We start from the raw sequence: 57,671 nt of genomic DNA, 5'->3' as shown, positions 1-57,671 counted from the left end.
CAATGGGTGGTAATTGTGTCTCACGTAAAAAGTAAAACGCCCCCGGCAGCAAAGTGGCAACAGTACCACTGGCCGCAATCGCCTTGACACCTGCCTCATCCAAGAACTCAATATGATCGACAGATAAGCCAGCAAACTCAGCGGTTAAGGCGCTGCCGCCCAGATTCGATAACTGCTCCGCATGGCATTTGACCGGTACGCCCAGACCTTTGGCGGTTTCAAACACCTGACGGGTTTGCGCTAACGTGAAACCCACCGACTCACAAAATACATCCACCGCATCGACCAGCCCAGCCTCTACCGCCTTGGGCAGCATCTGCTCACAGACCAAATCGATATAACCCTGTGCGTTGCCCGCGAAGTCGGCCGGCAAGGCGTGCGCGCCAAGAAAAGTACAGGCAATGTTAAGCGGTAATTCATCTCCTAAGCGACGCGCAACGCGCAACATCTTTAATTCTGTTGCCGTATCCAGACCATAACCGGATTTCACTTCAATACTGGTCACGCCCTGAGCAATTAAGGTCAACGCACGCTGTTTGGCACTGGCAAACAACTGATCTTCACTGGCTTCCCGGGTTGCGCGTACCGTGCTTAGAATACCGCCGCCTGCCGCCGCAATTTGCTGATAGCTGGCACCGTGCAAACGTTGCTCGAATTCATCTGCACGACTGCCACCGAACACCAAATGGGTGTGGCAATCAATAAAGCCGGGCAGTAGCCATTGACCCTGCCCATCAAAGGTCTCGTCTGCGCTAACCTGACTCAATTCACTTACCTGGCCGATCCACACGATTTGCCCACGCTCAATTAACACTGCGGCATTTTCAAAAGCCGGTGGCTGGTCAGGATGCATGCAAGCAAGATGTACATTGGTAATGAGCGTATCGCCACGCAAGGGATGGCAAGCAGGGTTAACAGACATACAGATAAACGTCCTGATTCAAACGATGGGCTAGCTTGAAAGGTTATGGCCGCTGTGTCAATTTGACCGCTTCCGCAAACCGGCAGTTAGTAGCCGCTAAATAAAAAATGTACGGAATTCCCTATGCAATCTGACAGACACGATCCTACCCGGGTGATCCGGGCGCCCCATGGCAGCCAGTTAAGCTGCAAACACTGGCAAACCGAAGCCGCGTTGCGCATGTTAATGAATAATCTCGACCCGGATGTAGCCGAGCGTCCGGAAGATCTGGTGGTATACGGTGGTATCGGCCGCGCGGCGCGAGATTGGGTATGCTTCGATAAGATCGTTGAGATACTGCAGCGTCTCGAGCTACACCAAACCTTGCTGGTACAGTCAGGTAAGCCGGTGGGTGTATTTGAAACCCATGAAAACGCACCTCGTGTGCTGATTGCCAACTCCAATCTGGTGCCGCAATGGGCAACCTGGGAAAAATTTAACGAACTGGATAAGCAAGGCCTGATGATGTACGGCCAGATGACCGCTGGCAGTTGGATCTATATCGGCAGTCAAGGAATTGTACAGGGCACCTATGAAACCTTTGGTGCAGCGGCGAGAAAGCATTTCAATGGCGACATAAAAGGAAAGTGGGTACTCACTGGCGGTTTAGGTGGAATGGGCGGGGCACAACCGTTGGCCGCCACCATGGCAGGCTTTTCAATGATCGCGGTTGAATGTGACGAAACCCGCATCGATTTTCGCCTGCGTACCGGCTATGTAGATAAAAAAGCCCTGACGCTGGATGAGGCACTGGACATTATCCACCACACTGACGTGCCGGTTTCAGTCGGCCTGCTCGGCAATGCTGCCGATGTGTTCAGTGAGCTTGTCGAACGCAATATCACTCCCGATGTGGTGACCGACCAGACCTCAGCACACGATCCGTTAAATGGCTATCTGCCGCAGGGTTGGACACTTGCACATGCGGCCAACATGCGAGTCGAAAAACCAGCCGAAGTGGTAAGTGCCGCCAAACAGTCAATGGCCGTGCAGGTGCGCGCAATGCTGACGCTGCAGGAGCGCGGCGCGGCGACCTTCGATTACGGTAACAATATTCGCCAGATGGCATTAGAAGTCGGTGTTAATAATGCATTTGATTTCCCGGGCTTTGTGCCTGCCTATATCCGCCCTCTGTTTTGCGAAGGTATTGGACCATTTCGTTGGGCAGCACTGTCCGGCGATCCCAAGGACATCTACAAAACGGATGCGAAAGTCAAAGAACTGATCCCGGATAATCCTCATTTGCATAACTGGTTAGATATGGCGCGCGAACGCATTCACTTTCAGGGCTTACCCGCGCGCATATGCTGGATTGGCCTGAAAGACCGCGCACGCATTGCTCGTGCATTTAATCAGATGGTGAAAAATGGCGAGCTATCTGCCCCGGTCGTTATCGGTCGTGACCACCTGGACTCAGGCTCGGTAGCCAGCCCAAACCGCGAGACCGAAGCCATGCTGGACGGCTCAGACGCCGTCTCTGACTGGCCATTGCTTAATGCGCTGTTAAATACCGCCGGTGGCGCAACCTGGGTCAGCCTGCATCATGGCGGTGGCGTTGGCATGGGCTTTAGTCAACATTCAGGCGTGGTCATCGTATGCGATGGCACGGATGAGGCGGACAAACGTCTCGCCAGGGTATTATGGAACGATCCCGCAACCGGCGTAATGCGCCATGCAGACGCCGGCTACGATATTGCCAAACGCTGTGCTCGTGAAAACGGGTTGGATTTACCTATGCTGGAGCAAGACGCCTGATGAGCCTGTGCATTCACCCCGGAAAACTCACCCTGGCCGATTTGCGTCAGATATTGCATAAAAACGTCACGCTCTCTTTAACGGACAGCGCCTGGCAACAGGTTGAGGCTTCGGCTCAAACCGTCGCCAGGGTGATCAGCGAAGGACGTGTCGTTTATGGCATTAACACCGGATTCGGTTTGCTGGCCAATACCCGCATTAAACCGGATGAGCTAGAGCTGCTGCAGCGTTCGATTGTCTTGTCCCATGCTGCCGGTGTCGGCAAGCTAATGGACGACAGTGTAGTACGCCTGATGATGGCGCTGAAAATCAACTCGCTGGCGCGTGGGTACTCCGGCGTACGCAAAATTGTTATTGAGTACTTACTTTCACTCCTTAACCATGAAATATACCCATGTGTACCTGAAAAAGGCTCAGTGGGAGCTAGTGGCGATCTAGCTCCTCTGGCGCATATGAGTATGCCATTGATGGGTGAAGGACATGTGCATTACCGCGGAGAAATCCTCTCTGGCGCCGAAGGGCTTAAAATAGCAGGCCTGGAGCCACTGAGTTTCGCTCCGAAAGAAGGACTGGCATTGCTCAATGGCACGCAAGCGTCTACCGCACTGGCGCTGCGTGGCTTGTTCGGCGCGCAGGATCTGCTCAATGCGGCCACGGTAGCCGGGGCACTGAGTGTCGAGGCCGCTCTAGGCAGTCGGGCACCGTTTGACCCCAGAATTCATGAGGCACGAGGCCAGCTAGGTCAGATTGATATGGCAGCAGCATATCGAGAACTGCTGGCTGACAGCAGTGAGGTGGGTAACTCCCACGCCCAGTGCGAAAAAGTGCAGGATCCCTATTCGCTGCGTTGTCAGCCACAGGTAATGGGCGCGTGCTTGCAGCAAATCCGTCAGGCTGCCGATGTGCTGTTAGTCGAAGCCAATGGCGTGACCGATAATCCGCTGATTTTTGGTGAGGATGTGATTTCCGGCGGTAATTTTCATGCCGAACCAGTGGCCATGGCGGCCGACAATCTGGCATTGGCCATTGCTGAGATCGGCGCCTTATCAGAACGACGTGGCGCGTTATTAATTGACTCGAATCTTTCACGTTTGCCACCGTTCCTGGTGGAAAATGGCGGCGTAAACTCAGGCTTTATGCTGGCACAGGTTACATCCGCGGCGCTGGCCTCTGAAAATAAAACGCTGGCCCATCCGGCGTCAGTGGATAGTCTGCCGACTTCTGCTAATCAGGAAGATCATGTGTCGATGGCAACCTTTGCCGCGCGCAGACTGGCGGATATGCTGGAAAACAGCATTAATATTATTTCTATCGAGTTATTAAGCGCCGCACAGGGACTGGATTTCCGTCGACCACTGAAAACCACCCCGCAACTGGAAACCGCCTTTGCGCTGATCCGCAGCAAGGTACCGTTTTATGACTCTGATCGTTATTTTTCGCCAGATATTGCTGCGATTACCGCACAAATTTACGCCGGCGAATATAACCGGGTAATTCGGATCAATTAATCCAGTTCGTCGAATGACATGCCTATCATTAACAGGCTGCCCTGCTTTCTGTCGGAACGCACGGTAGCCTGTTTACAGCGGGGCTCGCCTGATGCCGGGTCGTCATATAGTAGGTCAATTTGTTTAAGTTTCAGACCGATCACTTTCTCACCCACATTACATTCCACGCGGCAACCGCCAGACGAAATATCAACTATGGTGCAATCGATTAAACGAGTCGATCCCGGGGCGCGAATCTGAGCAGGAATGTCCGTCAGATGACGTTTTTCTTTGCGTAACTCGCGACGCTCAATATCGTTGGGAAAGGCAACCGCAATCAAGCGTTGGGGGTGGTTGATAGTACCGGTAATGTCCGCCTTAAAGGCGATACATTCGCCTTGCCCACCCTCAGAAATAGCCCGAATGATCAGTGTGCCCTGGTCGCGTATACTGTTACGCAGCATCCCATAACGCCGCGCGTCCGGTTGTTCCACCAGCAAATAGCCACTTTGGCTACCGCCAACAAACCGCGCTTTGTAACGATCATTCTCAGTGGGTAAGTAGTTTTCTATCTCAATATCCAGCCATTGCCCGACGATGAAATGGGAAATATGAAATACAAAAGGCTTGGCGTGTGTTTCCAACATAGCTATCCGAGCGTAAAGTCCATTTTTTTGTCTGTAATGTCTTTTTTACCGCTGATAAATAGGGGACTGCAAGTGTTTTCAGGCAATATCCAATGGAAATGCGATAACTTCACGGATGGACGCTTTATTCAGCGCCAGCATCACCAAACGATCAATGCCCAGCGCCACCCCAGAACACATTGGCATACCATGTTCCAACGCGGCCAGAAATGACTCATCCAGTGCTTTTGTTTCCATCCCAAGTGCCTGACGTTTGGCATTATCCTGCTCGAATCGTTGGCGCTGTTCTGTGGCGTCCTGTAATTCGAAAAAGCCATTAGCCAACTCGATACCTCGGAAATAGAGCTCAAAGCGGTGGGCCACACGCGGGTCTTGCTGACTCAATCTGGCCAGCGATGCCTGGCTAGCCGGAAAGTCATACACAAATACCGGTAGCTGTTCGGCAATCAGCGGCTCTATCTGCTGGGAAAACAATAATTGCAGAATAAAGTCTCTGTCCGTTTCATTGGCGGTGATATCTGCCAGACCATACCGGGCGGCAATCTCTCGCAGCCGGGATAACTCTGCGCTGAGAGGATCTACTTGCAGATATTGCAAAAAGGCTTGCTGATAGCTGATCCGCAAGAAAGTCTGCGTCGCCAGAATCGGTTGCAACAATGCCTGCATATCATCCATCAATTGGTGGTGATCAAAGCCCGTGCGATACCATTCCAGCATGGTAAATTCCGGATTGTGTTGCCGCCCCACCTCGTCGTCACGATAGGCCTTACACAAGGTAAAAATTGATCCACTGCCGGCGCACAGCAGACGCTTCATGGCATATTCTGGCGAAGTTTGCAGATAAAGCGGGGTCTGTTTGGCAAATCCCGGCCCACTAAACAGACAGGACAGATTTTGCAGATACACGTCTGTCACCCCGAAACGACTAAGCTGGGGCGTTTCAACCTCCAACACCTGCTGTGCAGCAAAATAGTCTCGGATCTGCTGCATGATTTGCGCACGGTGGCGCAATGTTTCGATGTCCGCGGTTGGCTGCCAGTCTGTCTTCATCACTTCCACTTCCGGAATTAAAAAAGCCCACCGAAGTGGGCTGTTTTTTCAAATCAGTGCTTACTTCTGAGCACGTGATACGTATTCACCACTGCGGGTGTCAACTTTAATCACTTCACCAGTTTGCACAAACAGAGGCACACGTACCACAGCACCTGTCGTCAGGGTGGCCGGTTTACCGCCCGTTCCTGCGGTGTCACCTTTCACGCCCGGATCAGTTTCAACAATTTGCAACTCAACGAAATTAGGCGGAGTCACAGTGATAGGGGCGCCATTCCATAAAGTTACAGTGCAAGGGTCATTTTCGACCAACCATTTTACTGTGTCGCCCACTGCGGCTTTATCAGCAGCAATCTGCTCGAATGTTTCGTTGTTCATAAAATGCCAGAACTCACCGTCACTGTATAAGTAACTAAGTTCGGTATCCATAACATCTGCAGTTTCCACTGTGTCGCCAGATTTAAAGGTCTTTTCCAGCACTTTGCCGGAAATTAATTTACGGATTTTCACCCGGTTAAATGCCTGACCTTTACCTGGTTTTACATATTCGTTTTCAAGAATGTTGCAAGGTTCGCCGTCGAGCATTATTTTTAGGCCCGCTTTGAACTCATTGGTGCTTACTGTCGCCATGCTGTATTCCACATTTCTTTAAGGCAAATAATTGTCGCGAATGATACCTAAAATTCCAGTCACTGTAGAGAGGCCATGGCAAAAAGAATTGGCTGACTGCATCACAGACCCGTCAGAATTACTGGCGCGGTTAAATTTATCTGCGCACGAGAATGAGGCAGACAGCGCGGCGCGCGAGTTGTTTGCTATGCGCGTGCCCCGCCCGTTTGTAGCGAAAATGGTAGCCGGAGACTGGCATGATCCGCTTTTCCGCCAGGTATACACCCAGTCCGCAGAGTTTTTACAGGAGCCCGGATTTAGTCATGATCCCCTCGATGAACAGGACAACATCACGCCGGGTATTTTGCACAAGTACCAAAGCCGCGCGTTGCTGATTGTGCGTGGCGGCTGCGCAATTAACTGTCGTTATTGTTTTCGCCGCCACTTTCCCTATGGTGACAATCACCTGAATAAACGTGACTGGATGGTGGCGCTGCAGCATATTCGCTCGGATAACAATATCAACGAAGTGATTCTGTCCGGTGGCGATCCACTGATGGCCAAAGATGACTTTTTGGCCTGGCTATGCGATCAAATCAGCGAGATTCCACACATTCGCCGCCTGCGTATTCATACCCGATTGCCTGTCGTGATCCCATCACGAGTATGTGAAGACTTACTAGCGTGGATAAACAGTTTAAACCTGCCATTGGTGATGGTTTTGCATATTAATCATGCCAATGAAATAGATCCATTACTGGCTACTCGCCTGCAGCAACTGAAACGCGCTGGCGTGACGTTGCTCAATCAGGCGGTACTGCTAAAAGGGGTTAATGATAGTGCGGATGCGCTGGAGGCGTTGAGTGAGCGGTTGTTTGCTGCCGGTGTATTACCCTATTACCTGCATATGCTGGATAAAGTGCAGGGCGCACAACATTTTGATGTATCGGATGAACGAGCGCGGGAATTAATGGCAGAAATAATCAGGCGTTTGCCCGGCTTTTTGGTTCCACGTTTGGTGCGTGAAATCGCCGGCCAGCCAGGCAAAACCCCTGTGGACTTGCTACTGCATCCTTAAGCGTAAGTGTCGACAGTCGACCCCAGCGCAGGATTCGCTGAGCTTGACTGTGGTACGCCAGCCGCCGAGTCCAGCAACTGGAGCGCTGCTTTGCCTTCCTGCTCCTGCTGGTTTTTGGCCAGCTTAGCAGCGCGAAGTTCTGCAGACGCGTCGGATACCCCGGTAGATCCCTGGATTTCCATACCATCTCCTTTATCTAAATAAAAAATTTCACACTTTCGTGCAGCGATAGGGCAAACTCTCACCCGGCGAAAGTCGATACCTCCGCTTATGGGGTGTATCGGCAACAGCCTGCAAAACTTTAGTTAAATATAGACACCAAAGTGAACAAATGAACCAGGTTATTGATTCTCTTAAACAAAATTTACAACTTTTATATCGCAAAGCGTTAGACGCAGATGCCCGCCTCGATCAACTCAGCGCGCAGGGTAAAGGCAAGTTTCAGCAAATATTCCCTGCTCATGCCGGTTTTGGTACAGATAACACGCGCTTTAGCCCCTATGTGGCCGAAGTCGCTGAGCAGGTATTGCAAATTGAGCAGGCTATCGACACCCCAGAGCCAGAATTGATTGCCGATACGGTAAAGAAGATGGAACTACTGTTCAGCACGCTGGCCAACTTTTCCGCCAGTTTGAAGAGCTAAAGTCGCGACAACGCCGGAGTTGAACCATAATTATCTTTCCTGCCGTCATGGAGGTTTATTGTGGAAATTACTGGTTCAACTGTGAAGCTCAACGTCGCGTTACCGCGCGCAGCAGAATCCGCGCCGTCATCCGGTGCGTCGCCCAATGCGTTTGGCATCGGTCAGGCCAATCAACCGGACGTTCAGCTGTCGGCGCAGGCACAAATTATCCAGCAGCGCGAGCAGCAACAACCCACGCAGGCAGCGCAACAAAAATCGGCAGCCGAAGACAGCGCCCCAGTCAGTCAAAATGATTTTGTCAGGGTGTCCAGTAGCGTCGGCAAGGCCAGTCAGAGCAATGGGCTGAGTGAAAAAGACGCCATCGAGTTGTATAAGTCCATTGAAAAGATGCTGTAAAAAAGGCCGCAATTGCGGCCTTTTTTATTTTTGTATATAGCCAGCCAACGCTTTATCAAACCAGCCCCGTAACAAATTCTTCTCGTAACGCAGCGGATCGGTATCACGCACCAATGAACCTCTGTCCATAAAGCTCATATCGCGAATATCTTCACTACCCTCAAGTACAACCTGACCACTGGCATCCAGCAGTTGAAAATCAAACGCCATACGCGGCGAGTCAATTTGCTTGATCAATCTGACGTCACTTCCACCATTGAGGCCAACCATCATTGCTGGCCACACTTCGCCAGCCAGATCGAGGTCGGTGACAGTTAAATGCAGACTGAAGCCATCGGCGAGACGGTTGACTAAACGCAGTTCAATGTACTTTTGTAACTGACTGAACACTTCTTCGCGAAACGACTGACGCGACTGATTGGCTGGCCGGATATCACGGAATTTGTCCGGATTTTTCCATTCAAGTTTTAACGAGCCCTGTGCCATTACCGGCATACTCAGCGAACCCGCTAACATCAAACCCAAAGCCATAACGCGTTTCATATCAACCTCTTCCATTTAATTACTGGCGATAGCTTATCCAGTCTAACCTGAATTGCCCCTTAACGCATCGTCACGAACTCTTCCGCGCTGGTAGGGTGAATAGCCACACAGGCGTCGAAATCAGCCTTAGTCGCGCCCATCTTGATGGCTACGGCAAAGCCTTGCAAAATTTCATCCATTGCGAAGCCAATGCCATGCAGGCCGACGACTTTTTCATCCTCTCCTGCACAGATTAGTTTCATGCGGGTGGTCTGGCGATTACTGGTCACCGCGTTATACATAGCGGCGAAGGTCGACTCATAAATTTTCAGATTTTCAGCACCAAACTGCTGCGCCGCTTGCGGTTCGGTTAAGCCAATTGTGCCTATGGGTGGATGACTGAACACCACAGTCGGCACATTGGCATAATCCATTTTGGCGTTTGGCTTGTTGTTGAATAACCGCTCAGACAGTTGTCGCCCGGCTTTTACCGCCACCGGGGTTAATTCAATATGACCGGTGACATCGCCGACCGCATACACGCCTTGCACATTGGTTTGCTGGAACTCATCGACCGCGATATAGCCATCCTCATTGAGTTCCACTCCTGCCTCACGCAAACCCAGATCAGCGATCACAGGATCGCGGCCAATTGCCCAGATTAGTGTATCTACCTGAACCTGATGTCCATTTTTAAACCTGACCTGTAAAGCACCATCGGCCAGTTTTTCCACCTGAGCCACGTCGTGCTCGGTCAACAGCGTCGGCCCATGCTCAGCCATCAACTCTTTGAGTGTCTCACTCAACATAGGATCGAAATGCCGTAGCGGCGCATTGTGCCTGACCGCCAGATACGTTTGTGTACCCAACGCGTGCAACACGCCGGCAATTTCAACACCGATATACCCTGCGCCCACCACCAGCGCACGCTGTGGTTGTTGCTCTAATGCAAAGAATCCATCAGAGTCGATACCCAGCTCCGCACCCGGCACATTCGGCCAACGCGGCTTTCCACCGGTGGCAATAAGAATATGGTCAGCGTGATATTGTTCGCCATTCACTTCAATGGTTTTCGGCGCGACGAACGTCGCTTTACCGGGCACGACGGTCACCTTGTTAGCACCCAACACCCGCTCATAAGATGCGTGAATTCGGCTGATATAGGCATCACGACTGGCAATCAGGCGCGACCAGTTAAGGCTTTTTCTCTCGACCTCAAAACCATAATCGGCAGCGTAAAGATCCATCGCTTCAGCAATTTGGGCACCGTACCACATGGCCTTTTTGGGTACACAGCCCACGTTTACACAGGTGCCTCCCAACTGCTTCGGTTCAATCAGCGCAACCCGCTGGCCATACATGGCGGCTCGATTAGCAGAGGCAATGCCACCACTGCCGGCGCCGATACAAATATAATCAAAATGCTTCATCAATTTCTTTCCGCTAACAACACCCGAAGACAATTGGGGCAGGCGTCGGGCTTTCAAGTAATTATCAGTATGCCCTTGTTTTTGTGTGGGTTACACCTATATAGCAGTAAACGATTTTATGAGTGTTCGCTATGTCTACTTCTGTTGCTCAGGCGTTTGCCCTGCCGACCTTTTCCGCCATCAGCCCCGACCAGATCAAGCCCGCTGTGGAGCAGGCGATCAGTCATTGCAAATCTGTGATTGAACAGGCGGTGGCTAGTGGTGACGTGAGTTACGCCGGCCTGATTTTACCCATCGAGCAGGCCGATGATGAGCTTAGCCAGCTTTGGTCACCGGTATCCCACATGAATTCGGTAGTCAGCAGTGATGCGTTGCGTGAAGCCCATGACAGTTGCCTGCCGCTACTTTCTGAATACGGCACCTGGGTAGGGCAACATGAAGGCTTGTTCGCCGCTTATCAGGCGCTACGTAACAGTAATGAATTCAGCACCTTAAGTCAGGCGCAGCAAAAGGCCATCGACAATACTCTGCGGGATTTTCGCTTATCCGGCATCGACCTGCCCGCCGGAGATAAAAAACGTTACGCCGAGATAAGTGCCCGTTTATCCGAATTATCCTCGCAATTTTCCAACAACCTGATGGATGCCACATTAGGCTGGAGTAAACACATCGAGGATGACTCCATGCTGGCGGGACTTCCCGAGTCAGCCAGAGCAGCAGCAGCCCAGGCTGCCAGGCAGCGAGACCTGCAGGGCTGGTTGTTTACGCTGGATATTCCATCGTACTTGCCGGTGATGATGTACGCCGACAATCGTGAACTACGTGAAGAAATGTACCGTGCCTACACCACCCGCGCGTCTGATCAGGGGCCGAATGCGGGTCAATGGGATAACTCGGCCATTATGCAGGAGACGCTGACGTTCAGACTGGAAAAAGCCAAATTACTCGGCTTTGCCAACTATGCGGAATATTCTCTGGCCACCAAAATGGCCAGCTCCACCGAGCAGGTGCTGACCTTTCTGCATGACTTAGCCCGCCGTTCCAAGCCTCAGGGCGAAGAAGACTTGCAAGCGGTGCGTGATTTTGCCGAGCGTATGGATGGCAGCCGGGATCTGCAGGCCTGGGATCTGGCTTACTACAGTGAAAAACTCAAGCAAGCCAAATATGCCATCTCGGACGAGGAACTGCGCCCGTACTTCCCGGAACACAAAGTAGTCTCCGGCTTATTTGAAGTAGTGCAGCGCTTATACGGATTGCGCATTGAGTCCGTGAGTGATGTGGACACCTGGCATCCGGATGTGCGCTTTTACGCGATTTATGACAGCCAGCAACAGTTGCGTGGTGGTTTCTATTTTGATTTGTACGCGCGAGCCAAAAAACGTGGCGGGGCATGGATGGATGTGTGCCGGGATAAGCGCCAGACCATCAGCGGCGCCCAGTTACCGGTGGCCTATCTGACCTGTAACTTTAACGGTCCGGTCGATGGTAAACCGGCACTGTTCACCCATGATGAAGTGGTGACCCTGTTCCATGAATTTGGCCATGGCCTGCACCATATGCTGACGCAAATCGATGTGGGCGGCGTGAATGGTATCTCCGGCGTACCCTGGGATGCGGTAGAACTCCCCAGCCAGTTCCTGGAGAACTGGTGCTGGCAGCCAGAGGCGCTGAGTTTCCTGTCCGGGCACTATGAGAGCGGCAAGGCATTACCTGAGGATCTTCTCAACAAAATGCTGGCAGCACGCAATTACCAAAGTGCCATGCAGATGTTACGGCAACTGGAATTTGCCTTATTCGACTTTATTTTACACCGGGATTTCGATCCGGCGATTACCGGCCAGGTTGAGCAGGTACTGTCAGAGGTGCGCCAGCAAGTGTCCGTGGTGCAGCCACCTGAATTTAATCGTTTCCAGCATAGCTTCGGCCATATATTTGCCGGGGGATATGCCGCCGGCTACTACAGCTACAAGTGGGCGGAGGTGCTCTCTGCCGATGCGTTCTCACGCTTTGAAGAAGAAGGCATCTTTAATCCGCAAACCGGCGCCGATTTTATGCACTGCATTCTGGAAAAAGGTGGCAGTGATGAGCCGATGGCGTTGTTTGAAGCATTTCGCGGGCGTAAGCCGGAAGTGGATGCGCTGTTGCGCCACAGCGGGATTAACGGTTAAGCAATCCTTTGCGCTGTATCAAACGTATCAGGCCGTAACCTTAAGGTTGCGGCTTTTTTGTCTGTATTTTCAAAGGCAAACTTCGTTAAACTAGCGCCATTGAGTTAGGTAGGAAGCAATATGTCAGACGCACACAGCGAACAAACCCATTTTGGCTTTAAAACAGTCGATAAAGATCAAAAAGCCTCCATGGTAGCCGAGGTATTCCATTCGGTCGCAGCGAAATACGACATCATGAACGATATGATGTCGATGGGAATTCATCGTCTGTGGAAGCGTTTCACTATCGACAGCGCCGGCGCTCGCGCTGGCCACAAAGTATTGGATTTGGCCGGTGGCACCGGTGATTTAACCGCTAAATTCTCGCGCTTAGTCGGCCCCACTGGTCAGGTCGTGCTGGCCGACATTAACCAATCCATGCTGGAAGTGGGCCGCGACAAACTGCGCAATCTTGGTGTGGTGGGCAACGTAGAGTTTGTGCAGGCCAACGCCGAAGAACTGCCATTTGCCGACAACACCTTCGATATCATTACCATCGCGTTTGGTTTGCGTAACGTCACTGACAAAGACAAAGCACTGGCCTCCATGTACCGTGTACTCAAACCGGGTGGCCGCTTACTGGTACTGGAGTTTTCCAAACCGACTCAGGATTGGTTGAGCAAAGTCTATGACCTGTATTCGTTTAAAGTATTACCGCAGATGGGCAAACTCATCGCCAATGATGCTGAGAGCTATCAGTATTTGGCAGAGTCTATCAGGATGCACCCGGATCAGGACACCCTGAAATCAATGATGGAAGCGGTGGGTTTTGAACAAACCACCTATCACAACCTGACCGGTGGTATCGTTGCCCTGCACAAAGGATTTAAATTCTGATGCCAGCACTGCAGCTGCTCAGCGCCACGCTGGAAAGTGCTATCAACCGTGTATTGGCGCTGGATGAGAACAGTGCCAAACGCCTGCGACCTTTAGCGGGTAAACGACTGGCACTGCACCTGCAGGAACTCTCGCAACCTCTGCTGTTTGTATTTAGCCAACGCATCGATATTCTGGTGTGCGATGATGAACCGGACTGCCTGATTAGCCTGTCCATGTCCACCTTGCCGCAACTAACCGACAGCAGCCAACTCACCGAGCTGATCCGCCAACAAAAGCTCTCTGTGCGCGGCGACATGCAACTGGCGCAGGACATAAGCGCATTGTTTAAAGAATTGGATATCGATTGGCAGGAGCATGTATCACGCTACACTGGCGATGTGGTTGCTCATCACCTTGGCCGGGTCGTACGCGACGGTTCACAATGGCTAAGCAATAAAGCCGCGCTTGTTAAAAGGCAACTGCGCGATGCGTTAGCCGAAGAAAAACCCGTGTTAGTGCCCAAGGGCCGTCAACTGCAATTTAATCGTGACCTGGATGCGCTGACGAAACGCACCGAGGCGCTGGATAAACGCATTGCCGCGTTAAGCTCAGTCAAGGAGTCTGTGTGAGTTTTAAACGACTCTATCAAATTAATAAGATCATTCTCGAACACGGGCTGGATGAACTAGTCCCGGCGCGCTGGATGCCCTGGTATGTACGGGTATGGCGCGCCAGTGCCTTCTGGATCCGCAATCGCTATCCTAAGGCCAGCCGTGGTGAACGCCTGCGTCTTGCCCTGCAGAGTCTGGGACCGGTCTTTATTAAATTCGGTCAGATGCTATCCACCCGTCGGGATTTATTGCCGCCGGATGTCGCCGATGAACTGGCCAAGCTACAGGATAAAGTACAGCCATTTGATGGTGAAGTAGCGCGCGATATTATCGTTAACGCACTCGGTATCAACGACATTAGCGACCTGTTCGATGAATTTGATATTCAGCCGCTGGCGTCTGCGTCCATTGCGCAGGTGCATACTGCTTGCCTGAAAGACAACAATCAGGCAGTGGTGGTCAAAGTCATTCGCCCGAATATTCGTGCCACCATTGATGCCGATATCGAGTTATTACAGGTATTGGCCAAGATGGCCCGCAAGTTCTTACCCGATGGTAAACGTCTGCGCCCGGTTGAAGTGGTGGAAGAATACCGTCGTACCATCCTGGATGAGCTGAACCTGATGCTGGAAGCCAGTAACGGCTTACAGTTAAAACAAAATTTCGCAGACTCCAATGCCCTGTATATTCCGCATATTTACGAGCAATACTGCCGCACCAATGTATTGGTGATGGAGCGTATCAACGGAATTCCGGTTGCCAATGTGGCCGAACTGGAAGCGCAGGGCACCAATATGCCCTTGCTGGCTGAACGCGGCGTAGAAGTCTTCTTCACACAGGTATTTCGTGACAGCTTTTTCCACGCAGATATGCACCCTGGCAATATTTTCGTATCCCGCGAACACCCGCACGATCCTATGTATATCGGCATCGATTTTGGCATTGTGGGCACACTTAACAGCGAAGACAAACGCTATCTGGCGGAAAACTTTGTGGCCTTTTTCAACCGCGATTATCGCAAAGTGGCGACCCTGCACGTGGACTCAGGCTGGGTGCCGGCGGATACCAATGTGGATGATTTTGAAGCCGCTATTCGTCAGGTATGTGAGCCTATATTCAATAAACCTCTGGCCGAAATAAGCTTTGGTATTGTGCTGTTGCAACTGTTTAATACTGCCCGTCGTTTCAATATGCAGGTGCAGCCGCAACTGGTGTTGTTGCAAAAAACCTTATTGTATATCGAAGGACTTGGCCGCCAGTTATACCCACAACTGGATCTATGGAAAACCGCCAAACCCTTTTTGGAAAACTGGATGAAAGAGCAGGTTGGCTTCAGCGCCATGTGGAAAAAAATTAAAACCAATCTGCCTTATTGGTCAGAAAAAATGCCTGACATGCCGGAACTGGTGTACGACACCCTTAAGCAATTAAAAGGCTTGCCGGCACAGCAGGCCAAAGAGCATCGCCAATTGCTTGCCCGTCAGCGCAAGCGCGACAGAATCTTTTTGCTGGCCGGCACAGGCAGTGTGCTGGCACTGGTTGCGCTGTTAACGCCGTTGGGTTGGCACAGCAGTGTGCCCGGTGTAGCAGCGGGCCTGTGTTGGTTGCGAGCCTGGTATGAACATCTGCGCGAGATGGATTAAATCAAATCCAGTGACCTTTTAGCGCATCAACGTATAATGGCGCGAGCCAATCTGTAATCAGGAGAGAAACATGGCAAATATGGGAATTTGGCAACTGTTAATTATCGTTGTCATCGTAATTTTGCTGTTTGGAACCAAGAAGTTACGTAACTTTGGGTCGGACCTTGGATCAGCCGTTAAAGGCTTCAAAAAATCTATGTCTCAGGACGAAGAGAAAGACGCCGACTTTGACGCGAACAATCAACAAAAAGTAACCGATCAGACTCAGCAGTCACAAGCCGAGAAACCAGAGGTTAAGGAAAAGTCCTGATATGCCAGATATCGGCTTTCTGGAATTATTGCTGGTCGGCGTCGTAGCCCTGATTGTGCTTGGCCCGGACAAATTACCCGGCGCTATTCGTGGCACGGTTAGAACCGTGCGCAGTATTCGCAGCACCTTCACCGGCATTAAGAGTGAAGTGGGTGAACAGTTACGCGTCCACGAATTACATGAAAATCTAAGAAAAGCCGAAGAGCTGGGGATGAAGGACCTTCCTCCTCACCTGCAAGCCAGTGTGGATGAACTCAAAGCACTGGCGCAAAGTGTGCAGCCACCGCAGATAAAGAACGAGAATGATAAACGCCCAGAGTCTGATTGAGCACCTCACCGAGCTTCGCAACCGACTGATCAAGGCGCTCGTTAGCGTCTTTGTTGTGTTTTTGAGTCTGGTATATTTCGCCAACGACATCTACTACATGGTGTCGGAGCCGCTGCAACAAGCCTTACCTGCTGGCGCAACGATGATCGCCACCGACGTCACAGCCCCGCTGTTTGCTCCGTTTAAGCTGACCCTGATGCTGGCGTTTTTTATCGCCATTCCGTTTGTGCTGTACCAAATCTGGGCATTTATCGCACCGGGCTTGTATCGCCGTGAAAAACGCCTGATCGCCCCGCTGCTGTTTTCCAGCACACTACTGTTTTATTCCGGTATCGCCTTCGCATATTTTGTGGTGTTCCCAGTGATTTTTATGTTTCTGACCGCCATCGCGCCGGAAGGTGTGGTAGTGGCACCAGATATCACGTTTTATCTGGATCTGGTGCTTAAGCTATTTTTCGCTTTCGGGGTGTGTTTTGAAATCCCTATCGCCATTGTGCTGATGTGCTGGACCGGCATCACCACGCCACAAAGCCTGCGGGAAAAACGCTCCTATGTGATTGTGGGCGTATTTGTTATTGGCATGTTGTTGACCCCTCCGGATGTCATCTCCCAGACCATGCTGGCGATTCCCATGTGGTTGTTGTTTGAAATCGGCGTAATTGTCGGTGGCTTCTACCAGCGCAAAGCATCGCAGGCGGAATAAACCGTGGGACTATCCGTTCAGAGCGAGCACAGTTGATGCAATTATTTGATATCGGCGTCAATCTGACCAATGCGCGCCTGAGTCAGGATCTTGATAGTGTTATTCAGTCCGCGCTTGCTGCGGGAGTGAAAAAACAACTGGTTACCGGCACCGATGAGCAGGAATCCGTCGCCGCGCTGGCGTTGTGTCATCGTTATCCCGACGTGTTGCTGGCAACGGCTGGCGTGCACCCACACTACGCCAAAGATACTTCTGAGGATTTTATCGATGGCCTGCGTCACCTGGCTGCGGACCCTTATGTAGTCGCTATCGGTGAATGCGGCTTAGATTTTAATCGTAATTTTTCGCCCCGGGACGCCCAGTTACGTGTTTTTGAGGCACAGTTACAACTAGCCTGTGAACTAAAATTACCAGTATTTTTGCATGAACGCGACGCGTTTGCGGAGCAAGTTAGCCTGCTTCGCGCTTATCAACAGGAGCTGGTTGGCGGCGTGGCACACTGCTTTACCGGTGACGAGGCGCAAATGCATGCCTATCTGGAATTGGGGTTGTCGATTGGTATCACCGGCTGGGTGTGTGACGACAAACGCGGCACTGACCTGCAGCAGGCGGTGAAATCACTTCCGCTGGAACGCCTGATGCTGGAAACCGATGCGCCGTATTTAACTCCCAAGAACGTGCGGCCGACGCCCAAGTTTAATCAGCCAGCACTGCTACCCTTAGTGGCACAAAAGCTGGCTGAACTGCGTGAGCAGGATGTTGAGTTAATCACACAACTTGCCTGGCACAACGCGCTATCGATGTTTACTAAAAAATAATAATGATGCATTTGAATCTGTTTACTCAACGACTTCACTTCTGGCGCTATGCGCTGGTTATTCTGGTTTCTGTTATCTGCGTCACCGGCGTGTTGCGCATGGTTGAGCTTGTGAGCTCAGCGTCAGCACATTTGAGCCTGGCCAAAGGCGTCGAATATCAGATCCCAGCCAACAATCCGGATATTCAACAGGTTCGACAAAGCCGTGCTGACGAATGGTTGGTAGAACAAAGTGATTTATTATCGTTTGGCATGGACAACCAGGTTTACTGGTTTCGCACCACGCTACCGGCGCTGGAAAAAAACGGCGACTGGCTGCTGGAACTGGATTATGGGTTGCTGGATGATATTCAGTTGTGGATAGATCAGGGCGATCAAAATCTGGCCTTTTATCACACCGGTGACACCCTGCCATTTGCCCAGCGACCAGTGTTGCATGAGAAGTTTATTTTTCCGCTGCCTGACAGTGATCAGCCACTGACCCTGTATATCCGGGTTAAGACCGATGGTGCGCTCAAACTACCTATGTATATCTGGCGCTCAGATAAATTTGCGGTATTCAACGGTGAACACAACATCGTCATGGGGCTGTTTTTTGGCTTTATTACTGCCATGGCGCTGAGTAACTTTTTCTTTTTTATTACCAGTCGTTCACTGAGCTTTTTGGTTTACAGTGGCTATGCCATCAGCCTGGGATTAACCCTGATGAGCCTGCATGGGCTGGGTTACAAATACCTGTGGCCGGATAACACCTGGTTGCAGGGGCGTAGCATCGCGATTTTTGCCAACCTGACCATGCTGTGCGCCACCCAGTTCTCGGTGTATATGCTCAACGTCGCCAGCTTCAGCCCAATTACAGACAAAATTCTGCGCTGGTTGACTGGCTTTTTTGGCTTCATGACACTGGCAGCACTGATCGTACCTTACAACCTGTTTATTCGTATCACCCTGCTGTGCCTGATTATCACCGTAGTCTTTATTTACTGTGTGGCGATAATCCGCAGTATCCGGGGAGACCGGATTGCGCGCCTCTACACGCTGGCATGGACCACCCTATTGGCCAGCGGTTTTATTGCCAGCCTGGAAAACCTCAATCTGGTAGACATCAATTTTAATTCCCAATATTTACTGATGCTCGGCGGCAGTATCGAAACCCTACTGCTGGCTCTGGTACTGGCCATGAGTTATACCCAGCAACGGGAAGACAAATTACAAGCGCAGCAAAAGGCTCTGGAACAGGAAATTCAGCTTCGGGAAGCACGCGAAGAAACCCTGGCCGTTCAGGAAGAAGCCCAGCATGATTTGGAATACAAAGTTCAGGAACGCACGCTCGAACTGGAAATTGCATTACGTGAACTGCATGAGGTAAATCGCGAGCTGGAAGAGAAAAACACCCAGGACGCGCTGACTGGCATTCGTAATCGTCGTCACTTTGATAAGCGTTATCTGGCCGAAGTGCGCCGGAGCCGCCGTGAACAAACGCCGCTCACCGTTGCCATGCTGGATATCGATTACTTCAAAAAAATTAATGACACCGAAGGCCATCTTACTGGCGACGAATGTATTCGTCATGTGGCCCAGTTAATCCGTCAGGCCGTCAAACGGCCAACCGATGATGTGTGTCGATACGGCGGCGAAGAGTTTGCCATTTTGCTACCTAATACCGAACGTAGCGGCGCAGAGCAATTGCTCGAGTCGATTCGTTCCAGCATAGAACAAACACCGGTCATCGTAGGTGGCAAAGAATTACATGTCACCGTGAGTATTGGTTACAGCGCCGATGTGGTCGCCCTCAAGGCACCGGATGATTACTTAATTCGGGCGGCGGATGCCGCACTGTATGATGCCAAAAATGCCGGTCGTAACCGCATTGCCTGGCAAATCGCAGCCCCTTACATAGCACAGGAATCGTCATGACTTTTTCAATGCAATATCCCGCCTCCAGACCTCGCAGACTGCGCTACACAGATGCGTTGCGCCGTTTGGTGTCAGAGCATCAGTTATCTGCCAGCGACCTGATTTATCCCATGTTTGTACTGGAAGGCAATAAGCGTCGTGAAAGTGTCCCGTCCATGCCCGGTATCGAACGCTTATCCATTGATTTACTGTTAAAAGACGCGGAAGAATCGTTAAAACTGGGGATTCCGGCCATTGCCCTGTTCCCGGTGACGCCGGCCTCGCTCAAGAGTGAATGCGCCAGTGAAGCGTTTAATCCAGAGGGACTGGCACAGAAAACCGTACGCGCACTTAAAGAAGAACTGCCTGAGTTAACGGTGATTACCGATGTGGCGCTCGACCCTTTTACCTCCCATGGACAGGATGGCCTGGTCAACGATCAGGGCTATGTAATGAACGACGAAACCATCGAAGTGTTGATCAAGCAGGCGCTATCCCATGCCGAAGCGGGGGCCGATGTCGTCGCGCCATCGGACATGATGGACGGCCGGGTGGGTGCGATCCGTCAGGCACTGGAGCAACAGGGTCACACTAATACCTGTATCATGGCCTACTCCGCCAAGTATGCTTCGGCCTATTACGGTCCGTTCCGCGATGCAGTCGGTTCCGCGGGCAATATTAAGGGTGGTAACAAGAAACAATATCAGATGGATCCGGCCAACAGTGATGAAGCGATGCGTGAAATTGCGCTGGATATTGCCGAAGGTGCGGATATGGTGATGGTCAAGCCGGGTATGCCGTATCTGGATATCGTGCGTCGCTGCAAGGATGAATTAAAGGTCCCCACCTTCGCTTATCAGGTCAGTGGCGAATACGCCATGCATAAAGCCGCATTTGCACAGGGCTGGCTTAAGGAAGACGAGATCATTCTTGAGTCGTTGCTGGCATTCAAACGTGCCGGCGCAGATGGGATTCTGACTTACTTTGCTAAAGATGCGGCCAAACTGCTTAAAAAGGCTTAACTAACCTGCATTATCCAGCCAGCGCGGTGTTGTAACCACGCCTCGTTGGCTAGTTCAATACGGATCAGCGGGTGACGCGCCAGCCAGCCCGCTTCAAACTGCAATTGCAGGGTTCCATCACCTTCCAGAGACAGCTTAGGCACAGGTACGCGCTGGCCGCTGCGGCGGATACATAAAATCACTGCCACCCGCAACAAACGGGTTAACAGCGTCAGACTATTGCGAATACGCGGCTGATAGCCATTGAGCAGTTTAACATCGATACTCTGGCGATAATTGTGGACTAAATCACGTATCACATCGCGCTGCAGACGGGTGAAACCGGGCATATCCAGATAATTGAGGATATAGGCACCATGCAGGTGACTATTTTTATATTCGATATGCGTGCCAATTTCGTGCAGGCGGGCAGCCGCATCCAGTACCCCGCAGGCGTCAAAGCCGGCTAGCCAAAAGGATTTGGGCACCTGTTTAAACAGCGCTTTGGCCAGCTCTTCGACTCGTTCGGCCTGGCAAGCGTCAATATCAAAACGCTGGGTGATAGAATTAATCGTCTGCACGCGAACATTGTGCTGCTCGCGGGTTTCCAGCATGCCGTAAATCAGGCCTTCACGCAGCGCACCACCAGAGATCTGCATCTCGTCAATGTTCAGGCATTCAAACAGCGCGATCAAAATCGCCAGACCGCTGGGGAAAGGCTGTTTCCGGGACTCATCCAGGCCTTCAATATTCAAATCTTTGTGCCGGCCAATGCTGATGCATTGCTGCATGAGTTCATGCAGGTAGCTGAGGCGAATACTATCGTTGATACCCTGACTGACCAGGATTTCTACGATGGCCTGTGGCGTCCCCGAAGCACCCATGCACTGCTGCCAGTCATAGGGCAAAAACATCTCAGCCACCGGCTGAATATTTTCTTTCGCCGCCGCAATCGCCGCGTCAAAGTTACTCTGGCTGAGTAAACCGTCGCTAAAATAGCGTTCCAGATACGTCACGCAGCCCATGTTAAGGCTGGTGAGCTGTTTGGGATCAAACCCTTCACCGACGACGATTTCGGTACTGGCACCGCCAATATCAATGACCAGCGTATGCCCCAGGGTTTGCGAGGTGTAGGCCACCCCCAGATAAATCTGGCGGGCTTCCTCTTCACCGGAAATTACATTGATATCGCAGCCAAGAATGTAACGCCCACGGGCAATAAATTCTTCCGCATTACGTGCCAATCTCAGCGTGGCAGTGGCGACCACGCGCTGATTTTGCTTGGGGATATCGGCCAGCCATTCAGAGAAGGCTTCGAGGCATTCCCAGCCCCGCTGCATACTGGCTTCATCGAGGTTCATATTTTCGTCCAGCCCGGCGGCCAGACGAATTTTCTGCTTTACCTTACCAACGATGTGTACCGAACCCGCCACAACCTTAATCACCACCATATGAAAGCTGTTAGAGCCTAAATCAATGGCGGCGTAATATTCTTCTGGCTGTGGCGCTAACGGTACGACGTCACGCACGGTTTAGTTTCCGCGAGGAGGACGCTGGCCGCCTTTGTTGCCCGGGCGACGTTTATTAAACGGTTTACCGCTTTGCATACGCTTTTTATGGCGTGGTGCAGGTACCGTTAAATCATCCAGTAAGACGTCATGGTCATAATCGGTAACCGGAATAGCGTGGCGAATATAATCTTCAATGGCTGGCAGATTCAGTGCGTATTTCTCACACGCAAAGCTGATAGCATGCCCGCTCTTACCCGCACGGCCTGTACGTCCGATGCGGTGTACATAGTCTTCCGCGTCATCAGGCAAATCGAAGTTAAACACATGTGAAACTTTCTCAATGTGTAAACCACGCGCGGCCACGTCGGTCGCAACCAGCACATCCAGGTCACCTTTGGTGAAACCGTCGAGGATCTGTAAGCGTTTCTTCTGCGGTACATCACCGGACAACAGCCCGACACGGTGGCCATCGGCTTCCAACCAGGCAGACACGTTCTCACAACTGTGCTTGGTGTTGGCAAACACAATGGCTTTTTCCGGCCACTCTTCTTCCATCAGAGTCAGTAACAGCTTCATCTTGTCTTCGTTGGACGGATAAAACAGTTCTTCCTTAATGCGGCTGGCGGTCATTTGCTCTGGCTGCACCTGCACATGAACCGGATTGTTCATATGCTCATAGGCCAATTCCTGCACACGCATCGACAGGGTGGCAGAGAACAACATGCTCAGACGCTCTGTCGGCTTCGGCATACGGCGGAATAAGAAACGAATATCTTTAATAAAGCCGAGATCGAACATGCGGTCGGCTTCGTCCAGCACCGCAACCTGAATGTGATCCAGGCTAAAGACATGCTGTTTGTAGTAATCCAGAATCCGGCCGGTAGTACCGATAACAATATCTACACCCGCTTCTAATTGATCCCGTTGACTTTGGTAACCTTCGCCACCATATATCAAACCGAGACTGAGCCCGGTTTTCTCACTCAGCGGCTGTGCATCTTTGTGGATTTGCACTGCCAGCTCACGAGTTGGCGCCATGATAATCGCACGAGGCTGACCTTTCTGCTCAGCAGGATGGGTCAGCAAATGGTGAAATGTGGCCACCAAAAACGCGATTGTTTTACCAGTACCGGTTTGTGCCTGTCCGGCAACATCCTCGCCTTTTAATAAGGTCGGCAGTGATAACGCCTGGATTGGAGTGCAGTGAGAAAAATTAGCTGATTCAAGCGCGGAAATAAGATCCGGATGAATGGGTAATTCGTTAAAATGTGTTTCAGTTAAGTGGGTCGTTTGCATAGCTTATAGCTTATCAGTGCTTGCATTAAAAAACAGTTTCTATATAAATAGCCACTTGTCATTTCGCGCCTCTGTGGCGCGCGCAAAATTTGAGCGGAGAATAGAATGAGCGACAAAATTATCCAGCTGTCCGATGGCAGCTTCGAGGCCGACGTAATCAATGCAGAAGGTCCTGTACTGGTCGATTTCTGGGCTGAATGGTGTGGCCCTTGTAAAATGATCGCGCCAATTCTCAATGAAGTAGCTGAAGAATTTCACGGCAAAGTAACAGTTGCCAAGCTGAATGTCGATCAAAATAATGAAACCCCACCGAAATACGGTATTCGTGGAATTCCAACTTTATTGCTGTTCAAAGGTGGCAATGTGGTTGCCACTAAAGTGGGTGCATTATCTAAAACCCAACTGACTGAATTCCTGAACGACAACATTTAATCGCTCAAGAACCGAATCGGCGCCTGAATCAGGCGCCTTTTTTGTATATCGGCGAAAATTTACCCCCAGTGCGCTAGACGCTCCTAATTTTTGGTGCTACCGTTACTTCGTTGTTAATTCAATACCACCCATTGCCGCAACCTTCTGCGGTGAATAAAGCAAACTAACCCTTATCAAGAATTCAATATTGCTTAACAGACAGTATTATTTTCACGCAAAGACCTTCCTATGAATCTGACGGAATTAAAAAACACGCCTATCAACGAACTGGTTGAACTGGCAGACAAAATGGGCCTCGAAAACATGGCCCGCGCCCGCAAACAAGACATTATTTTCTCTATCCTGAAAGCCCACGCAAAAAGCGGCGAAGACATCTTCGGTGACGGCGTGCTGGAAATTCTGCAGGATGGATTTGGTTTCTTACGTTCCGCGGATTCATCTTATTTGGCAGGTCCGGATGATATTTATGTATCACCCAGCCAGATTCGTCGTTTTAACCTGCGTACCGGCGATACCATTTCGGGCAAGATTCGTCCGCCTAAAGACAGTGAGCGTTATTTCGCCCTGTTGAAAATTAATGAGGTGAACTACGACCGTCCGGAAAGTTCACGTAACAAGATCCTGTTTGAAAACCTGACGCCACTGCACGCCAATGACCGCCTGCGTATGGAGCGTGGTAACGGCAGTACCGAAGACATCACGGCACGGGTACTGGATTTGGCCTCGCCAATCGGTAAAGGTCAGCGGGGCCTGATCGTGGCACCACCGAAAGCCGGTAAAACGCTGTTACTGCAAAATATTGCTCAGTCGATTGCCGCCAACCACCCGGATTGTACTCTGATGGTACTGCTGATCGACGAGCGTCCGGAAGAAGTAACCGAGATGCAGCGTATGGTGCAAGGTGAAGTCATCGCCTCAACGTTTGACGAGCCAGCCAGTCGCCACGTTCAGGTTGCCGAAATGGTAATCGAAAAAGCCAAGCGTTTGGTCGAGCACAAAAAAGATGTAATCATCCTGCTCGACTCCATCACCCGTCTGGCTCGTGCTTACAACACCGTTATTCCGAGCTCAGGCAAAGTGTTGACTGGTGGTGTGGATGCTAACGCATTGCATAAACCTAAGCGTTTCTTCGGTGCGGCCCGTAACGTTGAAGAAGGTGGCAGTCTGACCATTATCGCCACCGCCCTGATCGATACCGGCTCGAAGATGGACGAAGTTATTTACGAAGAGTTTAAAGGTACCGGTAACATGGAACTGCACTTAAACCGTAAGATTGCAGAAAAACGTGTATTCCCGGCTATCGACTTTAATCGCAGCGGTACCCGCCGCGAAGAACTGCTGACCAGTCAGGATGAACTACAGAAAATGTGGATCCTGCGTAAGATTGTGCACGAAATGAGTGAAATCGACGCAATGGAATTCCTGATTGATAAGCTGTCGATGACCAAAACCAATAATGAATTCTTTGATGCGATGCGCAGACAGAAGAGTTAATCAAAAAAACCGCCGTGAGGCGGTTTTTTTATAAGTGTTCGGTATACAGGGAATGGATAAGCTGGTCTTCCAGCTCAAATCGCTCCTCCAGTTGCTGGCCTAAACCGGATAAATCACGATCAAAGTCTTTTAGCAGATTATCCGGCTCAATTTCCGCATATTTATCATTAAATGCCAACGCTGTATCGGTACTGGGCATAATTTGCGGCAGCACATTTTTGTCTAATCCGTCTGGCTCGTCACTGCCTAGCTGGGTGTAAATTTCAAAATGCCCGGCGGATATGTAGTCCATCAGGATCTCACAGAATGCTTCGATTTTAGCTGCGTCCGGCAACCCGGGTGTTGGCTGGTAAGGCGGTAATCCAGCCAGTTCACAGTACATCACCAATAACTGCTGACGTTCTGCCAACCAATTATCGATAGCGCTGTGTGCGCCGCCCCATTTTTGTCTTGCCTGCTGTACGCCAACTAACATGCGGTCACTCCTTGAGTGGTGAGACGAATCCGACTTTGTCTTTGGAGTATATATAAAAATCATGTTCACAAAAGGACAACTGCATAAAAACTGATACACTGAGGCCGTCAAAAATTCTACAAGTCAGATGTAGCAAGTGATTGAGCAGCAAATTATTTTTCCCCATGACCAGCCTGCGTACTGGATAGTATTTCAGCGCGATCAGGTGGTGGTGCTGAATCAGCAAACGCAGGTGAACGTCTCAACGCGGCGCGAATTATTGTTGGATGATGCGCACTTCAGCGACGTGCTGAAGGTCGCCGAGGTGGATAATCTGCCTTGTCTGGTTGTTGACCTCGGACACGAGAGTTTGCCAAGCGAGCAACATCAGACCGTGAGTTTACGCAGCGTCATGATGAACTCAGATGCCAGGCTATTTGAAGCGCTGGCGCGCGCCTGGCAGGCAACGCTTTTTTTGCGCACGCACCGTTTTTGTGGACAGTGTGGCAGTCGCATGCAACGCATAGACTGGGAGCTGGCGACGCAATGCTCACGCTGCAGTCACCGTTGTTATCCACGTATTTCACCCTGTGTTATTGTCGCGATACGTAAAGACAAACAAATTCTGCTGGCTCAGGGTACACGCCACACCAACGGCATGTATTCAACCTTGGCGGGCTTTGTGGAAAGTGGCGAAACCCTGGAACAAGCCGTTCACCGGGAGGTGTTTGAAGAGGTCGGCATCCGGGTCACCAACCTGCGCTATTTTTCCAGTCAGCCCTGGCCCTTCCCTCACTCACTTATGGTGGGTTTTTTGGCAGACTATGCGGGCGGAGAGATTACTCCGGAGCCAAAAGAAATTGCCGATGCAAAGTGGTTCGATGCAGATAAGTTGCCGCTGATTCCTCCGACGTTTTCCATTGCCGGTCATTTGATCCAACACACGCTGGCGCTGATCAACGAGCAATAAAAAACCCCGTCCTGGGACGGGGCTTCAGTTTGGTTAGCGTGGAGGTCTCGTTTAACGAGCTTCTTTATATTTTCACTAGCGCTATAGGTTATAACAAAGCTTTTTGACCTGTGGCAAGTTTTTCTGCGATTTATTTTACCCCTTGAGCGGCTCGTTCATCCCATCCCCCTGATTTTCCGTGTACAATCAGCGCCAATTTTATACCCGCTTGTGGAGTGAGTTTTGTCGCAGTTAAAGAATGATCGCTATTTGCGTGCCCTGTTAAAGCAACCTGTGGATATGACCCCGGTATGGATGATGCGCCAAGCCGGTCGTTACCTGCCAGAGTACCGTGAAGTGCGGGCGCAGGCAGGCGACTTTATGAGCCTGTGCAAGAATCCGGAACTGGCTTGTGAAGTCACCTTACAACCACTGCGCCGCTTTGAACTGGATGCAGCGATTCTGTTCAGCGACATTCTGACCATTCCAGATGCGATGGGATTAGGCCTGTATTTCGAAACCGGTGAAGGCCCACGTTTCAAAAAGCCGGTTACCAGCAAAGCCGATGTGGAGGCCCTGCCGCTGTTTGATCCTGAGCAGGAACTGGGTTACGTCATGGACGCCGTGCGTACCATCCGTAAAAACCTGCAAGGCGCCGTGCCGTTGATTGGTTTTTCCGGAAGCCCATGGACATTGGCCACCTATATGGTTGAAGGCGGGTCCAGCAAGGCGTTTACCAAAATTAAAAAAATGGCCTTTGCCGAACCGCAAACCTTGCACCTGCTGCTGGATAAGCTGGCTGACTCCGTGACCAGTTACCTGAATGCGCAAATTGCTGCCGGTGCCCAATCTGTGATGATTTTCGATACCTGGGGTGGCGTATTATCACCACGGGATTATGAACTGTTTTCACTGCAATATATGGCCAAAATTGTCGATGGCCTGACCCGTGAAGCAGATGGCCGCAAAGTACCGGTCACCCTGTTTACCAAAAATGGTGGCATGTGGCTGGAAAAAATTGCCGCAACCGGTTGTGATGCGGTGGGTCTGGATTGGACCATCAATATCGCCGATGCCAAAGCCCGGGTGGGTGACAAAGTGGCCCTGCAGGGCAATATGGATCCATCCATGCTTTACGCGCCGCCGGCACGCATCGAGGAAGAAGTACAAACGATTCTGGCCGGTTTTGGTCAAGGCAGCGGCCACGTGTTTAATCTGGGTCATGGCATTCATCCGGATGTACCGCCCGAACACGCCAAAGTATTTGTGGATGCTATCCACCGCTACAGTCAGCAATATCACAAATAAAAAAAGCGCCTGTTGGCGCTTTTTTTATATCGAGCATCTGATTACGCATCACGGGGAAGCCCTTTTTGCACTGTGCGCACCAATCGCTGCTGTTGACGGCTAGGTGCTATGCCTTGCCCGGCTTGCTGGCGCGCCAGTGCCCAATGGATATGCTCAGCCAGCAATTCATCTGCCAGCACAACTGCCGCTTGTAAAGCATCGACAATCCGTAGATCGGCTGGCGCATTGCCCAGCGCCACCGCCAGATTACGCCGCCAGCGCTGGTATCCGATGCGGCGAATAGGTGAACCTTCTGTCAGACGCAGAAAATCATCCTCATTCCAGCTCCATAAAGTCAGTAACGGCTGGTTCTTCAGCCACTTTCTGGCATTAAAGTCTGCCTCAGCAGTAATCGGTGCTTCGCGATTCCACGGACATACCAACTGGCAGTCATCACAACCATAAATGCGGTTCCCTAACAGTGGGCGTAACTCCGGCGGAATAGCTTCGTCTGACTCAATCGTCAGATAAGATATACATTTGCGCGCATCCACTACATAGGGGGCAACAATTGCTCCAGTGGGACACATGGTCAAACAGGCACTACAGCTACCGCATTGCTCTTGAAGCGGATCATCGGTGGGTAATGGCAGGCTAATCAGTAATTCACCCAGAAAAAACCAGCTCCCCGCCTCCTCATTCAGGGTTAGGGAATGTTTACCCGTCCAGCCGATGCCGGCCTTTTCCGCCAGCGCATGCTCCAACACCGGGGCGGAGTCTACAAATGGACGCAATATACAATCCGGCACCTGTTGCTGAATCAAATCGCCGAGCTTTTTCAGTTTGTTACGCAGCACCTTGTGGTAATCGCGGCCCAGCGCATAGCGACTGATATAGCCGCTGGACGCGTCAGCCAGCCCGGCAGCGAAGCTGGCATCAGGTGGTAAATAATCCAGTCGAACGCAAATAGCACGCAGGGTACCCGGTAACAAGTCGGCAGGGCGCGCACGCAACATACCGTGGCTTTGCATATAGTGCATTTGGCCGTGGTAACCATTATCCAGCCAATCTTGCAGGAATCTTTCGTGCCGTTTAAGGTCAACATCTGCAATACCGACCTGGGCGAAACCCAGTTCCTGGCCCCAGCATTTTATCTGCTGGGCAAATTCGGCAAGTTGAGAGGCGGACAGTGACGACATATGAGGTTCGGGCAGCGTTAAAAAACCACGCAAGGTTATCACAACTCATCTACCCGGCGCAGCAGGTTCGGGCCCAAGAACAAGCGGCGGCCGAAGCATGTGGGTTGAGCCTTTACCAACTGATGGAGCTTGCTGGACAGGCGGTCTTTGAGCATATTCAAGTTACCTATCCGGACAAGCGCCACTGGCTGGTGTGTTGTGGCAAAGGTAACAATGGCGGTGATGGCTGGGTGGTCGCACGTCTCGCTCATCAACAGGGATTACGGGTTGAGGTCTGGACTCTTTGCCCACCGGAACAACTCCGTGGCGACGCCGCTCAGGCTTATCGCAACTACCTGGCTGCAAGCGGCACCGCGCCACAAATAGCAGCGCCCCAGCATTGGCGCGGCGAACTAATCGTCGATGCCATTTTAGGCAATAATGTGCAGGGACCCGTGCGCGAACCGCAATTATCCGCGATTAACTGGATCAACCAACAAACCGAGAAGGTCGTGTCCATCGATCTGCCCTCCGGATTGGCCGCGGATAGCGGCGCGACTGTTCCGGTAGCGATACAGGCTGACAGCACAATAACACTGGTGGCCCACAAACTGGCTCCACTAACCGGCGCTGGCAGGCAACTTGCCGGCCAAATCACATTAGCCTCACTGACTATTCAGGATGCGTTTGCCAGACTCGCTGCACCTGTCGCGCAGCATTTTAACTGGCGGGACTTACCGATATTACCGGCCAGATCCAGGCATGCGCACAAGGGCAATCACGGCCACCTGTTGTGTGTCGGCAGCCACCGGGGAATGCCTGGTGCGCTGGCATTGAGTGGCGAAGCCGCACTGCGTAGTGGCGCAGGTTTAGTCAAGTTAGATTCAGTGGCGGAACATTTGCCGATATATGCCAGCAGGCGTGCCGAATGGCTGCTTGGTACAGAACAAGACCTTAGTCAGGATCTGAGCTGGATGAGCACACTCCTGCTTGGACCGGGGCTGGGTCAGAGTGATTGGAGCAGCAAATTATTCGAACAATGCCTGCAATTCATCACCCGAAATCCGCTACCGCTGTTAATCGATGCCGATGGGTTAAATCTGTTGGCCGACAGCCCACAAACATTGAGTCACGACTGTGTGCTGACCCCGCACCCTAAAGAAGCAGCACGTTTGCTGGGCTGTTCCGTTGCGCAAATAGAAAGGGATCGCCTGCAGGCCGCCATCAATATCGCCCGCAAGTATCAGGCTATCTGTCTGTTAAAAGGTGCCGGTACGATTATCACCGATGGTGACCAACATTTTGTCTGTGCCGGTGGCAATCCGGGTATGGCTGTGGCGGGTATGGGCGATGTGCTTAGCGGCATTATTGCCGGACTCATGGCGCAGGGATTAACGGCATTCGACGCGGCGTTGTTTGGCTGTGCGGTGCACGCCGAAGCAGCAGACAGAATCGCCCGCAATCGTGGTGAACGTGGTATCCTTGCCGCCGACTTATTTGATCAACTACCTGTATTAATTAATCATGCAGTTACAACGCACACTTCCCAATGAACAGGCCACGCTGGCCCTGGCTGCTGAACTGGCCGGTCACATCCGTAGCGCAACCAATATCTACCTGCACGGCGATCTCGGCGCGGGTAAAACCTGTTTCAGCCGGGGATTCATACAGGCGTTAGGCCATAAAGGTAATGTCAAAAGCCCCACATACACGCTGGTTGAGCCTTATCAGTTAGAAAATTGGCGGGTATCCCACTTTGATCTTTACCGTTTGGCAGACCCGGAAGAATTGGAATTTATGGGCATTCGTGATTATTTTGAAAATGATTGCCTGAATTTGATAGAGTGGCCAGAGAAAGGTCTGGGTATTTTGCCTGCCGCGGATGTGGAGATTACCATTCAGATTGTCGGTGATGGCAGAGTAGCCAGTCTGGTAAGTCATAGTCCAATTGGTGAGCAGTTACTTACAGAAATAAAATAATAATGATGATAGCGCGCTTGGGTCGAAGTTTACGTTTATTAGGGAGTCTGTTGCTATGCTGCGGACTGCTTTGCTCGTCTGCATTCGCGAATAAAATCAACGGCGTGCGTGTATGGCCGTCACCGGACAACACGCGGGTGGTGTTAGATTTAGCCGATACCCCCAGTTACAGCTACTTTTCCCTGACAGGTCCGGATCGGTTAGTAATTGATTTGGACAACGTCAAACAACGTTTCGATTTTTCCAAATTACAGGCCGACAGCCCGCTGATTAAACGCATCCGTCACAGCGGTGCCAAGGATAAAAATTCTGTACGTGTGGTGCTGGATTTAACCCAGGAAGTGGCAGTGCAGGTTTTTGCCCTGAAACCCACAGAACCCTATGGCAACCGGCTGGTTATCGATATCAGTGAGGCAAAAACCAGCAACCCGGTCACCACCGCAGCGGCACCCACCATTACCCATCATGCGGATGAGGCGCCGCTGCGCGATATCATCGTCGCCATCGATGCCGGCCATGGTGGCGAGGATCCGGGCTCGATTGGCTACAGTGGCAGCTATGAAAAGCACGTAACGCTGGCCATCGCCAAAGAGTTGGCCAGCCTGATCGATAAAGAGCCGGGTATGAAAGCCGTGCTGGTGCGCAAAGGCGATTACTACGTAGGCTTTAACAAACGTACCGACATTGCCCGCAAAGCCGGCGCTGATTTATTCATTTCCATACATGCCGATGCCTTTACCACCCCGCAACCCAAAGGCGGCTCAGTATGGCTACTGTCCATGCGCCGGGCTAATTCAGAGTTGGGGCGAATGCTGGAACAACGGGAAAAACACTCCGAATTACTTGGTGGTGTCGCCGAAGTGATTCAGGATACCGAAAATGAAAAGTACCTGACGCAGGCGTTACTGGATATGTCGATGGATAAGGCCATGGCGACCAGCTTTGACATTGGTAACGAAGTAATCCGCGAACTGGGCCGTATTACCAAAATGCATAAGCGCGAACCACAGTTTGCCAGTTTGGCCGTGCTCACCTCGCCAGATATCCCTTCGCTACTGGTCGAAACCGGATTTATTTCCAATCCGACCGAAGAAAAAAACCTGAATTCTGCCAGTCACCGTAAAAAACTCGCAGAGTCCATCTATAAAGCGGTGAAAAGTCACTTTAACCGTATGCCTCCTGATGGCACCTTGTGGGCCAAAGCACAACGCAACAATCTGCAACACAAGGTGCGCAGAGGTGAGTCTTTATCGGTACTGGCGCAAAAATACAATGTGTCGGTCGATACGATTAAATTAGCTAATCAACTGAATACTGACGTGCTGCGCATCGGCCAGGTTCTGACCATTCCCCGTAGTTAATATGCCCATACAAATCCTGCCAGCGATGCTGGCAAACCAGATTGCTGCCGGTGAGGTGGTCGAACGACCTGCCTCCGTAGTCAAAGAATTGGTTGAAAACAGCCTGGATGCCGGTGCCGATAAAATCGAGATTGAAGTTGAACGGGGTGGGCATAAGCGCATTCTGATCCGCGATAACGGTAGTGGGATCAGTCAGCATGAATTGGTGCTGGCGCTGTCACGCCATGCCACCAGTAAGATATCCAGTCTGGATGATTTAGAACAAATCATGAGTATGGGCTTTCGTGGCGAGGCACTGGCCAGTATCAGTTCAGTATCGCGCCTGACCCTGACCTCTCGCACTGCCGGGCAAGAGGCAGCGTGGCAGGCCTACGCCGAAGGTCGTGATATGCAGGTGCAAATTCAGCCTGCGGCGCACCCGGTCGGGACCAGTGTTGACGTGCAGGATCTGTTTTTTAATACCCCGGCACGGCGTAAATTTTTGCGTGCAGAGAAAACCGAGTTTACCCATATTGACGAATGGCTACGGCGTATCGCATTGGCGCGCTACGACGTGCAATTTAGCCTGCGGCATAACGGCAAAACAGTGCGCCGTTACCCCAAAATCAACCAACCGGACGATCAACGTAAACGGGTTGCGGCAATTTTAGGGGCAACCTTCGCCAGTGATGCGCTGGATATCAACAGCCACTACGAAAGCATGCAGTTGCAGGGCTATTTGCATGCTAATCGCAGTGGCGAACTGGACGTGCAATATTTTTATGTCAACGGTCGGGTGATGCGCGACAAGCTGATCCACCATGCGGTGCGTCAGGCGACAGCGGAAATGTATGGCGACAACCACCAACTGGCCTATGTAATGTATTTACGCTTGCCTCCCCAGGAAGTAGATATCAACGTGCACCCAGCCAAGCATGAAGTGCGCTTCCATCAGGCCAGACAGGTACACGATTTCATTTACCGGGCTATCATCGACATGTTGCAACAGGAAAGCTGCCTGAATAGTGAACCGGCCGCGCGTGAAATGACATTACCGGAACCAAACCACAGTTACATCACGCCTATTCGCGAGCAGTCTGTGGCTAGTTATGGCGGGGCATCTTCCTCTGCTACTCCGTCTGCGCCCATCCGTTCTCAGTCAACCCCTGCCGCAAAAGCCAGTCAATACCAGGCACTGCTGCAAAGCGCTGGCAAAGGATATGCAGAGATGGACTGGATGCTGGCTAACGGTGATACCTTGTTGGTGACCTTGCCAGAGGTACGGCAATGCAGCGCGTGGAAGTTATTGACCATGTACCATCAACATCTGATCGAAACAAATGAACTGACCTCACAGCCCCTGCTAATGCCTTTATCGATCGGCCTGACGGATGCTCAGTGGACGGTCGCGCAGCAAAACTGCGAACAATTAAAACAGCAAGGCGTGCATTTTTTGCTGCATGAGCAACGCCTGATTTTGCGTCAGGTGCCGGCCTACCTGCGCCAACTGGACTGGGCCACAGCCATTGATGCGCTATTGCAGGCACCCGGTGACTCACTGCCATCTTCGTTGCAACAGGCTAGAGTGAATATCAGCAAGTCGCTGTTGGTACCGGTATGGCATTGGGCACAACGCCACTTCGACGTACAATGGCCGGCTAAATTACGTGAACTGAGTAAACCGGTTCATCTTGCGGAGCATGACTAAGGTGTCTATATCCCAACCCACCGCCATCGCATTGATGGGGCCCACTGCCAGCGGAAAAACCGCACTGGCTATTGAATTAGTGCAACAGGCCAATTGTGAAATCATCAGTGTCGACTCGGCACTGATTTACCGGGATATGGATATCGGCACTGCCAAACCCAATGCCGAAGAACAGCGACTGGCACCCCATCGCCTAATCGATATCAAAGACCCGGCAGAGGTTTATTCGGCAGCAGATTTTCGTCGTGATGCGTTACAAGCCATGGATGAGATTAGTGCTAAGGGCAAAGTACCGCTGTTAGTCGGCGGGACGATGATGTATTTCAAAGTGCTGCTGGAAGGCATCTCGCCCTTACCGGAAGCGGACGCACAGATACGCCAGCAGATCGAACAACAAGCTGCCGAACACGGCTGGCAATACCTGCACGACGAGCTGCAAAAATGCGACCCGGTTGCCGCTGCACGTATTCACCCAAACGATCCACAGCGCTTAACCCGCGCTCTGGAAGTGTTTCGCCTAACCGGTCATTCACTGACAGCATTGACGGAGCAGAAGGGAGAGCCACTTTCGTACAATTTGAAACAATTTGCGATCGCCCCAACCGAGCGCGCCGTATTGCATCAGCGTATAGAACAACGATACGATCAAATGTTAGCGCAAGGCTTTGAAAATGAAGTCAAAAACCTTCGCATGCGTGGCGATTTACATCTAAACTTGCCGTCTATGCGCTGTGTTGGCTATCGCCAAATGTGGGAATATCTGGATAACAAGTATGACCACGATGAAATGCGCTACCGTGGTATAGTCGCCACGCGCCAATTGGCAAAAAGACAAATGACGTGGTTGCGAGGCTGGTCTGATATTCAATGGTTAGATACGTTTGCCGATATAAGCAAAAACGCAGACTTGATAATCGCAAATTCGTCTATATAGTAGTGGCATCTGATTGAATTTTAATCGGAATGTAAAAAATCATAATAATTATCCAAGGATAAAAGAAAATGGCAAAGGGGCAATCTTTACAAGACCCATTCCTGAACGCACTACGCAAAGAGCGTATCCCTGTTTCAATTTACCTAGTGAATGGGATCAAGTTGCAAGGTCAGGTGGAGTCGTTTGACCAATTCGTTATCTTGCTTAAAAACACTGTCAGTCAGATGGTTTATAAGCACGCCATTTCAACGGTCGTACCTTCACGACCTATCCAGATGGTTGCGCCGACTAATGCAAACTCGGATAATGACCAGGAGTAATAAGGTCATTAGGAGATAATGTTTGTTTGACCGTTATGAGTCAGGTGAACAAGCTGTATTAGTCCACATCGAATTTTCCGATGAAAACAGCAGAGAAGACCTGCATGAATTGCAAATGTTGGTTGACTCTGCTGGCATTCAGACCCTCGACGTAGTCACCGGGTCGCGACAAGCTCCCCACCCCAAATATTTTGTTGGTTCAGGCAAAGCCGAAGAGATAGCCAATGCGGTGCGCGCCTGTGATGCACAAGTGGTGATATTTAATCACGCGTTGTCGCCATCTCAGGAACGCAACTTGGAACACCTGTGTAAGTGCAAGGTGATTGATCGCACTGGTCTGATTTTGGATATTTTTGCCCAGCGAGCCCGCACTCACGAGGGTAAATTGCAGGTCGAACTGGCACAGCTACGACACATTTCTACCCGTTTGGTACGAGGCTGGACTCACCTGGAACGTCAAAAAGGCGGGATTGGTCTGCGCGGACCGGGTGAAACCCAGTTAGAAACCGACCGGCGTTTACTACGTGAACGGATCAAATCTATCCTTAAGCGTCTGGAAAAGGTAGAAAAGCAACGGGAAAATGGACGACGGGCACGGAATCGGGCGGAGATCCCAACGGTCTCGCTGGTTGGCTATACCAACGCAGGCAAATCCACCTTATTTAATAGTCTGACTAACGCTGATGTGTATGCGGCCGATCAATTGTTTGCCACACTGGATCCAACCCTGCGGAAAGTGACTTTACAGGATGTCGGCCCGGCTATTTTGGCCGACACCGTTGGTTTTATCCGTCACCTCCCCCATGATCTAGTTGCGGCATTTAAGGCAACGCTACAGGAAACCCGCGAAGCAGACTTATTGTTGCATGTGGTGGACTATTCCGATGAACAAGTCATGGAAAACATCGGGCAGGTGGAAGAGGTGCTGACAGAGATTGGTGCCGGAGAAATTCCCCAGTTGATGATTTGTAACAAAATTGACCGCATGGAAGGCGTGGCAGCCAAGATTGATCGTAATGAAGACGGCCGCCCTTACCGGGTCTGGGTTTCCGCCAGAGAGAGGCTAGGACTAGATTTAGTTTTACAGGCGTTGTCTGAGTGTTTATCCGCATCCATGGTGCAGTATCGCTTGCGCATACCGCCCGCGGAAGGAAAACTACGGGGTAGTTTGTTCCATTTAAATTGTATTGCCGCCGAGTCGTACGCTGAAGACGGCGATTGGCTGGTCGATGTTCGGATGCCAAGTACTGAATGGCATCGACTAAATAAACAGCATGACGGTAATCTCAACAGTTTTATCATTCGTAATCAGTAACAGTATTTTTAATTAACGGAGAAAGGCATGGCCTGGAACGAGCCGGGAGGCAATAACAATAAAGATCCGTGGAACAATCCACGTGGTGGCGATCAGGGTCCACCGGATCTGGATGAAGTCTTTAAGAAGCTGTTTGCCAAATTTGGCGGCAATAAATCCGGTGGTAGCAGTACCGGTAGCGCTACCTTTGCGATCATCGCCTTACTGTTGGCCGCGTTCTGGGGCTTAAGTGGTTTCTATACCGTCAAAGAAGCCGAGCGCAGCGTATTACTGACCTTCGGTAAGTTCAGTGACATCGTCGAGCCGGGTCTGCGCTGGAAAGCGACCTTTATTCAAAAGCAGATTCCCATCGACATCAATACCGTGCGCAGCAAAGCGTCATCTGGCAGCATGCTGACCGAAGATCAGAATCTGGTCACGGTAGAAATGGAAATTCAGTACATCGTGCTGGACCCATATAAATACATTTTTGCCACCACTGAGCCTGAAGTCAGCCTGAGCCATGCGCTAGACGCGGCCATTCGATACGTAGTCGGTCACTCTAAGCTGGATAGTCTGTTAACGCAGGGTAAAGAAGTAGCACGTCAGATGGTGTGGGAAGAGTTAAACCGCATAATCGAGCCTTACGATTTAGGCCTGGCTATCGAAGACGTCAACTTCCGTAACGTTCGTCCACCGGCGGCTGTTAAGGAAGCATTCGATGATGCCATCGCCGCACAAGAAGACGAGCAAACCTATATTCGTCAGGCCGAAGCCTATTCCCGTGCCATCGAGCCAGAAGCCCGTGGTCAGGTTAGCCGTATGCTGCAGGAAGCAGAGGCTTACAAACAGCGCGTAACATTGGAAGCGGAAGGTGAAGTGGCCCGTTTCCTGTCGTTATTGCCTCAGTTCGAAGCGGCACCAGAAGTGACCCGTCAACGTCTTTACTTAGAGACGCTGGAACAGGTGTACAGCAATACCAGTAAGATCATGGTCGACAGTGGTAAAGGCGGAAACAACATGATGTATCTGCCATTGGATAAGATTCTGGAGCGCCAGAACAACACCTCCAGCACTATTCCGCGTTCTAACAGCGTGACAGAGTCAACGCTGGAAGCGCTGCGCAATGCGAATACCACCAACAGCCGTCCGGTTACCTCAAGCCGCGATGCGGTACGTACAGGGAGAAATTAACATGAGATTTTTTAGTTTATTTCTTGCAGTAGTGCTGCTGGCCCTGACCATGGGCTCACTGTTCGTGGTCGAGGAAGGCGAGCGTGGTATCGTCATTCAGTTCGGAAAAGTGCGAAAAGACGATAGCGGGCAAACTGTCGTTTACGAACCGGGTCTGCATTTCAAGGTTCCTTTGTTTGACCGCGTGCGTCTGTTAGATGCTCGTATCCAAACTCTGGATGACCAGGCAGACCGCTTCGTGACCGCCGAGAAAAAGGATCTGTTGGTAGACTCCTACATTAAATGGCGCGTAAAAGACTTCGCTAAGTACTATCTGGCTACCGGCGGGATTTCGTCGCGCGCCGAAGTGCTGTTAAAGCAAAAAGTTATCAACGGCCTGCGTAGCGAGTTTGGTACCCGTACCATTGAAGAGATCGTTTCTGGCGAACGTTCAGAATTAATGGAACAGGCACTGATTCAGGCGTCTGAAAGTTCCGACCAACTGGGTGTGGAAATTGTCGATGTACGCGTTAAGCAGATTAACCTGCCGGGCGAAGTCAGCGACAGCATCTATAACCGTATGCGTACCGAACGTAGCACGGTAGCCAAAGAGCACCGTTCAAAAGGTCAGGAACAGTCTGAGATCATTCGTTCAAATATTGATGCGAAGGTCACGGTTATGCTGGCTGACGCGGAGCGTCAGGTGCGTGAGCTGCGCGGTGCTGGTGATGCACAGGCTGCACAAATTTATGCCGATGCGTACAACCGCAATCCGGAGTTCTACAGCTTCCTTCGCTCTATGGATGCCTATCGCAACAGCTTTAAAGACAAGCAGGACGTGCTGATCCTGCAACCAGACAGCGAATTCTTCCATTACATGAAGAACGCCAAAGGCAAATAAGGTACAGGGTCAGCAATGCTGACCCTTTTCTTTTCCCAACAATTCCCTACAACTTCATGAACTATAAACACTTTTATCAACGCTTTTTGCAGGCAAACCTTGGCAAGCAACACTTTGCCTGCCATAGCCATTATTATTGGCCCGATGTGACCCGTGACGCCATGCTCGACTATTGGGACGATTCCGCCCGTTACGTAGACGAGAAATGGCAATACTTTTTCCAGCACAAGGTGCCAGCGCTTCAGCAACACATTGCCAGACACCTAAACACCGGTTTACCTGAGCAAATTGTGTTTGCCCCTAATACCCATGAATTGCTTTACCGGATTCTGACCTGTCTTGAGTCAGACAAGGCGCTGCGGATATTAACTTCAGACAGTGAGTTTCATAGTTTCACGCGTCAGAGCCAGCGCTTAGTCGAAGCCGGTAAAATTGAACTGACCAAAATACCGACCCAACCGTTTGCCAATTTTAGTCAACGCTTTATTCAGGCCGCCGATGCCGGCAATTACGATCTCGTGTTCGTCAGCCAGGTCTTTTACAACTCTGGCGTTGTATTCGACGGAGTTGTTGAGTTGGTAAGTCGATTACGCGAGACCAACACGTTAATTGTGATTGATGGCTATCACGGCTTTATGGCCATGCCCATCGATCTGTCCGCCATTGCCGACCGGGTATTTTTCCTTGCGGGTGGTTACAAATATGCTCAGGGTGGTGAGGGAGGCTGTTTTGCCCATGTACCAACCTACAGGAACTGGCGCCCTGAATTTACGGGTTGGTATGCCGAATTTGGCGCGTTGCAGGCGGCCCGGGCAGAGCAGGTACAATATGCCAGCAATGGCATGTCACTGGCAGGGGCCACGATGGATTTCGCGCCACTTTACCGCATGTTGGCAGTCATGGATTTATTCCAACAACAGCAACTGTCGGTCAAGCAGATTCATCAACATATTCAACAGTTGCAACAGGCTTTCCTGCAGGCACTGGCACGCCACCCGCATCCGTTATTAAATGCAGCGCGCCTTTTAAAAAACGGCGATAACCCCCACGGACACTTCCTCACCTTTGAACTGGATAGCCCCGAGCAAACGGCAAAACTGGCCACGTTTTTGCGCGAGCAGCATATTCTGACTGATTATCGCGGTAACCGTCTGCGCTTTGGTTTTGCTCTCTATCACGATCCCAGCGACTATGATTTTTCCTGTCTGGAGAAAGACTTATGAGCGACAGCCTGATATTTGCCATCGGCCTGGTACTGATTATCGAAGGAATCGGTCCGATGTTATTCCCCAATCGCTGGCGCAGTTATATGCAAAAACTAGCCGGTCAGAATGGCAGTGAATTACGCATGCTTGGCGGGGTGATGGTCGTCATCGGTCTGATGATTTTATGGTATCTGCAGTAAAAAAGGCCGACAAACGGATGATCATTGGCGGTGATTCTTGTAAAATCGCCGCCTAATTTTTCCACTGTTTTTTCATCATGGCTAAGAATGTTGTCGTTCTCGGCACCCAATGGGGTGACGAAGGTAAAGGTAAAGTTGTTGATTTGCTTACGGATAAAGCACAATACGTAGTGCGTTATCAGGGTGGTCACAACGCAGGTCACACATTGGTCATCAACGGTGAAAAAACCGTGTTGCACCTTATTCCCTCCGGTATTTTGCGTGATAACGTCAAATGCGTTATCGGCAATGGCGTAGTTCTCAGCCCGGAAGCGCTGATGAAAGAAATCAAAATGCTCGAAGATCGTGGCGTACCTGCCAAAGAGCGTCTGGTAATTTCTGAAGCCTGCCCATTGATTCTGCCTTACCACGTTGCGCTCGACATGGCTCGTGAAAAAGCACGTGGCAGCAAAGCTATCGGCACCACTGGCCGCGGTATCGGTCCGGCCTACGAAGATAAGGTAGCGCGTCGTGGTCTGCGCGTGGGTGACTTGTTCTGTATGGACAGCTTCGCCGCCAAACTGAAAGAAATCGTTGAGCTGCATAATTTTACCCTGACGCAATACTACAAAGTTGACCCAGTCGACTTTGATCAAGTGTTAGCCGACGTCACTGCCATCGCCGATACCATCAAAGCCATGGTCGTCGACGTGACAGATTTACTCGACAAGGCCCGTCAAAATGGTGATGCCATTATGTTCGAAGGCGCACAAGGCACATTGCTGGATATCGACCACGGTACGTATCCATACGTAACGTCATCCAACACCACCGTCGGTGGTGTCGCCACTGGCGCAGGTTTCGGACCATTGCACCTGGATTACGTACTGGGTATCGTCAAAGCCTACACCACGCGTGTAGGGTCTGGTCCATTCCCGACCGAGTTAGACGATGCAGTGGGTGAGCATTTAGGCACCAAAGGTCATGAATTTGGCGCCACCACAGGACGTAAACGCCGTACAGGTTGGTTCGATGCGGTTGCCATGAAACGCGCAGTGCAAATCAACTCCATCAGCGGCTTCTGTTTGACCAAGCTGGATGTACTGGATGGTCTGGACAGCCTGAAAATTTGCGTCGGTTACAAATTCCCAGATGGCAGCATTAAAGATGTGCCGCCTATGGCTGCAGAAGGCTACGAAATTGTCGAGCCGGTGTATGAAGAGATGCCAGGCTGGCAGGATAACACCTTTGGTGTCAAAGCCGTTGCCGACCTGCCACAGGCGGCGCGTAACTACATTAAACGCATTGAAGAACTGACAGGCGTGCCGGTGGATATCATCTCAACTGGTCCGGATCGGGTTGAAACCATCATCGTACGTCATCCGTACAACGTGTAACATTCTGAAAAGGTCGCCTCGGCGGCCTTTTTTGTTGCTTGCGAATTTGTCTCAGGTTGGTCACAATCGCAGCAATTATCTTCTGCACGGCCCTGACATCAAGTGGAAATCAGCAACCTAATCAACCAGTTACGTAGTCGTTTTCATCAGGGTGTGACGCGCCCGTTGGCTTGGCGTAAACAACAGTTACAGCAACTTCGCAAACTGCTTACCGACAACGAGCAGGCCATTAGCGCTGCGTTGCATGCAGATTTGGGTAAGTGCCACAGCGAAGCCTGGTTATCCGAGACAGGTTTTCTGCTCAGTGATATCGACCACACCCTCAGTCATTTAAACAAATGGTCTAAACCGCGCAGGGTCTCTACCCCACTAGTCGCGCAGCCGGGCAATAGCTATATGCAGCCAGAGCCCAAAGGCGTCGTACTGATTATCGGCGCGTGGAATTATCCGCTACAATTAACCCTGGCACCGCTGGTCGCTGCCATCGCGGCTGGAAACTGTGCCGTATTGAAGCCCTCTGAACTCGCTGCACATACCGATAAATTAATCGCAGAATTATTGCCCGCCTATCTGGACAGAGACTGCTTTGCCGTAGTGCAGGGTGGCGTCGAGCCCACCACAGCCCTGCTGGCTGAGCAGTTTGATCATATTTTCTATACCGGTGGCGAAGCAGTCGGCAAAATCGTGATGCGCGCCGCCGCCGATTACCTTACCCCGGTAACACTGGAATTAGGTGGTAAAAGCCCCTGTGTGGTGGATAGTGACACAAACCTCAGGGTCACTGCGGATCGTATCGTCTGGAGTAAATGGATGAACGCCGGGCAAACGTGCGTGGCGCCGGATTATGTGCTGGTCGAAAAAGTGTTTGTGCCTAAATTACTGGATGCGATTAAAGACAGCTTAAAACGCTTCTATGGTGACGATCCAAGACAGAGTCAGGACTATGGGCGAATCATTAATCTGCGTCATTTTGAGCGTTTGCAAGGCTATCTTGAGGGGCAAAACGTAGTACATGGTGGGCAGACCGACCCGGAAAGCCGCTATTTCTCCCCGACCATCGTACTGGAGCCAGACTGGTACAGCCCTGTTATGCAACAGGAAATCTTTGGCCCGATACTGCCCATTGTGAGCATTGAACACATTGCTGATGCGGCCGCCTTTATAAATCAGCGCCCCAAACCACTGGCCATGTATATCTACAGCAACCAGTCCCAATTAAGCAAACAGCTAATTGCACAAACCAGTGCAGGCAGTGTTTGTGTTAATGATGGAATGATGTTTATGGCCAATCCGGGGTTACCGTTTGGCGGAGTGGGTAACAGTGGTATGGGCGCCTACCATGGTCAGTTTGGCTTCGATACCTTTAGTCACCTCAAGGCAGTGATGAAACGGCGTTTCATCTTCGATATACCACTACGCTATCCCCCCTTTAGCGACAGCAAGCTCTCTATTTTGCGTAAACTTTTATAGGTCATCGAATATGCAGCACACCTACCCCTTTCATTTGGCTATCCCGGTCGATGATCTGAGTAAAGCCGAAGTTTTTTATGGTGAATTATTAGGTTGTGAGCAGGGCCGTCGCGATACGCACTGGATCGACTGGAACCTATACGGTCATCAACTGGTGACCCATCAGGTCAGCCAAATGCCCTATTCACCGGCGTTCAACCCGGTGGATGCCAAAGCCGTACCCGTGCCCCATTTTGGTGTGGTACTGCCGATGGATAGCTGGCAGGCACTGGCCGACAAACTGCAGGCAGCAAACATAGACTTTATTATTGAGCCCTATGTGCGGTTTAAAGGACAGGTGGGCGAGCAGGCAACCATGTTCTTTCTTGACCCTGCTGGCAATGCATTGGAATTTAAAGCGTTCGCCGATATTTCACAATTATTCGCGCACTGAGTTCTTGGCGCTGGTTAACGTGTCCAGCAGTTGACGGACTAACTCAGGCAAAGTATCCAGATGACCGTCTTTTACCGCCATTTCAACCTCAATGGCTTTTTCCGAGATAAGACGGAAGCCAAAAAACTGCGCAGAGCCGGCTAAACGGTGGGCTAACTGCGCAATCACCTGCCAGTTTTGCTGGTCGAGTAAGGCGCTCAGTTGATTCTTCTCTGTCTCCAATCGGGCAATGAAGGTTTGTTGCAGATCGCTGGTATCCACTTCATTTAACTGCCTGACCATCTGCGCCTGGTCCAAACCGGATGAGAACAACTCCAGCATCAGTGCAACCATCTGCTCCCGTTCTATTGGTTTGCGCAGGTAGCCGTTAAAGCCAATCGCCCGGTAATGCTTGATATCACTCACCATGGCATTGGCGGTTATCGCAACAATCGGTTTAATGCACCCCAGCTCGCGAAGCTCACGGAATGTCTGTAACCCATCCTTTTGCGGCATTTGAATATCCAGCAGCACCACATCAGGCTGATGGTTCACATACAGCTCAATGGCCTCAAAACCATTTTGTGCCGCCAGAACCCGCAGACCCAGGCGCTTTAACAAGCGCTCAATCAAGCGGCGGTTATCCGGATGGTCTTCAGCCAGTAGCACACAGCCTGATAGTTCTGGTAAGGCTTGCGAGGGACTGATACTTGGAAGCTCACTGGCATGCTCCACCAGTGTTAGCGGAATACTAAAGGTAAAAATACTGCCTTTATTCGGTGCACTGGTGACACGCAGTTCACCGTCCATCAAATTCACCAACTGGCGTGAAAGCGCCAGGCCCAGCCCAGACCCACCAAAGCGGCGGTTAATGCTGCTATCGCCCTGTGAGAAGGTTTCGAAAATACGTTTTTGATGTTCTTCTGTCATGCCGATGCCGGTATCGACAACGTTAAACAGCAGTCGGTTGTCCTGCAATGAGACAATTACATCGACGCTCCCCTGCTGGGTAAACTTGAGCGCGTTGGAACACAGGTTAATTAACACCTGTTTGAGGCGCAAACCATCCACATGGGCAACCAGCTTCACAGGTAATTGACTGATCATGCGGAAGGTTAACCCTTTGGCTTCGGCCTGACTGGTGAACATATCGCGCACATCAGTAAGTAGCGCCTGAATATCCTGCTCATGAGGCTCTAACTCAAGCTTATTCTGCTCGATACGGGTGACGTCAAGTATATCATTCAACAGTGCCAGCAAATGACGACTGTGGTTATGAATACGCGCCACTTCCTGCTTAATACTGCTCTCTTCCACATCACCATGGATAATCGCTTCAGCATGGCCAATAACCGAGGTCAGCGGCGTGCGAATTTCATGGCTCATATTGGCAAGAAATTCGCTTTTTACCCGGTTAGCTAACGCCAGCTTGCGAGATTCCTCGCGAATCGCCTCGGTTTTTTCTGCCACCTGTGACTCCAGCTGGGATACAAACAGGCGTTGACGTTCAATCTCAGCCTGATTGATGCGATGTCTGAAATGGATATAAGCCTGCACAAGTAGTAAGCCGAGTATTGCATAAACCCCAAACATCCAACCAGTCAGCCAAAATGGCGTACCGATGGTGAGTTTGACAGCGAGTTCGTTCTCGTAGTAGAGGTTATTCTTTAACGCCGGTCGCACACGGAAAACATAATCGCCACCACTAAGGTTGGTATACATCACCGCATTGGAGTTGCCATTATCCAGCCACTCGTCGTCCAGCCCCTCCAACTTATAGTAGTAGCGAATACGCCGTGCACTGTTCAAATCAAGGGTGGAAAATTCAAACTTAATGTAGTTTTGGTCTGGCGCCAGTTGAATATTATTGCTGGGTAAAATGGCCTCATCCCGAACATTGCGCTGGCCAATAAGCTCAAAGTTAGTCAACACGGTTGGACTGTTTAATTCTCGTTCCTGAACCAGACTCGGGTTGAAATAATGGATACCATCACGGCTGGATAAGTAAATTGTGCCATCGCTACTCTGCGCCACCAGGTTGACGTAATAGCGCGAACCAGATAACCCGTCAGATTTATCAAATACTTCGACTTCACTGCTGTCCGGATAAAATTTAATCACACCGGTATGGCTTATTAACCAAAGATTTCCTGCAGCATCACCCTTAATAAAGTGCACGCCAAAGTTATCCGACAGAATCTGCTGACCATATTCAGTGAACGTGCCGTTCTGCTCATTTAACTGGTACAAACCTGTACGGGTGCCAACCCAGATTTTGTCTCTGTCATCCTGAAAAATACTGTAGATATAATTCATCGACGAGCCACTGTTACGCTTACCGTCTACATAAAAGCAACGAAACTCACCAAAGATATTCGCTTCCACACAGACGCCACTTTCGGTCCCCACCCACATGCGTCCCTGTCTGTCCTGATAGAGTTCGACAATAGTATCAACCGGTAAACTAAGCGGATTTTTCGGTTCGGCCTGCACATGCAATAGTGGCTTATCCGGTGCCAACATCAGGAAAATGCCAAGGCGTGTGGCAATCCAGAATTTTCCTTGTGGGGTAAAGTGCAAATGGATAATCGAGGTGAATAACTCCGGATGCATGCTCCCTGGGGGAGGCTCGTATTTGACCGGCTTTCCATCTTCCGTAAGGTAATAAAGATGAGTTTTGTTGGTGAACCACAGTGTTCCATTTGGCGCGATTGCCATGCGGTGCACCGACAAGTCCTGCATCGCGTCAACATTGGCAAAATCACTGATGGTGTTAGTCGGTTTATGCCAGTTCAGTATGCCTGCACTACTGGTACCAAACAGCACATTCTCATCATCTCTGACCAGCACCGAATAGGTGGCTTTTAGGCGGCTGTCGCGGCGCAGACGTGGATCATTTATCAGCTTAAAACTGGTTTGACGGCTGATTTTATAAATACCCTGCCCTTCACAGCTTAACCAGATATTATTTTGCCGATCTTCAAATAGCGCTTGTGCACAGCTGTCATCAAAATTCAGTGGAACTTTACGTAGCACCGGATCTTGTAGGGTGAAGGAGTAAACCCCATAGCCGGAAGATACCCAATATTGGTCAAAATGGGTTTTCAGCAGAGCCTGCACAGGCCCTAGTGTTTCCTCATTTTCAGCGTATAGACGCATAAATTTACGTGTCTGGGGGTTAAATAGCGTTACACCATCATGGGTCCCCAAAACGATTCGGCCATCATCAGTTGCGAGTAAGTGTCTGACTTTGTTTTCTGCATCTGGTTTGGTTGATGTGCTGGGACGATAATATTCGAAGGTTAATGTGGACTTACGCACTTTGTTTAAGCCGTTGTCCGACCCAATCCAGATTTCATCCGGCGAGGTCTGCAACATATCCCAGATTCGCACACTGGACGTGCCTTCTGATGAAATCACAGAGCCAGGGAAACGGGTGAAAGTTTTGGTTGCCCGATTAAACAGGTTTAACCCACTGGTGAGTGTACCGACCCAAATATCATTATCTGCGTCAACAAAGACACTCTGTACATAGGCATCACTAACCGATGCAAGATCGGCTCGGTCGTACACAAAGTTCTCTGCCTGATGCAGCGCTGGCGACATGTGAGTCAGGCCACTACCCCAGCCCCCTACCCAGATATCCCCATCGTGATCGATGGCCAGATTGCCACTGTTATTATGCGGAATATAAAATGGTTGCGGTTGCTCGCGACGATAATTGACGACATTTTTACCGTCATAACGCAACACACCATCATAGGCAGTGCCGAACCACAAAAAGCCCTGCTGATCCTGTGCGATGGAAAAGATTATGGAACTGGAAAAGCCGTCATTTTCGTTCAGTAATTCCACATCATATTCATCAGCACCCGCCATGCCGCTGCAAAGCAGTACACTTAGAAGCAGAAGATGACAAATGAATCGAACAGCGAACACATGAAGTCCTTGTATATCAGCGGGCAATCCCAGCCAGTGTTTGAACAGAAAATGACAATTGCACCTGTTGCAACCAGTTTATCGTCATTAATTCAAAATGTTAAAACATCTTTTGGCACATATCTCAGGCAATAAAAAAAGGAACCCGGAGGTTCCTTTCTTGCTTTTCTAATTAGGATTTAGATTCGCTCGAAGATGGTCGCGATACCCTGTCCCAAACCGATACACATGGTCGCCAAACCCACTGTCTTGTCTTCCGACTCCATCAGGTTGATCAGTGTGGTTGAGATGCGCGAACCTGAGCATCCCAGCGGGTGACCCAGTGCAATCGCACCACCATTAAGATTCACTTTCTCGTCATAGACATCCATCCAGCCTAATTGCTTGATGCATGACAACGCCTGCGCGGCGAACGCTTCATTGAATTCTGCAATTTCAATATCGTCCATGGTCATGCCAGCGCGTTTCAGGGCTTTTTGTGTTGCCGGAACCGGACCAAAGCCCATAATCGCAGCATCACAACCGGCTACGCCCATTGCACGAATACGTGCCCGAGGTGTCAGACCCAATGCCTTGGCTTTGGCCGCTGACATCACCAGCATGGCCGATGCACCATCAGAAATCGCCGATGCCGTTCCTGCTGTTACGGTACCATTAACCGGGTCGAATACCGGGCGCAAGCCAGCCAACGTTTCTGGCGTCGTTTCCGGACGAATAACTTCATCAAAGTCGATTAGTTTCAGCACGCCATCGGCGTCATGACCCAGAATCGGAGCGATTTCGTTACCCCAGCGGCCTTCCAGGGTCGCTTTGTGCGCACGCTGGTGTGAACGGGCACCGAAAGCGTCCTGCATTTCACGGCTGATGCCATTTTGGCGGCCTAACAACTCCGCGGTCATACCCATATTACCGGATGCGCGGGCGGTGTATTTCGCCAATCCAGGGTGGAAGTCGATGTTGAAGTCCATCGGTACGTGGCCCATGTGCTCCACACCACCGATCATAAACACATCGCCCTGACCACTCATAATGCCCTGCGCAGCCTGATGCAGCGCCTGCATTGATGAACCGCACAGACGGTTCACTGTCACAGCCGCCACGGAGCGTGGGATCTTGGTCAGCAACTGCGCGTTACGGGCAATGTTGAAGCCCTGCTCTTTGGTTTGCTGTACACAACCCCAGATAATGTCTTCAATTTCACTTGGGTCCAGATTGGGATTGCGCTCCAGTAGCTGGGTCATCAAGTGGGCAGATAAGTCTTCGGCACGTACATTACGGAACACGCCACCTTTGGAGCGGCCCATCGGGGTACGAAGACAATCAACAATTACTACATCGTTTGGATTACTCATTTCGTTCGCTCCTTATTAACCAAAGTAAGACTTGCCGATGGCTGCCATCTCGCGCAGACCATCAGAGATCTGGTAGATAGGCCCCAGATGGGCATATTTGTCTGCTAACGCTACAAAGTTTTGCAGACCCATGGTTTCCATGTAACGGAAGATACCGCCACGGAAAGGAGGGAAACCTAATCCATACAGCAATGCCATATCCGCTTCTGCGGCGGATGCCACAATGCCTTCTTCCAGACAGCGCACCGCCTCGTTGGCCATTGGGATCATCAGACGAGCGATGATTTCTTCTTTGTCGAACGCTTTATGCTCAACCTTAATCAGGTCATAGGCTTCCTGCGCCGCGGTTTTGGTGGGTTTACCACGCTTATCCACGCCGAAGTTATAAAAACCTTTGCCATTTTTCTGACCCAGACGCTGCGCTTTATACAGAGCTTCAACCGGATCATTATCGATTTTTTGCAAACGCTCAGGAATACCTGCAGCCATCACGCCAGCAGCGTGATCGGCGGTATCCATACCCACCACATCCAGCAGGTAGGCCGGGCCCATTGGCCAGCCAAAGTCTTTCTCCATCACTTTGTCTACGGCAACGAAGTCAGCACCATCCAGTACCAGCTTGCTGAAACCGGCGAAGTAAGGGAATAACACGCGGTTTACCAGGAATCCCGGGCAATCATTAACCACAATCGGGGTCTTGCCCATTTTCAGGGTAAAGGCCACTACCGCAGCAATGGTTTCATCTGAGGTCTTTTCACCACGGATAATTTCCACCAGCGGCATACGATGTACCGGGTTAAAGAAGTGCATACCGCAGAAACGCTCCGGTTTTTGCAGGCTTGCCGCCAGTTGGTTGATTGAAATTGTGGAGGTGTTTGAACAGATAATCGCATCATCTGCCACATGCTGTTCGGTTTCAGCTAGCACGATACCTTTTACTTTTGGATTCTCAACCACCGCTTCGATAACGATATCCGCATCTTTAATCGCGCTGTATTCCAGGGTAGGTACGATGCTGTTCAGGGTTTTAGCCATTTTCGCCGCGTCGACTTTGCCACGCTGCATGCCTTTACCCAAAATCTTAGCGGCTTCAGTTAAGCCCAAGTCCAGTGCTGGTTGCGCGATGTCTTTCATCACAGTTGGCGTGCCAGTCACCGCCGACTGGTAAGCGATACCACCGCCCATAATGCCAGCCCCCAGAACCGCCGCCTGATTTACCTGTTTGGTGGCGGCTTTGGCCATTTTCTTGCCTTTGCCTTTCACCAGCTGATCAGCCATAAAGATACCGATTTGCGCTTTCGCGGCATCGGTCTTCGCCAGTTTAACGAAGCCTTCATTTTCCAGTTTCAGCGCGCCTTCACGATCCATCACTGAGGCAGCAGCCAGCGTGTCTACCATCACATGAGGTGCCGGATAATGTTTACCAGCCTGTGCCGCAACCATAGCTTTGGCCGTAGCGAAGCTCATCATGGATTCATTTTTGTTCAGTGACAGAGGGGATTTTTTCTGCGCGCGGCGTGCTTGCCAGTCGATCTTACCGTCAATGGCATCCTGTACCATCGACAGTGCCGCCGCCTGCAGTTTCTCAGGCGCTACCACTGCGTCGATAGCGCCGACTTTCAAAGCGGCATCCGGCTTATTATTTCTGCCGGTGCTCATCCACTCCATAGCGTTATCCGCACCAATCAAGCGAGGTAAACGTACGGTGCCACCGAAGCCAGGCATCAAACCTAATTTTACTTCTGGCAATCCAATTACTGCAGTGGTGTCCGCTACGCGCAGGTCACAGGCCAGGGTCATTTCACAACCGCCGCCCAGCGCGAAACCATTAATGGCACACACTGTCGGGAAAGGTAAATCTTCGAACTTGTCGAATGCCTGAGAGGTCTTCGCCACCCAGGTCAGAATTTCGTCATCCGGCATCGCAAACAGCGCGCCAAACTCGGTGATATCAGCACCAACAATAAACACACCCTTGGCAGAGCGTACTACGGCACCTTTGACGTTGCCGTTGTCGATCAGAGCCTGACAAACTTCTTCCAGCTCGCGGACCGTTTGCTGATCAAACTTGTTTACTGAACCTTCAGCATCAAACACAACGTCTGCAATGCCGTTTTCCAGTAACGCAGCATTGAGGCTTTTGCCTTGATAGATCATGCGTTTCTCCAACGTTATATCGTTTATTTAAGTAGGGATGGCTGCCAATTCTTGTCTAGGCGGCGGCAAATTTCAACAAGATTCAAACAATTGTTTAAAAAAACCGTTTGAATATTTACCTTGGATAATTTGCTGTTTACACATTGAACCAGCCAGACAGTCATTGGTCTCATTCACTTGCAACTACTGCGCTTTCCATTATCGTTGTTAATTCACCCTGCAGGAGTTTTTTTGACGTATGCCACTGCGTTCATTATTGCCGATTATGCTGTACTGTTTGTTTGCCTTACCCGCGCGAGCAGATATTGATGAACAACGTCAGGCATTTGAGCAGGCAATGGAGCTCAGTGCTTATCCTAACAGCCCCAAGCTACACAGCCTGCTGCTACAACTAAAGGACTACCCGCTAACCCCATATATTGAACAGGCCATCTTGTTAGACGCCCCTTACCTGGCCAACCGGGATCGTATTGACCGATTTTTAGCGACCTATGCCGATACACCACTAGCACCGCCCCTGCGTCAAAAGTGGCTGACCTATCTGAAGCGGCAAAAGCAAGACGCCCTGTTTTTAACCTACTTCAATCACAGCAGCGACACTGAATTATATTGTCATGCGCTCAATATCCGCTGGCAGCAAGGTGAGCAGGACACTGTTCTCGCGCTGGTAGATGAACTTTGGCTAACCGGCGATTCATTGCCCAAAAGTTGCGACCCGGTACTGACCCACTGGAAAAAAGCAGGGCGTCTTAACGAAACTCGTGTTTACGAGCGGCTGGTATTGGCTGCCGATGGCGGCAACCACACACTCATTCCTTATTTAAAAAAATCTCTGCCCGCAGACAAACAGTATCTGGCCGACCTTTGGTATGCCGTACGCCGTAGCCCCGACAAAGTCAGCAAAACCAGTCGTTTTCCAAATAAATATCCGGAGCAGGAAACCGAAATCCTGACCTATGGATTAACCAGACTGGCTTGGCGTGACCGGGATTTGGCCATCAAAAGCTGGCAACAACTGAAGGACAAGTTCCCGTTCACCGACGCGCAGCAACAGGAAATCTCTCAGCGTTTTGCCATTGCTCTGACGCTGGCCAATCACGACAAGGCTGGTGAGTGGTTAGCACGAGCCAACCAGGATTATTCGGATAGCGATATCCTGCATTGGCATCTGACCCATTTAATCCGCCAGCAGCAATGGTCGAAAGTTGTCGCGTTGTTAGAAGCCGCTGGCGCCCACCATCAGGAAGATTTATCCGCCAACTATTGGTTAGCGCGCAGCTATGAACTGCTCGATGCGCCGGAGCAGGCCACCGAGGGTTATCAGCAATTAGCCGCCAAGCGCCATTATTACGGTTTCCTTGCCAGTGGCCGCATCAACACCTCGCCGACCCTGGCCGATGCGCCGCTGCAGTACGATGCAACTCAACTGGCACAAATTGCCAATCTACCCGCCACCCAGCGAGCATACGAACTTCTGCAACTGGGGCGCTATACCCAGGCGCGGCGCGAATGGTTAACCATGCTCAATCGTCTCAACGAAGAGCAAAAAATTATGGCGGCGGTGATTGCCGATAGCTGGAACTGGCACGATCAGGCCATTCATACCTTTTCCAAAGCAGGTTATATGGATGATGTAAAACGCCGCTTTCCTTTGGCGTATAAAGAGCAATTACTCAGCTCCGCCGAGCAAAACCAGGTGGAACCGGCGTGGGCGTTTGCCATCGCAAGGCGGGAGAGTTCGTTTATGCAAGATGCCAACTCAGGCGTCGGCGCCCGCGGATTGATGCAGTTAATGCCAGGCACCGCCCGCTATATTGCTAAACAAAAAATCAGCCTTAGCAGCCTGTACGATCCGCAAACTAACGTGCAGTACGGCACGCAGTACATGAAATACCTGATGGATAAACTGGAAAATAATCAGGTGCTCGCCACAGCTGCATACAACGCGGGCTGGCGCCGGGTTAAGCAATGGTTACCTGAAGGCCAAACCATGCCAGCGGACATCTGGGTAGAAACCATCCCCTATAAAGAAACCCGCGAATATGTCAAAGCGGTGATGGCCTATAAACAAATTTACCTGCGGCTGCTGGGCAAAGACCAAAACCTGTTCAGTGAACTTGCCAATATGGAAATCCAGCCTGCTGACGACTAACCCCTGAGTATGCTACCGTAGCGCCACTTTTAGCGTTATGAGGTGGTTATGTCAGAATTCGCGCGGCTGTATCCAGCCCACATTCAGGAACTTCAACGTCGTACCCGTGAGGCATTGGCTCGCGAAGGTATCGATGCGCTGGTCATTCATTCCGGCCAGGCCAAGCGTAAATTTCTGGATGACAACGACTATCCCTTTGCGGTCAATCCGCAATTCAAAGCCTGGTTGCCGGTCATCGACAACCCCAATTGCTGGCTGGTAGTCAATGGCGAAGACAAGCCCAAACTGATCTTCTACCGCCCCAAAGACTTCTGGCACAAAGTACCGGATGAGCCCAATGATTTCTGGACCAGCGAGTTCGACATTCAGTTGTTGGCCAACGCCAAGGCGGTAGAAAAATACCTGCCTTACGATAAAGCCAAAGTGGCGTACATCGGTGAATATTACGAAGTTGCCCAGGCACTGGGCTTTAACCTGATGAACCCGGATCGGGTGATGCACTATCTGCATTACCAGCGCAGCTTTAAAACCGACTACGAGCTTGCCTGTATGCGCGAGGCCAGCCGCATTGCCGTCGACGGCCACCGTGCTGCCGAAGCGGCATTCCGTGCGGGCAAATCAGAGTTTGAAATTCATCTGGCCTACGTTGCAGCCACTGCTCAGGGTGAGAATGAACTCCCTTATGGCAGCATTGTCGCGCTTAATCAAAACAGCGCAATTTTGCACTATACCTCACTGGAAAAACGCGCCCCGCAACAGGTTCGCTCATTCCTCATCGATGCCGGTGCCCACTGCCACGGTTATGCAGCAGATATCACCCGCACCTACTGCGCCGATGAACACGAATTCAAAGACATGATTCTGGCGATGGATCAGGTCACGCTGGATTTGATCGATATGCTCAAACCGGGCATAAGCTATGTGGACGTGCACCTGAGCACCCATCAACGGGTTGCAGGCCTGCTCAACGCCTTCAATATCGTTAATCTGGATGCCGATGCCATTGTCGAGAGCGGAATCAGCCGCACCTTCTTCCCTCATGGGATTGGCCACCATCTTGGCTTGCAGGTGCACGATACCGGCGGGTTAATCAGCGATGATCGCGGCACACCTGCGCCAGCCCCGGCTGATCATCCCTTCCTGCGCAACACCCGTACCATTGAAGCCCGTCATGTGCTGACCATAGAGCCAGGGTTATATTTTATCGACAGTCTGCTGGCCGACTTACGCGCCACCGAGAACAGCAAATACATCAACTGGGATCGGGTCGATCATTTCAAACCTTACGGCGGTATCCGCATCGAGGATGATGTGATTGTGCACCGCGACCGCAACGAAAACATGACCCGGGATCTAGGTCTGTAAGAGTCGACAAACAAAAAAGGCGCCTACGGCGCCTTTTTTATTCGCTCAATTTGTTTATTTACTTTTTCTTCTGCGCGCTAAAGACAACAAACCCAGCGCGAAGATTGCTAACATTGAACCTTCGGGTACAGGATTAGAGGTGATAACCCGTGCAGAGGCGACACCATCCAGCCATTGGCTGTAATAGAAGCCACCGTAACCACAACCATCACATCCATTGAAAGGACTAGGATTAGCGAACAGATTTACGCTTGAATCCGGGAAGTTATTAAATACAGAGATGGTGAAGTAGTAAGTACCAGCGGTTAAGAACTGCTGAATGCCAGAATCAAAATAAGTTTGAGTGCTTGGACTAATTGATGAATTGTCATCATTGCCAGTAATGTAGGTGCCATCATTGGTCCACAATGAAGTAATCGGGTCAAAGTTTGCACCACTATCAAATGAATCTGTCCAGGCTGAGACCACTTGATCGCTTTCTACTACAAACTGCGTTACGACCACATCAGTATAACCTGTAATCATGCCCTCAAAATGCAGCAAACCCGCATTAGCCGTGCCACATAACGCCAGAGATAACATCGCTAAAAACTTTTTCATACACTAATTCCTTGTAAATCAACCAACTAATAAAACAACGATGTGCTTGTTAGCAGAATATATGCCAAAATTTGAATCGCTTATTTTTTAAGCGCTGCAACGCGATAGATGGGATGACCCAATAACAATATGTAAAAAAAGTTGACGGGATTTTCACTGTTTGAATCAGTCTCTTTGTACGCAATTGGCTCGTAACGTGTTACGTCCTTGATAGTGTTTTTTACAGAAAAAACACGAATTAATTGCCTGTCACAGCGAATCATTAAATTGTCCCAGAAAATAACTAACGGCATTCATGGGTGTCATGCATTCACTAACTCCGTTATGATTAAGCCGTTCCAGTAAACATTACCGCAGAGAAGTTCGCATGTTCAGAAGGTACCTGACCAGGCAGTACCAGAGTCTGTTAATCCTTATCCTGATTACCATGCTGGCTGTTTTCGCGGTGACCGGTTACGTCGCCATCAATAACATAGTGTCAGAGCAAAGCCGTATACAGCAGCGTTCTATTTCGCCGGTGTATTCATTAGTTAACCGCGAACTGCTTGAACCCCTGCATATCGCCACCACCTTTGCCGAAACCATTACCTTAGGGCCACTGTTGCAGGAACCGGTTAACCCGGACGACATCCTCACCCAATTGGCACGTATGCAGCAACGGCTGGATTTGACCTTTTTTGTTGCGCTGGAAAAACAGCGTAAACAATTGCTCTCCGACGGACGCCAATTCGACCTCATCGAAGGCAAAGTCTTCTGGTATTTTCAGGCACTGGAGTCGGATAAAACCATTCTGGCTGATTTAGGTCAGGTGGGGGACGTGCATCTGTATTTTGATGTGAAGATCTTCGACGACAATGGCGAGCTGCTGGGTATTGTGGGTGTCGGCAAGCGCATCAAATCGTTTGTTGAGTCGTTTGCACAGTACAAACAGCAATTTGGTCATGACTTCATGTTTGTGAATGAAACCAATCAGATCATTCTGACCTCCCTGCCCAATCTGCAGGTAACAGGTGAAATCATCCCAGAGCTGCAAAACCTGCCGGGCCTCAAAGATACCGGGTTGGATATCAATAATCTGGATAGCGAAATCATTAGCTTAAACGCCCATGATGTGCTGGTTTCGGAAATAGGTATTCCACAGCTTAACTGGCGACTACTGCTACTGACGCCGTTAGAATCCCGTCAGGCCAAACTAACCAAAACTTTTGCCATCAATGCCGCACTGGCGTCGTCGGGTATTATCGTACTGATCACCGCGATGTTTATGGGCTTTGTCGCATACAAGCGCCATCTGGAAAAAAGTGTCGAGATCGATGAACTGACCGGATTGGCTAATCGCCGTTATTTGCAGCGACGCTATCAGGAATTAAAGCACAGGGCTAAGTCCGTGTGCCTGGTGGTGGTTGACCTGGACCACTTCAAAAAAGTCAACGACACCTTTGGCCACAACGCCGGAGACAAAGTGTTACAGGAAACCGGAAAAATCCTCTCGGCCATGCTGCGCGCAGATGACACCGTGTGCCGCTGGGGCGGCGAAGAATTTGTAATGTTAATCCATGACCTGCCAGAAGATCGCTGTGTGTCGCTGATTGAACGCGCCCGCGAAGCATTGGCCGCCCAGTCTATCCAGTATGACGGGCGTGACATTAGCTTTACCGCCAGTTTCGGCTTCAGTATGGGCAAACCCACCGAGCAGCTATCCAAACTGCTGGCGAATGCGGATGTGGCATTGTATGAGTCGAAAAAACAAGGAAGGAATCAGGCCAGTCGCTATCGGGAATAATCGCGCTCACCTGGGCGCCTTGTGCGACAATTCAGTTGCCTGTTGGCAATGAGTCTGGATTTAACAGTACAGGCCTACAAACCACAACGCGGGAAACAAATCCTGACCATAAAGTGGGCGACTGTCCTTACGATTGATAAAAATTCCTTCGTCAAAACACATAAATTACTTCTCCAACAAAATTCTTACCTGAAATCGTCCCCCAAATACGGCTGTCGGCAGAATTATCTCTGTTGTCACCAAGAAAGAAGTAATGGTGTTCTGGGACCCTAATTGTGCTGTTCACATTATAAGGTCGTGAAGGGAGTCTTTGAATTAAATAGCTATTATCCTGAAAAGTCTCTCGAAATATTTTTTCGTTAGCCGATTCAGAGACAAGTTTTGACAATAGGGCATTTCCATTCACATAAATTATATCTTCTCTTATTTCGATAAGATCACCGGGCAATCCAATAACACGCTTAACATATGGATTTATCGACTTGGGAGGGTAAAA

52 protein-coding genes (2 of these 52 only partly in view) are annotated in these 57,671 nt (G+C 50.7%); 36 read left to right on the top strand and 16 right to left on the bottom strand.

The features are described 5' to 3' along the window. Positions 1-922 carry the 5' portion of an imidazolonepropionase gene (gene hutI, locus TK45_RS07030; protein WP_131257928.1) on the bottom strand. It extends 317 nt beyond the left edge of the window, so only the first 922 of its 1,239 coding nucleotides appear in the window; it begins with the start codon at positions 920-922; its stop codon lies off the left edge, out of view. Positions 923-1,045: 123 nt separating this feature from the next. On the opposite strand from hutI, the gene hutU reads away from it, so the two are divergent. Both hutU and hutH read left to right on the top strand, forming a co-directional pair. Continuing rightward, positions 1,046-2,716 carry a urocanate hydratase gene (gene hutU / locus TK45_RS07025; protein WP_131257927.1) on the top strand — a complete coding sequence of 557 codons (1,671 nt, stop codon included), beginning with the start codon at positions 1,046-1,048 and terminating at the stop codon, positions 2,714-2,716. After that, positions 2,716-4,224: a histidine ammonia-lyase gene (hutH, locus tag TK45_RS07020; protein WP_217350815.1), complete on the top strand. Its 1,509-nt coding sequence runs from the start codon at positions 2,716-2,718 to the stop codon at positions 4,222-4,224. The genes hutU and hutH overlap by 1 nt, the downstream gene beginning before the upstream one ends. Here hutH and TK45_RS07015 read toward each other — a convergent pair. The 3 genes from TK45_RS07015 to efp all read right to left on the bottom strand — a co-directional run bounded on the left by TK45_RS07015 (position 4,221) and on the right by efp (position 6,530). Further along, positions 4,221-4,850: a PilZ domain-containing protein gene (locus tag TK45_RS07015; protein WP_131257925.1), complete on the bottom strand. Its 630-nt coding sequence runs from the start codon at positions 4,848-4,850 to the stop codon at positions 4,221-4,223. The genes hutH and TK45_RS07015 overlap by 4 nt on opposite strands. A gap of 78 nt (positions 4,851-4,928) precedes the next feature. Continuing rightward, positions 4,929-5,900, bottom strand: a complete 972-nt coding sequence (gene epmA / locus TK45_RS07010) for an elongation factor P--(R)-beta-lysine ligase (protein WP_131257924.1) — start codon at positions 5,898-5,900, stop codon at positions 4,929-4,931. A gap of 60 nt (positions 5,901-5,960) precedes the next feature. Beyond that, positions 5,961-6,530 carry an elongation factor P gene (gene efp / locus TK45_RS07005; protein ID WP_131257923.1) on the bottom strand — a complete coding sequence of 190 codons (570 nt, stop codon included), beginning with the start codon at positions 6,528-6,530 and terminating at the stop codon, positions 5,961-5,963. Positions 6,531-6,561: 31 nt separating this feature from the next. Here efp and epmB point away from each other — a divergent pair, with 31 nt between their 5' ends. After that, a complete protein-coding gene (epmB, locus tag TK45_RS07000; protein ID WP_131257922.1) occupies positions 6,562-7,587 on the top strand; it encodes an EF-P beta-lysylation protein EpmB in 1,026 nt (341 codons plus the stop codon). Here epmB and TK45_RS06995 read toward each other — a convergent pair. After that, positions 7,584-7,769 carry a hypothetical protein gene (locus tag TK45_RS06995; RefSeq protein WP_131257921.1) on the bottom strand — a complete coding sequence of 62 codons (186 nt, stop codon included), beginning with the start codon at positions 7,767-7,769 and terminating at the stop codon, positions 7,584-7,586. The two genes, epmB and TK45_RS06995, sit on opposite strands and share 4 nt — an antisense overlap. A 149-nt stretch (positions 7,770-7,918) precedes the next feature. Between TK45_RS06995 and TK45_RS06990 the strand changes: the two genes are divergently transcribed. Beyond that, positions 7,919-8,230 (top strand): hypothetical protein, encoded by a 312-nt coding sequence (locus TK45_RS06990; protein ID WP_131257920.1) that lies wholly within the window; start codon positions 7,919-7,921, stop codon positions 8,228-8,230. 60 nt (positions 8,231-8,290) lie between these two features. Then, complete coding sequence (locus TK45_RS06985; RefSeq protein WP_131257919.1) at positions 8,291-8,626, top strand: hypothetical protein; 336 nt, start codon at positions 8,291-8,293, stop codon at positions 8,624-8,626. Positions 8,627-8,650: 24 nt separating this feature from the next. Here the strand turns inward: TK45_RS06985 and TK45_RS06980 are convergent, their stop codons facing one another. Together TK45_RS06980 and gorA are read right to left on the bottom strand one after the other, a co-directional pair. Further along, positions 8,651-9,169 carry a DUF3016 domain-containing protein gene (locus tag TK45_RS06980; protein ID WP_254426555.1) on the bottom strand — a complete coding sequence of 173 codons (519 nt, stop codon included), beginning with the start codon at positions 9,167-9,169 and terminating at the stop codon, positions 8,651-8,653. 59 nt (positions 9,170-9,228) lie between these two features. Then, positions 9,229-10,578, bottom strand: coding sequence for a glutathione-disulfide reductase (gene gorA / locus TK45_RS06975; protein WP_217350814.1), 1,350 nt, complete (start codon positions 10,576-10,578; stop codon positions 9,229-9,231). 131 nt (positions 10,579-10,709) lie between these two features. Between gorA and prlC the strand changes: the two genes are divergently transcribed. From prlC to hemB, 10 genes are all read left to right on the top strand, one after another. After that, a complete protein-coding gene (gene prlC, locus TK45_RS06970) occupies positions 10,710-12,746 on the top strand; it encodes an oligopeptidase A (protein ID WP_131257917.1) in 2,037 nt (678 codons plus the stop codon). A gap of 120 nt (positions 12,747-12,866) precedes the next feature. After that, positions 12,867-13,622: a bifunctional demethylmenaquinone methyltransferase/2-methoxy-6-polyprenyl-1,4-benzoquinol methylase UbiE gene (gene ubiE, locus TK45_RS06965; RefSeq protein ID WP_131257916.1), complete on the top strand. Its 756-nt coding sequence runs from the start codon at positions 12,867-12,869 to the stop codon at positions 13,620-13,622. Beyond that, positions 13,622-14,233, top strand: coding sequence for an SCP2 domain-containing protein (locus tag TK45_RS06960; protein WP_131257915.1), 612 nt, complete (start codon positions 13,622-13,624; stop codon positions 14,231-14,233). The genes ubiE and TK45_RS06960 overlap by 1 nt, the downstream gene beginning before the upstream one ends. Beyond that, a complete protein-coding gene (gene ubiB, locus TK45_RS06955; RefSeq protein WP_131257914.1) occupies positions 14,230-15,858 on the top strand; it encodes a ubiquinone biosynthesis regulatory protein kinase UbiB in 1,629 nt (542 codons plus the stop codon). Before TK45_RS06960 ends, ubiB begins: the two co-directional genes overlap by 4 nt. Positions 15,859-15,928: 70 nt before the next feature. Next, on the top strand, positions 15,929-16,168 hold the full coding sequence (gene tatA / locus TK45_RS06950; protein WP_131257913.1) for a Sec-independent protein translocase subunit TatA: 240 nt from the start codon (positions 15,929-15,931) through the stop codon (positions 16,166-16,168). A 1-nt stretch (position 16,169) separates the two neighbouring features. Beyond that, a complete protein-coding gene (tatB, locus tag TK45_RS06945) occupies positions 16,170-16,496 on the top strand; it encodes a Sec-independent protein translocase protein TatB (protein ID WP_131257912.1) in 327 nt (108 codons plus the stop codon). Beyond that, a complete protein-coding gene (tatC, locus tag TK45_RS06940) occupies positions 16,471-17,199 on the top strand; it encodes a twin-arginine translocase subunit TatC (RefSeq protein WP_131257911.1) in 729 nt (242 codons plus the stop codon). Before tatB ends, tatC begins: the two co-directional genes overlap by 26 nt. Positions 17,200-17,234: 35 nt before the next feature. Further along, the gene (locus TK45_RS06935) at positions 17,235-18,017 is read left to right on the top strand and encodes a TatD family hydrolase (protein WP_131257910.1); all 783 of its coding nucleotides are present in this window, start codon (positions 17,235-17,237) and stop codon (positions 18,015-18,017) included. 2 nt (positions 18,018-18,019) lie between these two features. Continuing rightward, a complete protein-coding gene (locus TK45_RS06930; RefSeq protein ID WP_131257909.1) occupies positions 18,020-19,933 on the top strand; it encodes a diguanylate cyclase in 1,914 nt (637 codons plus the stop codon). Continuing rightward, the gene (hemB, locus tag TK45_RS06925; RefSeq protein WP_131257908.1) at positions 19,930-20,934 is read left to right on the top strand and encodes a porphobilinogen synthase; all 1,005 of its coding nucleotides are present in this window, start codon (positions 19,930-19,932) and stop codon (positions 20,932-20,934) included. Before TK45_RS06930 ends, hemB begins: the two co-directional genes overlap by 4 nt. On the opposite strand, the gene TK45_RS06920 is transcribed toward hemB, so the two are convergent. Further along, positions 20,931-22,442 (bottom strand): guanosine-5'-triphosphate,3'-diphosphate pyrophosphatase, encoded by a 1,512-nt coding sequence (locus TK45_RS06920; protein WP_254426554.1) that lies wholly within the window; start codon positions 22,440-22,442, stop codon positions 20,931-20,933. The genes hemB and TK45_RS06920 overlap by 4 nt on opposite strands. A 3-nt stretch (positions 22,443-22,445) precedes the next feature. Continuing rightward, positions 22,446-23,720, bottom strand: a complete 1,275-nt coding sequence (gene rhlB / locus TK45_RS06915; protein ID WP_131257907.1) for an ATP-dependent RNA helicase RhlB — start codon at positions 23,718-23,720, stop codon at positions 22,446-22,448. Between the two features lie 105 nt (positions 23,721-23,825). Between rhlB and trxA the strand changes: the two genes are divergently transcribed. Then, positions 23,826-24,152, top strand: coding sequence for a thioredoxin TrxA (trxA, locus tag TK45_RS06910; RefSeq protein WP_131257906.1), 327 nt, complete (start codon positions 23,826-23,828; stop codon positions 24,150-24,152). Between the two features lie 228 nt (positions 24,153-24,380). Continuing rightward, positions 24,381-25,646, top strand: coding sequence for a transcription termination factor Rho (rho, locus tag TK45_RS06905; RefSeq protein WP_131257905.1), 1,266 nt, complete (start codon positions 24,381-24,383; stop codon positions 25,644-25,646). A gap of 28 nt (positions 25,647-25,674) precedes the next feature. Here the strand turns inward: rho and rsd are convergent, their stop codons facing one another. Further along, positions 25,675-26,121 (bottom strand): sigma D regulator, encoded by a 447-nt coding sequence (gene rsd / locus TK45_RS06900; protein ID WP_131257904.1) that lies wholly within the window; start codon positions 26,119-26,121, stop codon positions 25,675-25,677. A 136-nt stretch (positions 26,122-26,257) separates the two neighbouring features. Here rsd and nudC point away from each other — a divergent pair, with 136 nt between their 5' ends. Together nudC and hemE are read left to right on the top strand one after the other, a co-directional pair. Beyond that, complete coding sequence (gene nudC, locus TK45_RS06895) at positions 26,258-27,070, top strand: NAD(+) diphosphatase (RefSeq protein ID WP_131257903.1); 813 nt, start codon at positions 26,258-26,260, stop codon at positions 27,068-27,070. A 222-nt stretch (positions 27,071-27,292) separates the two neighbouring features. Continuing rightward, positions 27,293-28,357: a uroporphyrinogen decarboxylase gene (gene hemE / locus TK45_RS06890; RefSeq protein ID WP_131257902.1), complete on the top strand. Its 1,065-nt coding sequence runs from the start codon at positions 27,293-27,295 to the stop codon at positions 28,355-28,357. Positions 28,358-28,398: 41 nt separating this feature from the next. Here the strand turns inward: hemE and queG are convergent, their stop codons facing one another. Continuing rightward, positions 28,399-29,535, bottom strand: coding sequence for a tRNA epoxyqueuosine(34) reductase QueG (queG, locus tag TK45_RS06885; protein WP_131257901.1), 1,137 nt, complete (start codon positions 29,533-29,535; stop codon positions 28,399-28,401). On the opposite strand from queG, the gene TK45_RS06880 reads away from it, so the two are divergent. From TK45_RS06880 to TK45_RS06815, 14 genes are all read left to right on the top strand, one after another. Beyond that, entirely contained in the window at positions 29,526-31,067 is a 1,542-nt protein-coding gene (locus tag TK45_RS06880) for an NAD(P)H-hydrate dehydratase (protein ID WP_131257900.1), read from the top strand. The two genes, queG and TK45_RS06880, sit on opposite strands and share 10 nt — an antisense overlap. Further along, positions 31,039-31,494: a tRNA (adenosine(37)-N6)-threonylcarbamoyltransferase complex ATPase subunit type 1 TsaE gene (gene tsaE, locus TK45_RS06875; protein WP_131257899.1), complete on the top strand. Its 456-nt coding sequence runs from the start codon at positions 31,039-31,041 to the stop codon at positions 31,492-31,494. The genes TK45_RS06880 and tsaE overlap by 29 nt, the downstream gene beginning before the upstream one ends. A 5-nt stretch (positions 31,495-31,499) precedes the next feature. Beyond that, the gene (locus tag TK45_RS06870) at positions 31,500-32,855 is read left to right on the top strand and encodes an N-acetylmuramoyl-L-alanine amidase (RefSeq protein ID WP_131257982.1); all 1,356 of its coding nucleotides are present in this window, start codon (positions 31,500-31,502) and stop codon (positions 32,853-32,855) included. Between the two features lies 1 nt (position 32,856). Beyond that, positions 32,857-34,542: a DNA mismatch repair endonuclease MutL gene (gene mutL, locus TK45_RS06865; RefSeq protein WP_131257898.1), complete on the top strand. Its 1,686-nt coding sequence runs from the start codon at positions 32,857-32,859 to the stop codon at positions 34,540-34,542. Beyond that, positions 34,535-35,476, top strand: a complete 942-nt coding sequence (gene miaA, locus TK45_RS06860; RefSeq protein WP_131257897.1) for a tRNA (adenosine(37)-N6)-dimethylallyltransferase MiaA — start codon at positions 34,535-34,537, stop codon at positions 35,474-35,476. The genes mutL and miaA overlap by 8 nt, the downstream gene beginning before the upstream one ends. Positions 35,477-35,544: 68 nt before the next feature. Then, the gene (gene hfq, locus TK45_RS06855; protein ID WP_131257896.1) at positions 35,545-35,796 is read left to right on the top strand and encodes an RNA chaperone Hfq; all 252 of its coding nucleotides are present in this window, start codon (positions 35,545-35,547) and stop codon (positions 35,794-35,796) included. 22 nt (positions 35,797-35,818) lie between these two features. Next, positions 35,819-37,111: a ribosome rescue GTPase HflX gene (hflX, locus tag TK45_RS06850; RefSeq protein ID WP_131257895.1), complete on the top strand. Its 1,293-nt coding sequence runs from the start codon at positions 35,819-35,821 to the stop codon at positions 37,109-37,111. A 27-nt stretch (positions 37,112-37,138) separates the two neighbouring features. Continuing rightward, on the top strand, positions 37,139-38,284 hold the full coding sequence (gene hflK / locus TK45_RS06845) for an FtsH protease activity modulator HflK (RefSeq protein ID WP_131257894.1): 1,146 nt from the start codon (positions 37,139-37,141) through the stop codon (positions 38,282-38,284). A 1-nt stretch (position 38,285) separates the two neighbouring features. Then, positions 38,286-39,164, top strand: coding sequence for a protease modulator HflC (gene hflC, locus TK45_RS06840; protein ID WP_131257893.1), 879 nt, complete (start codon positions 38,286-38,288; stop codon positions 39,162-39,164). Between the two features lie 56 nt (positions 39,165-39,220). Continuing rightward, entirely contained in the window at positions 39,221-40,387 is a 1,167-nt protein-coding gene (locus TK45_RS06835) for an aminotransferase class V-fold PLP-dependent enzyme (protein ID WP_131257892.1), read from the top strand. Continuing rightward, positions 40,384-40,569 carry a DUF2065 domain-containing protein gene (locus TK45_RS06830; RefSeq protein ID WP_131257891.1) on the top strand — a complete coding sequence of 62 codons (186 nt, stop codon included), beginning with the start codon at positions 40,384-40,386 and terminating at the stop codon, positions 40,567-40,569. Before TK45_RS06835 ends, TK45_RS06830 begins: the two co-directional genes overlap by 4 nt. Positions 40,570-40,646: 77 nt before the next feature. Next, the gene (locus tag TK45_RS06825) at positions 40,647-41,945 is read left to right on the top strand and encodes an adenylosuccinate synthase (protein ID WP_131257890.1); all 1,299 of its coding nucleotides are present in this window, start codon (positions 40,647-40,649) and stop codon (positions 41,943-41,945) included. Between the two features lie 102 nt (positions 41,946-42,047). Further along, a complete protein-coding gene (locus TK45_RS06820) occupies positions 42,048-43,415 on the top strand; it encodes an aldehyde dehydrogenase family protein (RefSeq protein ID WP_131257889.1) in 1,368 nt (455 codons plus the stop codon). 10 nt (positions 43,416-43,425) lie between these two features. Then, on the top strand, positions 43,426-43,848 hold the full coding sequence (locus tag TK45_RS06815; RefSeq protein ID WP_131257888.1) for a VOC family protein: 423 nt from the start codon (positions 43,426-43,428) through the stop codon (positions 43,846-43,848). On the opposite strand, the gene TK45_RS16275 is transcribed toward TK45_RS06815, so the two are convergent. The 3 genes from TK45_RS16275 to fadB form a co-directional block, all read right to left on the bottom strand. Further along, the gene (locus TK45_RS16275; RefSeq protein WP_174719773.1) at positions 43,834-47,706 is read right to left on the bottom strand and encodes a hybrid sensor histidine kinase/response regulator; all 3,873 of its coding nucleotides are present in this window, start codon (positions 47,704-47,706) and stop codon (positions 43,834-43,836) included. The two genes, TK45_RS06815 and TK45_RS16275, sit on opposite strands and share 15 nt — an antisense overlap. Before the next feature lie 239 nt (positions 47,707-47,945). Next, positions 47,946-49,118: an acetyl-CoA C-acyltransferase FadA gene (gene fadA / locus TK45_RS06785; protein ID WP_131257887.1), complete on the bottom strand. Its 1,173-nt coding sequence runs from the start codon at positions 49,116-49,118 to the stop codon at positions 47,946-47,948. Positions 49,119-49,133: 15 nt separating this feature from the next. Further along, entirely contained in the window at positions 49,134-51,275 is a 2,142-nt protein-coding gene (gene fadB / locus TK45_RS06780; protein WP_131257886.1) for a fatty acid oxidation complex subunit alpha FadB, read from the bottom strand. Between the two features lie 238 nt (positions 51,276-51,513). Here fadB and TK45_RS06775 point away from each other — a divergent pair, with 238 nt between their 5' ends. Next, positions 51,514-53,427, top strand: coding sequence for a transglycosylase SLT domain-containing protein (locus TK45_RS06775; protein ID WP_131257885.1), 1,914 nt, complete (start codon positions 51,514-51,516; stop codon positions 53,425-53,427). 48 nt (positions 53,428-53,475) lie between these two features. Beyond that, the gene (pepQ, locus tag TK45_RS06770; RefSeq protein WP_131257884.1) at positions 53,476-54,792 is read left to right on the top strand and encodes a Xaa-Pro dipeptidase; all 1,317 of its coding nucleotides are present in this window, start codon (positions 53,476-53,478) and stop codon (positions 54,790-54,792) included. Between the two features lie 54 nt (positions 54,793-54,846). Here the strand turns inward: pepQ and TK45_RS06765 are convergent, their stop codons facing one another. Further along, a complete protein-coding gene (locus TK45_RS06765) occupies positions 54,847-55,392 on the bottom strand; it encodes a DVUA0089 family protein (RefSeq protein ID WP_131257883.1) in 546 nt (181 codons plus the stop codon). A 367-nt stretch (positions 55,393-55,759) separates the two neighbouring features. Here TK45_RS06765 and TK45_RS06760 point away from each other — a divergent pair, with 367 nt between their 5' ends. Continuing rightward, positions 55,760-57,175 carry a sensor domain-containing diguanylate cyclase gene (locus tag TK45_RS06760; RefSeq protein WP_131257882.1) on the top strand — a complete coding sequence of 472 codons (1,416 nt, stop codon included), beginning with the start codon at positions 55,760-55,762 and terminating at the stop codon, positions 57,173-57,175. 151 nt (positions 57,176-57,326) lie between these two features. Here TK45_RS06760 and lepB read toward each other — a convergent pair whose 3' ends face one another. Then, on the bottom strand, positions 57,327-57,671 hold the end of the coding sequence (gene lepB, locus TK45_RS16340; RefSeq protein WP_131257881.1) for a signal peptidase I. The gene runs 513 nt beyond the window's last position; 345 of the gene's 858 nt are visible here — the last part of the coding sequence; the start codon falls outside the window, past its right edge; it ends in the stop codon at positions 57,327-57,329.

The organism is Bowmanella sp. JS7-9 (assembly GCF_004329715.1).
Lineage (GTDB): Bacteria > Pseudomonadota > Gammaproteobacteria > Enterobacterales > Alteromonadaceae > Pseudobowmanella > Pseudobowmanella zhangzhouensis.
Note: the sequence above shows the minus strand (reverse complement) of the source record. Positions and strands in the feature narration are given on the sequence as shown.

Excerpts from the sequence above, each read along its gene's own strand:
- TK45_RS06830 (WP_131257891.1), top strand. The coding sequence starts at position 40,384 with ATGAGCGACAGCCTGATATTTGCCATCGGCCTGGTACTGATTATCGAA.
- ubiE (WP_131257916.1), top strand. The coding sequence starts at position 12,867 with ATGTCAGACGCACACAGCGAACAAACCCATTTTGGCTTTAAAACAGTC.
- hutU (WP_131257927.1), top strand. The coding sequence starts at position 1,046 with ATGCAATCTGACAGACACGATCCTACCCGGGTGATCCGGGCGCCCCAT.
- pepQ (WP_131257884.1), top strand. The coding sequence starts at position 53,476 with ATGTCAGAATTCGCGCGGCTGTATCCAGCCCACATTCAGGAACTTCAA.
- TK45_RS06980 (WP_254426555.1), bottom strand. The coding sequence starts at position 9,169 with ATGAAACGCGTTATGGCTTTGGGTTTGATGTTAGCGGGTTCGCTGAGT.
- mutL (WP_131257898.1), top strand. The coding sequence starts at position 32,857 with ATGCCCATACAAATCCTGCCAGCGATGCTGGCAAACCAGATTGCTGCC.
- tatA (WP_131257913.1), top strand. The coding sequence starts at position 15,929 with ATGGCAAATATGGGAATTTGGCAACTGTTAATTATCGTTGTCATCGTA.
- rsd (WP_131257904.1), bottom strand. The coding sequence starts at position 26,121 with ATGTTAGTTGGCGTACAGCAGGCAAGACAAAAATGGGGCGGCGCACAC.
- hfq (WP_131257896.1), top strand. The coding sequence starts at position 35,545 with ATGGCAAAGGGGCAATCTTTACAAGACCCATTCCTGAACGCACTACGC.
- TK45_RS06765 (WP_131257883.1), bottom strand. The coding sequence starts at position 55,392 with ATGAAAAAGTTTTTAGCGATGTTATCTCTGGCGTTATGTGGCACGGCT.
- hutH (WP_217350815.1), top strand. The coding sequence starts at position 2,716 with ATGAGCCTGTGCATTCACCCCGGAAAACTCACCCTGGCCGATTTGCGT.
- TK45_RS06870 (WP_131257982.1), top strand. The coding sequence starts at position 31,500 with ATGATAGCGCGCTTGGGTCGAAGTTTACGTTTATTAGGGAGTCTGTTG.
- trxA (WP_131257906.1), top strand. The coding sequence starts at position 23,826 with ATGAGCGACAAAATTATCCAGCTGTCCGATGGCAGCTTCGAGGCCGAC.
- efp (WP_131257923.1), bottom strand. The coding sequence starts at position 6,530 with ATGGCGACAGTAAGCACCAATGAGTTCAAAGCGGGCCTAAAAATAATG.
- rhlB (WP_131257907.1), bottom strand. The coding sequence starts at position 23,720 with ATGCAAACGACCCACTTAACTGAAACACATTTTAACGAATTACCCATT.
- TK45_RS06835 (WP_131257892.1), top strand. The coding sequence starts at position 39,221 with ATGAACTATAAACACTTTTATCAACGCTTTTTGCAGGCAAACCTTGGC.
- hflK (WP_131257894.1), top strand. The coding sequence starts at position 37,139 with ATGGCCTGGAACGAGCCGGGAGGCAATAACAATAAAGATCCGTGGAAC.
- TK45_RS06760 (WP_131257882.1), top strand. The coding sequence starts at position 55,760 with ATGTTCAGAAGGTACCTGACCAGGCAGTACCAGAGTCTGTTAATCCTT.
- TK45_RS06995 (WP_131257921.1), bottom strand. The coding sequence starts at position 7,769 with ATGGAAATCCAGGGATCTACCGGGGTATCCGACGCGTCTGCAGAACTT.
- TK45_RS06815 (WP_131257888.1), top strand. The coding sequence starts at position 43,426 with ATGCAGCACACCTACCCCTTTCATTTGGCTATCCCGGTCGATGATCTG.
- TK45_RS06960 (WP_131257915.1), top strand. The coding sequence starts at position 13,622 with ATGCCAGCACTGCAGCTGCTCAGCGCCACGCTGGAAAGTGCTATCAAC.
- rho (WP_131257905.1), top strand. The coding sequence starts at position 24,381 with ATGAATCTGACGGAATTAAAAAACACGCCTATCAACGAACTGGTTGAA.
- miaA (WP_131257897.1), top strand. The coding sequence starts at position 34,535 with ATGACTAAGGTGTCTATATCCCAACCCACCGCCATCGCATTGATGGGG.
- fadB (WP_131257886.1), bottom strand. The coding sequence starts at position 51,275 with ATGATCTATCAAGGCAAAAGCCTCAATGCTGCGTTACTGGAAAACGGC.
- prlC (WP_131257917.1), top strand. The coding sequence starts at position 10,710 with ATGTCTACTTCTGTTGCTCAGGCGTTTGCCCTGCCGACCTTTTCCGCC.
- hemB (WP_131257908.1), top strand. The coding sequence starts at position 19,930 with ATGACTTTTTCAATGCAATATCCCGCCTCCAGACCTCGCAGACTGCGC.
- tatB (WP_131257912.1), top strand. The coding sequence starts at position 16,170 with ATGCCAGATATCGGCTTTCTGGAATTATTGCTGGTCGGCGTCGTAGCC.
- tatC (WP_131257911.1), top strand. The coding sequence starts at position 16,471 with ATGATAAACGCCCAGAGTCTGATTGAGCACCTCACCGAGCTTCGCAAC.
- fadA (WP_131257887.1), bottom strand. The coding sequence starts at position 49,118 with ATGAGTAATCCAAACGATGTAGTAATTGTTGATTGTCTTCGTACCCCG.
- TK45_RS16275 (WP_174719773.1), bottom strand. The coding sequence starts at position 47,706 with ATGGCGGGTGCTGATGAATATGATGTGGAATTACTGAACGAAAATGAC.
- TK45_RS07015 (WP_131257925.1), bottom strand. The coding sequence starts at position 4,850 with ATGTTGGAAACACACGCCAAGCCTTTTGTATTTCATATTTCCCATTTC.
- epmA (WP_131257924.1), bottom strand. The coding sequence starts at position 5,900 with ATGAAGACAGACTGGCAGCCAACCGCGGACATCGAAACATTGCGCCAC.
- hflC (WP_131257893.1), top strand. The coding sequence starts at position 38,286 with ATGAGATTTTTTAGTTTATTTCTTGCAGTAGTGCTGCTGGCCCTGACC.
- tsaE (WP_131257899.1), top strand. The coding sequence starts at position 31,039 with ATGCAGTTACAACGCACACTTCCCAATGAACAGGCCACGCTGGCCCTG.
- queG (WP_131257901.1), bottom strand. The coding sequence starts at position 29,535 with ATGTCGTCACTGTCCGCCTCTCAACTTGCCGAATTTGCCCAGCAGATA.
- TK45_RS06990 (WP_131257920.1), top strand. The coding sequence starts at position 7,919 with ATGAACCAGGTTATTGATTCTCTTAAACAAAATTTACAACTTTTATAT.
- gorA (WP_217350814.1), bottom strand. The coding sequence starts at position 10,578 with ATGAAGCATTTTGATTATATTTGTATCGGCGCCGGCAGTGGTGGCATT.
- TK45_RS06930 (WP_131257909.1), top strand. The coding sequence starts at position 18,020 with ATGATGCATTTGAATCTGTTTACTCAACGACTTCACTTCTGGCGCTAT.
- TK45_RS06775 (WP_131257885.1), top strand. The coding sequence starts at position 51,514 with ATGCCACTGCGTTCATTATTGCCGATTATGCTGTACTGTTTGTTTGCC.
- TK45_RS06825 (WP_131257890.1), top strand. The coding sequence starts at position 40,647 with ATGGCTAAGAATGTTGTCGTTCTCGGCACCCAATGGGGTGACGAAGGT.
- TK45_RS06935 (WP_131257910.1), top strand. The coding sequence starts at position 17,235 with ATGCAATTATTTGATATCGGCGTCAATCTGACCAATGCGCGCCTGAGT.